We start from the raw sequence: 56495 nt of genomic DNA, 5'->3' as shown, positions 1-56495 counted from the left end.
CCGCAGCCGGGCCCGGCGCTGTTCGGCACGCGCGCGTGCCTCGCGTTCCGCGCGGGCGGCGCGGTCCAGTGAGTCGGCCCGTCCGGCGAGCCCCTTGACCCGTTCCTCGTGCGTACGGGCCTGGAGGCGGGCCTCCATCTCGGTCTGACGGGCGTTGGCCCCGTCGGCGGCGAGCCGGTCGCGCACGGAGGTGTCGGGCTCCTCCTCGTACGGCGTCTCCTCGGCGACCTCGAGCCGCTCGGCGAGTTCCTCGGCGTCGGTGAGCGCGGTGTCGAGGGCTTCCTGCGCCCGGGCCGCGGCGGCGCCGGCCCGCTCGGCCTCCCCGGCGGCGCCGCGCGCCTGCCCGGCGAGCCGGCCGAGCTGCTGGGCGACGGAGGACTTCTCCCGGTCCGCGGCCCGGCGCCGCTCCCCGAGGTCCTCGACGAGGGCCGCGCACTCCCTGCGCCGCCCGGCCGCCGCCTCCTGCGCCTCGGCCAGCTCCGCGCACCGCACGGCCAGCTCCTCCAGCTCGGCGGCGGCCTCGTCCACGGACGCCTGTACTTCCAGCAGGCTGGGGGCGCCCGCCGAACCGCCCTGCGCGAAGTGGGCGCCGAGGAGGTCGCCTTCGGCGGTGACGGCGGTGAGGCCGGGGTGGGCGGCGACGACTTCCTCGGCGTCCTCCAGGGTGCCGACGACGACGATGCCGTGCAGGAGCCGTCGTACGGCCGGCATGAGGTCCGCGGGTCCGCTCACGAGGTGCTCGGCGGGGAGGGCGGAGGCGGGCGGTCCGGCGGCTGCGGGTCCGTCGTGGCCGGTCGCGCGGTCCCCCGCGCCCGTGCGGAGCTCCGGTGCCCCCGCCAGGAGCAGGGCCGCCCGGCCCGCGTCCTGCTTGCGCAGCAGGCGGATGGCGTCGGCCGCGGCGGACGGTGAGGTCACCGCGAGGGCGTCCGCCGCCGTGCCGAGCGCGGCCGCGAGCGGTACCTCGTGGCCGGCCGTCACCGTCAGCCGCTCCGCGGCCGGGCCCAGCAGCCCCGTGAGGCGGTCCTTCGCGCCCAGCAGGGCGCCGGTGCCGTCCTTGCGGCGCAGGCCGAGCGCGAGGGCCTCGTGGCGGGCCTGGGTCGCGGCGCGCCTCCGTTCCGCGGCGGTGACCGCCTCGCGGGCGGCGGTGAGGGCGGTCTCGGCCTCCGCGAGCCGCCGCTTGGCGTCCTCATGCCGCTCGGCGAGTTCGGCGTCGCCCGCGTCGAGGCCGTCGACCTCGGCCTTGAGGGCCTCGTACTCCTCCTGCGCGGCGACGGCCCGCTCCCGGGCCTCGTCACGGGCGGCGGCCAGCCGCTCGATCTCGGCCTGGGCGGCGGCGGCACGCGAACGGGCCGCGCCCACCTGTCCCTTGAGCCGGGCGAGCCCCTCACGCCGGTCGGCGATGGCCCGCGCGACGTCCTTCAGGCGCCGTTCCTCCTGGGCGAGTTCGCGTTCCAGCTCCGCGCGGTGGGCGACCGTGTCCTCCAGGGCGCGTTCGGCCGCCTCCAGGGCGGCCTCCAGTTCGGCCTCCTGTTCCCGGATGCGCGCGGCCTCGCGCTCCATGTCCTCCGGGTCCCGGCCGCGCCGCTCCTCGGGGGGCGCGGAGGTCGCGCTCTTCACGCGCGCGTCGGCCAGCGAGATCGTGCCGCGCACCCGCTCGGCGAGCTGGGAGAGCTCGTACCAGGTCTGCTGGGCGCCCTGCAGCCGCGGGGTGAGCCGGCGCACCTCGTCCTCCAGGTGGGCCTCGCGCCGGAGGGCCTTCCCCAGCTCGGCCTCGGTCGCCTCCTTGCGCTCCTTGAGGGCCGCCTCGTCGGCGATCTCGGCCTGCAGCGCCTCGCGCAGCCGTACGAGGTCGTCGGCGAGCAGCCGCAGCCGGGCGTCGCGCAGGTCGGCCTGGATGACAGCGGCCCGCCGCGCGACGGCGGCCTGGCGGCCGAGCGGCTTGAGCTGGCGCCGCAGCTCTTCGGTGAGGTCCTGCACGCGGGCGAGGTTGGCCTGCATCGCGTCCAGCTTCCGCAGCGCCTTCTCCTTGCGCTTGCGGTGCTTGAGGACGCCGGCGGCCTCCTCGATGAAGGCGCGGCGGCCCGTGGGGTCGGCGTGCAGCACGGAGTCGAGCCGGCCCTGGCCGACGATGACGTGCATCTCCCGGCCGATGCCGGAGTCGGAGAGCAGTTCCTGGATGTCGAGGAGCCGGCAGGTGTCGCCGTTGATCTGGTACTCGCTGCCGCCGTTGCGGAACATGATCCGCGTGATGGTGACCTCGGCGTACTCGATGGGGAGGGCACCGTCGGAGTTGTCAATGGTCAGGGACACCTCGGCACGGCCCAGCGGCGGGCGGCCGGTGGTGCCGGCGAAGATGACGTCCTCCATCTTGCCGCCGCGCAGCGACTTGGCGCCCTGCTCGCCCATGACCCAGCTGAGCGCGTCCACGACATTGGACTTGCCCGAGCCGTTCGGACCCACGACGCAGGTGATCCCCGGCTCGAAGCGGAGCGTGGTCGCGGAGGCGAACGACTTGAAGCCGCGGAGGGTCAGGGCCTTGAGGTGCACGCCGTCGGACTCTACCCGCCGGTCAGGTCTCACTCCATGAACGCACGGTTTCGCGGGTGAACGCGCAGGGCACACCAGACGTTGAAGACGGTGAAAGGATGCGCGGGACAAGGAGCACCGTGCGCGGGCGCGGGTGCCGGGGCGAGGTCGCGGAGGCGGGAAAGAAAGAAGGGACGCCGGGGCGTCCCTTGCAATTCTGACTGCTTGGCGGTGGTGACGGGCGGGCCCGACCACTGCTGTGCTGTGCGTACAGCGGTGAAGTGATCAGCGGTGCGATGATCAGGTGAGCGCAGGCTCCGCCTGGTGTGCGTCAACGCTCTCCATGATCCTGTCGTGAGAAGCGGCAGCCGAAAGCGCTTCGTTCTCCGCCTGGATCCGTACGAGCTCGGATTCCAGGTCCTGGACGCGCTGCTGGAGCCGTCGCATCTCGGCGAGGAGTCGCGGGTCGGAGCCGCCGACGTAACCGAGAAGCGCCTTTGCCATGATGGATGGTCCTCCACACTGAGTGACCGACCGATGCGGTGTGGGTCGTGAGGGATTCGCACCCGCGGTGCTTGGCAGGCCTGGCGTCGTGCTGCCGTTCAGCCATGCCAAACAGCTAAGGTGCGCGGGGCTTTCAGCGTCTCACCAAAAAGTTTGAGGGTCAACACGATCACGCCCCGTATTGGCGGACAACCGGGTGCGCACGGCCGGCGAACGGCGGCGGCGCACGTCTCACGGGTCCTCGGGACGTGGCGATCATCTTGGCGGCCGGCGCCCTCCACGGCAAGCCCTTCTCGGCAATCACCAGGACTTTTTCTCCGGAAAGGGCCTGTAGTCCGGACCGCCGGTGACGCTCGGGGCCCCCGGAGGGGGCGGGATCAGCGGACGGCGAAGCCCTCGTAGCCGCCGCGCGGTGTGTCCCAGATCTCGGTGACTCCGTCCACGCGTCCGGGCGTGTCGCCGGCCTGGAGCCAGTCGAGCAGCCCCTCGCAGCGTTCGCGGGCGCCCTCGGCGACCACTTGGACCCTGCCGTCGCCCAGATTGAGAGCAAAACCACTCAGGCCGCCGATCTCCAGCGCCTTGGCCCGGGTGAACCAGCGGAAACCCACACCTTGGACATGGCCGCGCACCCAGGCGACCAGTCGCACATCCTCGCTCATGGCTGCAACCTAACCGGACAAAGCCACCGGGGGCACACCGTGCCCTTGCGCCATGCGGTAGCGTCCCCACCCGTGAATCTCATATGAAACTCACTCGTTCGTGTGAGTTTCGTGATCGTCGCGTTTCGGGTTGGTCGCCAGTACGAGTCGACCGCGAGGACGAGGAAGGCCAGGACATGGGACGCCACCGACGCTCCGCCGCCGACCGCGCCGCCACGGGCCGCGCCACCGGAGTCACCCACGACGGCGTCCCGCACCCGAGAGGCGACCGGGGGGACGGCCCGCCCACGATGGGCACCGCGCCGTATCTGAACCCGCAGGCGTACGCCGAGACGTACGCGAGGAGCGAGGCCTACCTCTACGCGACGGACGGCGCCGGAACCCCCGCCGGGGGCGGCGACCTCACCCGCGGCGGCTTCCCTGACGCCGACTTCCCGACGGGCCCGGACCGGATCGGCCACGCCTTCGCCGGTGACGGCCTCGCGCCCGACGACGCGCCCCGCGGCGGCGGGCACCGGCGCCGGAAGAAGAAGGCCGCGGCCCCGGTCCGTACCGGCCTGCTCGGTGTCTCCGCCGCGGTGGCCCTCGGCACGGTGGCGGTGGCCACGGGCACGGTGCCCGGTCTGGAGAACTACCGGCTCGGCGGCGACAGCACCTCCGGTGACAGCGTGCAGGCCGGTGACCTGCCCACCAACTCGCCCGGCGAGCAGGGCGGCAGGTCCGGCAGCCTGGAGAGCCCGAGCCGTGACGCCGGCACCCCGGCGAGCCGCGACACCGAGCGCTCCACCTCGCCCGAACCGTCCGCGCCGGCCTCGGCGTCGGCCGCGCCGACGAAGACCCCGGAGAAGAAGACCCCGGAGAAGAAGGAGACCGCGGCGGCCCCGGAGAAGACCGCGGAGGAGGCGCCCTCCCGCAAGGCGACGCCGGAGCCGGAGAAGAAGACGAGCAGTCCGGTGACCGGGTCGGCGGAGGCCGTCGCCGGGACCGAGGTGCTCCGGCTGGTCAACGTGGAGCGGGCCAAGGCGGGGTGCAGCCCGGTCACCGCGGACAGCGCGCTGACCGGTCTGGCCACGGCGTTCAGCGACGACATGGCCGCCCGGGGCTTCTTCGACCACACGGACCCCGACGGCGACACCCCGTGGGACCGGGCCAAGGCGGCCGGCATAGGCAACCTGGGCGGCGAGAACATCGCCCGGGGCCAGACCGACGCCGAGTCCGTGATGCAGGCCTGGATGGACAGCCCCGGCCACAAGGCGAACATACTGAACTGCGACTTCAAGACGCTGGGCGTGGGCGTCCACATGGGGTCGGGCGGCCCGTGGTGGACCCAGAACTTCGGGTACTGACTTTCAGTCAGCGCAATCCGAGGGTCAGCGCTGCCCTGACGTAGGCTGGTCTCATGACGACCGTGCGGCGCCCGGAGGAGCAGGAGCTCCCCTTCAACGTGTTCGCCAGGGCGTGCCCGTCCCGCGGCACGCTGGAGCATGTGACCGGGCGTTGGGGCGCGCTGACCCTCGGCGCGCTCCACGAGGGATCGCTCCGGTTCAACGAACTGCGCCGCCGGGTCGACGGGGTGAGCGAGAAGATGCTCTCCCAGACGCTGCACGCGCTGGAGCGCGACGGCCTGGTGCACCGCGAGGCCCAGCCGACCAACCCGCCCCGCGTGGACTACGAACTGACCCCGCTGGGCCACGAGGTCACCCGGCGTCTGCTGGCCCTCATCGAGTGCGTCGAGGGCAGCATGGACGCCGTGCTCCAGGCCCGTGAACGCTACGACGAGACGCGCGGCGCCCGCTGACACCTCGGGCAGAAGCAGCTGGACCGGTTCATCCACGCCCGCCGGCGCATCGGCGTACCGCAGCGGCGGCAGGGCAGACCCTCACGGCCGTACGCGTCCAGGGACCGGTCGAAGTAGCCGGACTCCCCGTTGACGTTGACGTAGAGACTGTCGAAGCTGGTGCCGCCCACCGCGAGCGCGGCGTTCATGACGTCCCGGACGTGGCCCAGCAGGAGCAGGGTGCGCGGGCGGGTGAAGCCGGCCGTCGGGCGCTCGTAGTGGATGCGGGCCCGCCACAGCGCCTCGTCGGCGTAGATGTTGCCGACGCCGCTGATCAGTGACTGGTCGAGCAGGGCCCGTTTGATGGTGGTCCGCCTGCGGCGCAGCGCCTGGTGGAACGCCTCCTCGTCGAAGAGCGGGTCGAGGGGGTCCCGGGCGATGTGCGCGATGACGTCGGGCAGTCCGTCGGGGGTGGTGTCGTGCAGCGACAGACCGCCGAAGGTGCGCTGGTCGACGAAGCGGAGTTCGGTGTCCCGGGCGTCGGTGAAGCGGACGCGGACGCGCAGGTGCTTCTCGTCCGGCGCCGTGTGCGGCTGGACCAGCAGCTGGCCGCTCATGCCGAGGTGGGCCAGGACCGACTGGCCGGTGTCCTCCAGGGGCAGCCACAGGTACTTGCCGCGGCGGCTGGGGACGCCGACGCGGTGCCCCTTCAGCCGGTGCGCGAAGTCGTCGGCGCCGGCGAGGTGACGGCGTACCGCGCGCGGGTGCAGCACCTCGGCGTCGGCGACGGTCCGGTGGGCGACCCACCGCTCGAGTCCGCGCCGTACGACCTCGACCTCGGGCAGCTCGGGCATGGGTTCCCCTCCAAGGAACGGTGGACGAGCACCGAGCGCCCGCCCCGGTGCGGGGCGGGCGCTCGGGTCGTGTGGTGCGTCAGGCGGAGGCCGACGGGGCGTCGGCGCTCTTCCCGGAGGCGTTGGCTTCGGCGGCCCGGACGGTCTCCTCGGCCAGCGCCGCAGCCTCGGCGCGCTCGTCCGCCGCGGCCCGGATGGCGCGCCACGCGGACTCGGCGGCCTGCTGCTCCGCCTCCTTCTTGCTGCGGCCGGTGCCGGTGCCGTACGAGACGCCTCCGACGCGGGCGGCAGCAGTGAAGGTCTTCTCGTGGTCGGGGCCGGTCTCCGTGACCAGGTACTCGGGCACGCCGAGCCCTTCGGTCGCGGTGAGCTCCTGGAGACTGGTCTTCCAGTCCAGGCCGGCACCGAGGTTGGAGGACTTCTCGATCAGCGGGTCGAACAGGCGGTGCACCAGCTCCGCCGCCGAGTCCAGGCCCTGGTCGAGATAGACCGCGCCGATCACCGCTTCCAGGGTGTCGGCGAGGATGGACGCCTTGTCCCGGCCGCCCGTGCCCTCTTCACCGCGGCCGAGCCGGATGAAGGAGCCCAGGTCGAGCCCACGGCCCACCTCCGCCAGCGCACGCGAGTTGACCACCGCGGCCCGCAGCTTGGCCAGCTGGCCTTCGGGCAGGTCGGGGTGGGTGCGGTACAGCGTGTCCGTGACGACGAGGCCGAGCACGGAGTCCCCGAGGAACTCCAGCCGCTCGTTCGTCGGCAGGCCGCCGTTCTCGTACGCGTAGGAACGGTGGGTCAGCGCACGCACCAGAAGGGCGGACTCGAGCTTGTACCCGAGCCGCCCTTCCAGAAGCGTGTGGGACGAGGCCTGGTTGTCCGCTGAGTTCTTCTTCGGCGTCGACACAGTGCCTCTCACCGGCCGCTCAGACCTCGAGGACCTGGCGCTTGTTGTAAGTGCCGCAAGACGGGCACGCGATGTGCTGCTGCTTGGGCTCGTGGCAGCGCTCGCACGCAACCAGGGTGGGGACCGCAGCCTTCCACTGCGACCGGCGGTGGCGCGTGTTGCTGCGCGACATCTTCCGCTTCGGAACAGCCACGGCTACTTCTCCTGCTTCTCGTCGACGCCCGGTTCGGCGCCGCTCATCTCGTCCTTCTCGCCGTCCTTGACGGTGCCGGCGAGTCCCTGCAAAGCCGCCCAACGGATGTCGACGGCGTCGTGGTGGTGGTCCGGGTCGTCGGCGAGCCGTGCTCCGCACTCGGAGCACAGACCCGGGCAGTCTTCCCGGCACACCGGCTGCATCGGCAGTGCGAGCACCACCGCATCGCGCAGCACGGGCTCGAGGTCGAACATGCCGTCCTCGAGGAAGAGCCTGTCCTCGTCGTCCTCGGCGTCGTCGCCCGGTTCCGCGATCACGCGGCCCCGGTCGTCGGCGTCAGGGTACGAGAACATCTCCTGGAAGTCCGCTTCGAGCTCCTGCTCCAGCGGCTCCAGACACCTTACGCACTCCCCCTCGGCCTTGGCACGGGCGGTGCCTGTGACGAGCACACCTTCCATGACCGACTCGAGCCGGAGTTCGAGCTCCACCGGGGCGCCTTCCGGCACTCCGATGACGTCCTTGATCCCGAGGTCCTGGGGAGCGTCGACCGTGCGGGTCAGGCGCTGCAGCGCACCGGGCCGCCGCCCCAGCTCGTGCGTGTCGAACACGAGGGGGTTGCGGTGGTCGAGGCGGGCGTTCAGGGCCATTCCTGCTTTCGGTCTTCGAGCTCAGAGGTACCGCTGCCGTGCGATGTTCCCGGGCAGCGTGGATCGCGGACACAAGCGCGACCGAAGAGCCAGGATACTGGACCTTTCGCTCTCGGCCCAATCCGCCCCTACAGACCCCGCTCGCGCTCGTAGGCCCGCAGTTGTTCGGGCGTGATCATGCTGGTGTCGAAGAGGCTGGTCTCGTCCAGGGCGTAGCCCTGCTGGGCCTGCTGGTCGTGACCGGCCTGCTGCCCCTGGTTCGGGTCGTACGCCTGCGCGTCGTAGCCCTGGTACGCGGCGTACGGGTCCGGCTGCTGCTGATAGCCGTAGGCGTCCTGCCCGCCGCCGTACGGCTGCTGGTAGTCGGCGTAGGGGTCCGGCTGCTGCTGGTAGCCGTACGCGGGCTCCGGCTGGGCGTAGGTCTGCTGCTGCGGCTCGGGCCGCTTGGCCGGGGCGGCGTCCTGCTCGGCGAGGGACGCGAGGTCGGCGAGGTAGTCGGCGTCGCTGGAGTGCTGGACGGTCGTCGGGTCGTTGGCGAGGGCGCCGAGGTCGTCGCTGGCGATCCGGCCGTGCAGCTTCTGCCGGCCCTTCCCGACCGCCTCCAGGGTCTTGGCGAGGACCGCCTCGAAGGCGCCGAGCTTGACGTCGACGTACTCGTCGGCGCTGCGGCGCAGGGTCTCCGGGTCGTGGCTGCGCTCGGGGGCGTCCTCGTCCTCGTAGCCCTGCTCGTCGAGGCCGGGGCCGGTGCCGAGCAGCTTCTCGCGGCCGCGGCCGACCGAGCCGAGCGTCTTGGTGAGGACGACCTCGAAGTTGGCCAGCTTGGAGTCGACGTAGTCGTCGGCCTCCGCGCGGACCTCCTCGGCCTCCTTGCGGGCCTCCTCGAGGATCCGGTCGGCCTCGGCCTGGGAGCGGCGGGCGATCTCGGTGTCGGAGATCAGGGAGCCGCGCTGGGCGTGCGCGCCCTCGATGATCCGCTCGGCCTCCTGGCGGGCCTGCTCGACCATCTGCTCCCGGCCGCCGATCAGTTCCTCGGCCTGGGCGAGGGAGTCGGGCAGCGCCGCGCGCACCTCTTCGAGCATCGCGAGCAGTTCGGCGCGGTTGACCACGCACGAGGCCGACATGGGCATCGACCGGGCACTGGAGACCGCGGCGACGATCTCATCGAGCTTCTTCTGCACGTCCACCGTGTGCTCGCCACTCTCTACAGCTGTGTTGGAGACGGACGGGACGACTGTACGGCCCTGGGGCGTCCGGTGGACACCGGGCGGCCGGTACGGACGGTCAGTCCTGGCGCAGGCGTTCGGTGAGGGCCGTCAGGACCTCCGGCGGCACCAGGTGGGCGACGTCGCCGCCCCAGGCCGCGACCTCCTTGACGAGCGAGGAGGACAGGAAGCTGTAGGTGGGGTTGGTGGGGACGAAGAGGGTCTCCACGCCCGAGAGGCCGTTGTTCATCTGGGCCATCTGCAGTTCGTAGTCGAAGTCGCTGACCGCGCGCAGGCCCTTGACGATGGCGGGGATGTCGCGCTGCTTGCAGAAGTCGACGAGCAGGCCGTGGAAGGCCTCGACGCGGACGTTGCCGTACTCGGCGGTGACCCGGCGGATCAGGTCGATCCGCTCCTCGATCGCGAACAGGCCCTTCTTGGACTGGTTGATCATCACCGCGACGTAGACCTCGTCGTACAGCCGGGAGGCCCGGGCGATGATGTCGAGGTGTCCGTTGGTGATCGGGTCGAACGACCCGGGGCATACGGCGCGGCGCACTTGTGATCCCTCGCTCTCCGGTCCGGTCATCGTGCGTCTTCGCACGTAGAGGCGGCGCGACCGTACCAAAACGTTCCCTCGCCGTAGCGACGGGCCCGGATCCCCTCGAAGCCGGGTGGCCAGCCGAATTCCCCTCCTCGGGTGCTGCGCTCCACGGTGACGAGGGCTTCTTCGGCGAGCCAGCCCTCCGCGCGGAGTGTGAGCAGGATCTCGCGAAGATCGGCGTCGGAGACGGCGTAGGGCGGGTCGAGGAAGACGAGGTCGTAGGGCTCCTGCGGGGGCGCGGCACGGATGATCTGTTCCGCTTTGCCGGATCTGATCTCGGCGCCGGGGAGTCCGAGCGACTTCACGTTCTCCCGGACCGTGCGAACGGCGCGGGCGTCGGCCTCCACCAGCAGGACGTGTCCCGCGCCACGGGACAGTGCCTCCAGGCCGACGGCGCCGGAACCGGCGTACAGGTCGAGGACGCGGTCGCCGTCCAGCGGGCCGCCGAGCAGGGACTGCCAGGTGGAGAAGAGGCCCTCGCGCGCGCGGTCGGAGGTCGGGCGGGTCCCCTGTCCCGGCGGAACGGCCAGGCGGCGTCCGCCGGCCGCGCCGGCGATCACGCGAGTCATGTCCTCGGTCCTTGTCGGTGGGTGCTGGTCGGTGGGCCGTCCCAGTCTGTCAGCCCTTCTCCAGGTACTGCTCCCGCTCGTCGTCCAGCAGGGCGTCCAGCGCCGTGCGCAGGGCGGGCAGGCCCGTCAGGTCCGGGTCGGCGGACACCACCGCCGCCGCCTCCTCCCTCGCCTCGGCGATGATCTCCTCGTCGTCGATGACGGCGAGCACGCGCAGGCTGGAGCGGGTGCCGGACTGGGCCTGGCCCAGGACGTCGCCCTCGCGGCGCTGCTCCAGGTCGATGCGGGAGAGTTCGAAGCCGTCGAGGGTGGAGGCGACCGCGTTCAGCCGCTGCCGGGCCGCGCTCGCCTCGGGCATCTCGGTGACCAGCAGACACAGGCCCGGGGCCGAGCCGCGGCCGACCCGGCCGCGCAGCTGGTGGAGCTGGGAGACGCCGAAGCGGTCGGCGTCCATGATCACCATCGCGGTGGCGTTGGGGACGTTGACCCCGACCTCGATGACGGTCGTGGCGACCAGGACGTCGGCCTCGCCGACGGCGAAGCGGCGCATGACGGCGTCCTTGTCGTCGGGCTGCATGCGCCCGTGCAGGACCTCGACCCGGAGCCCTCGCAGCGGTCCTTTCGCCAGTTGCTCCGCGATGTCCAGGACGGCGAGCGGGGGCCGCTTCTCCGCCTCGTCCTCGGGGGACTTCTTCCGGCCGGCCTTCTTCGGGTCGTCCTCCTCGTCGCCGATGCGCGGGCAGACCACGTACGCCTGGTGCCCGTTCGCGACCTCCTCGCGGACGCGCTCCCAGGCGCGGGCGAGGAAGTGCGGCTTGTCGGCGGCCGGGACGACATGGCTGGCGATGGGCGAGCGGCCGGCCGGGAGCTGGTCGAGGACGGAGGTCTCCAGGTCGCCGAAGACCGTCATCGCGACCGTGCGCGGAATGGGGGTGGCGGTCATGACGAGCAGGTGCGGGGGCTGCTTGCCCTTGCCGCGCAGGGCGTCGCGCTGCTCCACGCCGAAGCGGTGCTGTTCGTCGACCACGACCAGCCCCAGGTCGTGGAACTGCACCTTGTCCTCGATCAGCGCGTGCGTGCCGATGACGACACCGGCCTCACCGGTGGCCAGGTCGAGCAGCGCGTGGCGCCGCGCCGCCGCCCCCATGGACCCGGTGAGCAGCACCACCTTGGTGGCGCCGTCGGCTCCGCCGAGCATCCCGCCCTCGGCCAGCTCCCCCATCATCTCGGTGACCGACCGGTGGTGCTGCTGGGCGAGCACTTCGGTGGGAGCGAGCATCGCCGCCTGTCCGCCCGCGTCGACGACGGCGAGCATGGCGCGCAGGGCGACCAGCGTCTTGCCCGATCCCACCTCGCCCTGGAGCAGGCGGTGCATGGGGTGTTCGGTGGCGAGGTCGGCGAAGATCTCGGCGGAGACCTTCTGCTGGCCCTCGGTGAGGGCGAAGGGGAGGCGGTCGTCGAAGGCGGCGAGGAGGCCGTCCGGCTCGGGGCGGCGGGCCACGGCGGGAAGCTGCGCGTCGGCGTGGCGGCGGCGGGCGAGGGCGACCTGGAGGACGAAGGCCTCGTCCCACTTGAGGCGGGCGCGGGCGTCCTCGATGTCCGCCTTGGTGTGCGGGCGGTGGATCTTGAGGAGTGCTTCGGGGAGGGCGACCAGGCCGCGGCCCGCGCGGAGGGACTCCGGGAGGGGGTCGACGGCCTCCTGGGCGCTGGGCAGCACCGTCTGGAGCGCCTTGCCGATCTTCCAGGACTCCAGCTTGGCGGTGGCGGGGTAGATCGGGATGAGGGCTCCGGCCCAGGTCTCGACCGTCTCCTCGGCGTCACCGCGCAGCAACTCGTACGCGGGGTGGGCGAGCTGGAGGCGGCGGTTGAAGACGGAGACCCTGCCGGCGAACATCGCGCGGGTGCCCGGCAGGAGTTCCTTGTGCGGTTTGTGGACACCGGCGCCGAAGAAGACCAGTTGCAGCCGGCCGCTGCCGTCCGTGATGGTCACCTCCAGGCGCTGGCCCTTGCCGCGCGGGGCCTTGGCGGAGGCGAAGGTGTGCAGGCGGGCGTCGGCGACCTGGGCGACCACCGTGACGTGCTCGTCCATGGGGAGGTCGGCGAGGTGGGTGAGCTGGCCGCGCTCCTCGTATCTGCGCGGGTAGTGGTGCAGGAGGTCGCCGACGGTGTGCAGGCCGAGGTGCTCGGCCATCACCTTGGCGGTGGCGGGGCCGAGCACCTTCTTCAGTGGTTCGTCGAGTGCGGGCACGGGATCCATTGCACACCACGGCACTGACAACACGCGGGCGCCGGGCCCGGCTCCTCGCGGAAGTCCCGCCGGGGTCACTCCACCCCGATGAGCAGCAGGGCACCCTGTCTGCCGCCGTGGTACACCACCGTGTCGACGGCGAGGTAGCCCTCGCGGACGCGGGTCTCCAGGTGCGCGGCGACGGAATCGGGGGTGCCGTCGCCGAGGACCAGGGTGACCAGTTCGCCGCCGGCCGCGAGCATGCGGTCCAGGACGGCCTCGGCGGTGGCCGTGAGGTCCTGCCCGATCACGGCCACGTCCCCGTCGACCAGGCCGAGGACGTCCCCGGCCTGGCAGATGCCCGCCATGGTCCAGGACTGGCGCTCGGCGACGGTGACCTCGGCGTAGCGGGTAGCGCCCGCCGCCGACGTCATCGACACCACGTCCTCGTCGAAGCGGCGCTCCGGCTCGTGCACCGCGAGCGCCGCGATGCCCTGGACCGCGGAGCGGGTCGGGATGAGGGCCACCCGGACGCCCTCCGCCCGGACCTGCTCGGCCGCCGCGGCGGCGGTGTGGCGCAGGTCGGCGTCGTTGGGCAGCAGCACCACCTCCCGCGCGTGCGCACGCCGTACCGCCTGGACGAGTTCACCGCTCGCGGGCGGCTCCCCGGGACGGGCCAGCACGGTGGTCGCGCCGGCCTCGGCGTACAGGCCCGCCAGGCCCTCGCCGGGCACCACGGCCACGACGGCCCGCTGAGCGCGTTCCCCGGGCGCCGCCGGCTCCGCCCCGGTCGTGTGGACGTCCCCCGCGCCGAAGTGGGTGATCCGGATCCGGTACGGCCGTCCGGCCTCGACCCCGGCCTCCACGGCGGCGCCCGCGTCGTCGACGTGTACGTGGACGTTCCACAGCCCGTCCCCGCCGACCACCACGAGCGAGTCGCCCAGCGCGTCGAGCCGGTCCCGCAGCCGCGCGACGGCCGCGTCCCCGGCCTCCAGCAGATAGATCACCTCGAAGGCCGGTCCCCCGGCCCCCGCTTCCGGCACGGCACCGCCGTCCGCGCACTCACCGAGGCCGCCGGCCTCCTCCACGCGCGCGTGCGGCACGGGACCGGCGGTGCGCACGGAACCGCTCCACGGGCCGCCCGCCGCGGGCATGCCCCGCGGCGCCTCCCCCGTGAGCGTCTCCACCAGTGCCGCGAGCACCGCCACCAGCCCCCTGCCGCCCGCGTCGACCACTCCGGCGCGCTTGAGGACGGCCAGCCGGGCCGGGGTCTCGGCGAGCGCCGCGCGGGCTCCCTCGTGAGCCGCCCGCGCCACCGCCCCGCAGTCGCCCTCCGTCCGGCCGGCCGCGTCGGCGGCGGCCGAGGCGACGGTGAGGACCGTGCCCTCGACGGGATGCGCGACCGCCTGGCGCGCGGAGTCGGCCGCGTGCCGCAGGGCGGTCCGCAGCCCCTCCCCGTCGGCGTGCGCCGGGGCCTCGTCACCGGCCAGCTCCTGGGCCATGCCGCGCAGCAGCTGCGCCAGGATCGTTCCGGAGTTGCCGCGGGCGCCGATCAGCGCCCCGTGCGCCATCGCCCGTACGGCGTCGGCCAGCGTGGGCCGCCGGTCCCCGCCGGCCCGGTGCCCCTCGAACACCGCTTCCACCGCCGCGGTCGCCGACTCGACGGTCAGATAGAGGTTCGTCCCGGTGTCCCCGTCCGCCACCGGGTAGACGTTGATCGCGTCGATCTCCTCACGGGCCCGTCCCAGCGCCTCGAGCGCGAGACCGCACCAGGAACGCACCGCGAGAGCATCGAAGAATGTCTGCGGCACCTGCGCCACCTGCGCCTCCCTGAGCTGCCGGCCGTGGCAGGCAGCGTAGACCGTGGGGCGCCGCCCACCGGAAGAGGGCCGGAGGCGGGCCTCTGAGCTGCCGTGGTAGTTTCGTTCTACGGGTGCAGCCGTTGTATGCTGCTCCGGTTGCCCGATCCGATCGGGCCTCTCACCCGGTAACGCCACTCAGATTCCACGGGGCTCCTGGAGCCCGGAATTTCGATCCCGGCCTGCCGGGATCAACCGTAAGTGCATCTGAAGTCTTTGGAGTGACCCGTGGCTGCCAACTGCGACGTCTGCGGCAAGGGGCCGGGCTTCGGCAACAACATCTCGCACTCGCACCGCCGTACGCCCCGTCGCTGGAACCCGAACATCCAGCGCGTGCGTACCGTGGTCGGCGGGACGCCGAAGCGCGTGAACGCCTGCACCTCGTGCATCAAGGCCGGCAAGGTCTCGCGCTGACGCTTTCGCTGAGCGCGCGGCCATAGCCGGTTTCGCCGCACTTAGCCGGTCCACCTTGGGGTGGGCCGGCTTTTTGCTGTGGTCCGGTGCGTTTGCGGGGTGGCCGGCGGGCGGGGTGGGCCGGGGGTGGGTTGCGCAGCCCGGCGCTTGCGTGGTGCCTCCCCCGCTCTCGGCTTCTCCCCCACTCTCGGCTTCGCTCGAGCGGGAGGGGCCCCCATGAGCGGGAGGGACCCCCACCGCCCACCCTCCCCCACCCTCGGCTGCGCTCGGGCGGGGGGACCCCCATCGCCCCGGGGGCACCTCCCAGGGCCTTGAGGCACTGGGGGAGGCACGACTGCCCGCGGGAACAACGGCAACGGCTGCCCGCGGGAATGACGGCAGCGACCGCGGGAGTGGCGGGCTCAGGTGCGGTTCTGAAGGTTCCAGGCGTGGTTCACCGGGCCTATGCCCGTGCCCAGGGCGAAGCCGGAGGCTATGGCGCCGGTGACGTAGGCCTTGGCCTCCTTCACCGCCTCCGGGACCGGGCGGCCCGTCGCCAGGTGTGACGCGATCGCCGACGCCAGCGTGCAGCCCGTGCCGTGGGTGTGGCGGTTGTCGTGTCTCGGGGCCCGCAGCCAGTGCTCCTCGGATCCGTCGGTGAGCAGGTCCACGGCGTCGCCGGACAGGTGGCCGCCCTTGATCACCACCCAGCGCGGCCCGAAGTCCAGTACCGCCCGGGCCGCCCGGCGCAGACCGTCCTCCGTCTCGACCCGTACGCCGGTCAGTTGCGCCACCTCGTCCAGGTTCGGGGTGGCCACGGTCGCCACCGGCAGCAGCCTCGTCCGTACGGAGTCCAGCGCGGAGGCGGCCAGCAGCGGGTCCCCGTGCTTGGAGACCCCCACCGGGTCGACGACCGCCGGCGCGTCCGTGCCGGCGATCAAGTCGGCCACCGCCTCGACGAGTTCGGCGGAGGACAGCATGCCGGTCTTGACCGCCTGCACCCCGATGTCGTCGACGACACTGCGGTACTGGGCCCGCACCGCCTCCACGGGCAGCTCCCAGGCGCCCTGCACGCCCAGGGAGTTCTGCGCGGTCACCGCGGTGAGCACGCTCATGCCGTGCACACCGAGCGCGAGCATCGTCTTCAGGTCGGCCTGGATGCCGGCACCGCCGCCGGAGTCGGAGCCGGCGACGGTGAGCACCCTGGGCGGCGGCGCGCTCATGACTCGATGTCCCCGAAGTGGTCCCAGCCGCCCTGGGTCGTCCAGGGCGCCCCGTCGACCGTCACCTGGGGCAGCGCCGACGGGTTGAGCACCTCGCCGATCACCTTCCAGCGGGCGGGCAGCTTCACGTCCGGCGGGAAGGTCGCCACGATCGCGTGGTCCTCTCCCCCGGTCAGCACCCACTGCATGGGGTCGACGCCGACGGCCTGGCCGATGTCGTTCATCTGCGAGGGGATGTCGATCGCGCCGGAGCGGATGTCGATGCGGACCTTGCTGGCCTCGGCGATGTGCCCGAGGTCGGCGATCAGCCCGTCGCTCACGTCGCACATCGCGGTCGCGCCGAGACCGGCTGCGGCCGGTCCCGCGTGGTACGGCGGTTCGGGACGGCGGTGCGCCTCGACGAAGGCGCGCGGCGAGCGGAAACCGCGGGAGAGCACCGCGTGCCCGGCCGCGGACCAGCCCAGCCAGCCGGTCACCGCGACGAGGTCGCCCGGCTGCGCGCCGCCCCGGGTCACGGGCTCCTGGTTGCGCAGATCGCCGAGCGCCGTGATCGACACCATGATCGTGTCGCCGCGCACGACATCGCCGCCGACGACCGCGGCACCGGCCACCTGGCACTCGTCGCGCAGGCCGTCCATCAGCTCGCTGGGCCAGGTCACCGGCAGTTCCGCCGGGACGACGAGGCCGAGCAGCAGAGCGGTCGGCACGGCGCCCATGGCGGCGATGTCGGCGAGGTTCTGCGCGGCGGCCTTGCGGCCGACGTCGTAGGCCGTGGACCAGTCGCGGCGGAAGTGCCGGCCCTCCAGCAGGATGTCGGTACTGGCCACGACCCTGCGGTCGGGCGCGGAGACCACCGCGGCGTCGTCGCCGGGACCGACCCGGACCGCCGGGGTGGTGGTGAGACGGGAGGTGAGCTCCCTGATGAGCCCGAACTCGCCGAGCTCACCAACAGTGCCCTTCATTTCCCTTTCGACCCTTCTATCCCTGTCCGTGCCCGGTCGCGGGTGGTCCGAGTCCTCGCTACGGTCGAAATGACCGTCAACTCCCCCCGTGCCTGTACCCCGGCGCGCAAGGCCCGGTTCCCGCAGGTCTCCCCGCGACGAGCGGCGACGCGATACCGTGGCGTTCCTTTTCCCCACATGATCCTCGTGGCCGCCCTGGAGGTTCCGTGGTACAGGCGTACATCCTGATCCAGACGGAGGTCGGCAAGGCGTCGACCGTCGCCGAGCTGATCGGCAAGATCCCTGGAGTCATCCAGGCCGAGGACGTGACCGGACCGTACGACGTGATCGTGCGCGCCCAGGCCGACACCGTCGACGACCTGGGCCGCATGGTGGTCGCCAAAGTCCAGCAAGTGGAGGGCATCACCCGTACCCTGACCTGTCCGGTCGTCCATCTGTAGCCCCCGTCTACCCTGTGCCGGTGAACTCTTTCCGTCACCGGCACACCGTCCTGTCCGCGCTCGCGGTGCTGATCACCGCCGCGGGCTGCTCCTCGGCAGACGACAGCGCGTCCACGGCGGTTCCCAGCCCGGACGCGAAGGTCACCGAACTGTGCCGGAACCTGGACGAGGCCCTGCCGGCGAAGGTGGACGGTGAGAGTCGCGACGATCCCGAACCCGCGTCCGAACTGACCGCGGGCTGGGGCGGCGTGGCGATCATACTGCGGTGCGGTGTCGAACGACCCCCGAAGATGGCCGACCCCAAGGTGGCCAACGGCAACGACGCCGACGCGGTGCCGGGCGGAGTGAACGGCGTCGACTGGCTCATGGAGACGCGGGACGACGGCGTGCAGCGCTTCACCACCGCCAACCGCGAGGCCTACGTCGAGATCGAGGTGGCCGGCGGACGGGACGGCACCGGCGTACTGATCGATCTCGCCCCGGCCCTGAAGAAGGCGATCCCCGAGGGGATCGCCTTCTGAGGCGCGCGTGCGCGGTGGCTCAGCGCAGTCCGGTCGACCGGCGCAGCGCCGCCCGCACCAGCAGGTCGACCAGTTCCGGGTAGCTCACCCCGGTGGCCTGCCACATCTGCGGGTACATCGAGATGGGCGTGAAGCCGGGCATGGTGTTGATCTCGTTGATCACGAACTCGCCGTCCTCGGTGAGGAAGAAGTCCGCGCGGACCAGCCCTTCGCAGGAGGCCGCGTCGAACGCCTCCACCGCGAGCCGCCGCACCTCGGCCGTCTCCTCGTCGGTCAGCGGCGCGGGCACGATGCCGGGCGTGGAGTCGATGTACTTGGCCTCGAAGTCGTAGTACGCGTGCGCGTCGGGCGGCGGGATCTCGGCCGGCAGCGAGGCGCGCGGGCCGTCCTCGAACTCCAGCACGCCGCACTCGATCTCGCGGCCGCGCAGCGCCGCCTCGACGAGGATCTTCGGGTCATGGCGCTGGGCCTCGGCGATCGCCTCGTCCAGGCCGGAGATGTCGTCGACCTTGGTGATGCCGATCGACGAGCCCGCGCGGGCGGGCTTCACGAACAGCGGCCAGCCGTGCTCGCCGGCGAAGTCGACGATCTTCCTGCGGGCGGCGGACTCGTCCCGCTGCCACTCGCGCGGCCGGATCACCACGTACGGGCCGACCTTCAGCCCGAAGGAGGTGAACACCCGCTTCATGTACTCCTTGTCCTGGCCGACGGCCGAGGCGAGCACGCCCGAGCCGACGTAGGGGACGCCGGAGAGCTCCAGGAGGCCCTGGAGGGTGCCGTCCTCACCGTAGGGGCCGTGCAGCACCGGGAAGACCACGTCGACCTCGCCGAGCACCTTGGGCACCGAGCCCGGCTCGCTGTAGACGACTTCGCGGCTGGCGGGGTCGACGGGGAGCACCACGCCGCCCTCCGTCGACTCGGCGAGCTGGTCGACGCTGGGCGTACGGCGGTCGCTGATCGCCATGCGTTCCGGTTCGTCGGCGGTGAGCGCCCAGCGGCCGCCGGGGGTGATGCCGATCGGCAGGACGTCGTACGCGGTCCGGTCGATGGCCTTGAGGACGGCACCGGCGGTGACCACGGAGATCCCGTGTTCGGAGCTGCGCCCGCCGAACACGACGGCCACACGCGGCTTGCGGGACGGCTGCTCGGGGCTCTGGGGGAGGTTCTCGGTGCTCATATCGCGATGAGAGTACCTGCCCGCAGGACCGGGACACAGCGCCCGCAACGCCGTGCGTGAGCCGAACGGAGGGGGCCGTCGCTCAGCGTCGTTCGGGCTTCGCGCTGCGCGACATCAGCTCCTCGACGGCGACCACCGGGGGCTTGCCCTCGTGCACGATGGAGACGACCGTCTCGGTGAGCGGCATGTCGACGCCGTGCCGGCGGGCCAGGTCCAGCACCGACTCGCAGGACTTGACGCCCTCCGCGGTCTGCTTGGTGACCGCGATGGTCTCCTTGAGGGTCAGGCCCTTGCCGAGGTTGGTGCCGAAGGTGTGGTTGCGCGACAGCGGCGAGGAGCAGGTGGCCACCAGGTCGCCCAGGCCCGCGAGTCCGGAGAAGGTCAGCGGGTCGGCGCCGAGCGCGACGCCGAGCCGGGTGGTCTCGGCGAGGCCGCGGGTGATGAGCGAGCCCTTGGCGTTGTCGCCGAGCCCCATGCCGTCCGCGATGCCGACGGCGAGACCGATCACGTTCTTCACGGCGCCGCCCAGTTCGCAGCCGACGACGTCGGTGTTGGTGTACGGCCGGAAGTACGGCGTGTGGCAGGAGGCCTGGAGCCGCTGGGCGACGCCTTCGTCGGTGCAGGCCACCACGGCGGCGGCCGGCCTCCGGGCGGCGATCTCCCGGGCCAGGTTGGGGCCGGTGACCACGGCGATGCGGTCGGCGCCGACCTTGGCGACGTCGTCGATCACCTCGCTCATCCGCATCGCGGAGCCGAGTTCGACACCCTTCATCAGCGACACCAGGACCGTGCCGGGCGCGAGCAGCGGCGTCCACTCGGCGAGGTTGCCGCGCAGCGTCTGCGAGGGGACCGCGAGGACGGTGAAGTCGGCGTCGCGCGCGGCCTCGGCGGCGTCCGCGGTGGCCCGCAGGTTCTCCGGGAGTTCGATCCCGGGCAGGTAGTCGGGGTTGGTGCGGGTGGAGTTGACCGCCTCGGCGAGTTCGGGGCGCCGTCCCCACAGCACGACGTCGCAGCCCGCGTCGGCGAGGACCATGCCGAAGGCCGTCCCCCACGATCCGGTGCCGAAGACGGCTGCCTTGACCGGCTCGCTCACGTGCCCAGCCCTTCTTCCCGCGCGGTGGGCCTGCCGTCCCGCGCCCGTTCCTCCCGTTTCTGGGTGTGCGTCCTGCGGCGCTGCTCGATCCGCTCACGGCGCGGGTCGTACGGCGTCTCGGGGGCCTGCTCGCCGCGGATCTGCTCCAGCTGGCGCGTGACGGCCGCCATGATGACCTCCGTCGCCTCCTTGAGCAGTTCCGGGGTCATCTCCCGCTCGTAGAAGCGGTCGAGGTCCACCGGCGGCCCGGCCAGCACGCGGTGGGTCTTGCGCGGCAGCAGGCTGGGCTTCTTCGCGTACGGGGGCAGCAGTTCGTTGGCGCCCCACTGGGCGACCGGGATCACGGGGCACTTGGTCTGCAGGGCGACGCGGGCGGCGCCGGTCTTGCCGGTCATGGGCCAGCCGTCCGGGTCGCGGGTGAGGGTGCCCTCGGGGTAGAAGGCGACGCATTCGCCGCGCTCCACGGCGTCGATCGCGGCCCGGAAGGCGCTGAGCGCGTCGGTGCTCTCGCGGTAGACGGGGATCTGCCCGGTGCCGCGCATCGCGGCGCCGATGAATCCCTTGTTGAAAAGCCCGCTCTTCGCCAGGAATCGCGGAACGCGTCCGGTGTTGTACTGAAAGTGCGCGTAGGCGAAGGGATCGATGTGCGAATTGTGGTTCACCGCGGTGATAAATCCACCCTCGGCCGGAATGTTCTCCATTCCGCGCCAGTCCCGCTTGAGCAGAACCACCAGCGGCGGTTTGCAGAGAACCGCGGCGAAGCGGTACCAGAAGCCGATTCTGCGGCGCGGCACGAGTACACCTTCCTCTTCCGAATGACGGGCCCGGGGCCCGGACCCGGAGGCCAGGTGGGCCGCACAAGTGTCGCCCCGGGCCGCCGGTCTGTCGAGAACACCGTACGCCCCGACCCCCTTGGTCCCCGGTTCCCCGGGTGACAATGGCCGCGACAAGAGAGGGACGTAACACTCGTGCAGTGGACCTTGGTGGTACCCCTGAAGCCGCTGGCCCGGGCCAAGAGCAGGCTCGCGGACACCGCGGACGACGGTCTGCGCCCGGGTCTGGCGCTCGCCTTCGCCCAGGACACGGTGGCGGCCGCGCTGGAATGCCCGGCGGTACGGGATGTGGTGGTCGTCACGGACGACGCCCTCGCCTCCCGGGAGCTGGCCGCGCTGGGCGCCGGAATCGTCCCGGACGAGCCGCGCGGCGGTCTGAACGCGGCCCTCACCCATGGCGCGGCGGTGGCGGGAGCCGCCCGCCGCGCGGCGTGCGTCGCGGCCCTCAACGCCGATCTTCCGGCGCTCCGCCCGTCGGAACTGGCCCGCGTCCTCGACACGGCCGCCGCGTTCCCGCGCGCGTTCCTCGCCGACGCCGCCGGGCTCGGCACGACGTTGCTGGCCGCGAGCCGGGGCCGGGAACTGCGCCCGTTCTTCGGCCCCGCCTCCCGGGCCCGGCACCGGGAGTCCGGGGCCGTGGAGCTGGGCCTCGACGGTGTGGACTCGGTGCGGCAGGACGTGGACACCGGCGACGACCTGCGGGCCGCTCTGGCACTGGGCGTCGGCCCCCACACGGCCGCGGTCGCCGCGCGGTCGCTCATCACCGAGCAGTAGGCTGCCGGCATGCAGGCCACCGCGTACACCTACGACCCCGACAGCCGCAGCGGCCAGGTGCTCCTGGACGACGGCACGCCGGTGCCCTTCGACGCCCCGGCGTTCGACGCGGGGGGCCTGCTGCTGCTGCGTCCCGGGCAGCGGGTGCGCATCGAGACCGAGGGCGAGGGCGGGGCCCGGCGGATCACGCTGGTGACGCTCCAGACGTTCTGACCGCCCGGGGCGCCCCCGGACACACCGCGGGCCGGACTCCCGAGGGAGTCCGGCCCGGCGCGTGAGTGCCGCTTTCCCGAAGGGAGGGGCCCCGGCCCGCTACTTCTTGCGGGCGGTGGTCTTCTTGGCGGTCGTCTTGCGCGCGGTCGACTTCTTGGCGGGCGCCTTCGTGGCCGTCGCCTTCTTCGCCGGGGCCTTCTTGGCGGTCGTCTTCTTCGCGGCGGTGGTCTTCGCCGTCGCCGCGGTCTTGGCGGGCGCCTTCTTGGCCGTGGTCTTCTTGGCCGCCGCCGTCTTGGTGGTGGCCTTCTTCGCCGGGGCCTTCTTCGCCGCCGTCTTCGCGGTGGCGGCCTTCTTCGCCGTCGTCTTCTTCGCGGCGGCCTTCTTGACCGTGGCCGCGGCGCCCCCGCTCAGGCTGCCCTTGGGCGCCTTCTTGACCGAGACCTCACCACCACGCGGCAGCTTCTTCGAGCCGCTCACCAGGTCCTTGAAACCCTGCCCCGCGCGGAAGCGCGGAACGGAGGTCTTCTTGACCCGAACCCGCTCGCCCGTCTGGGGGTTACGGGCGTAACGGGCCGGGCGGTCGACCTTCTCGAACGAACCGAAGCCGGTGACCGAAACCCGCTCACCCGAGACGACCGCGCGGACGATGGCGTCCAGTACGTGGTCGACGGCATCGGCGGCCTGCTGGCGGCCGCCCACCTTGTCGGCAATCGCTTCTACGAGCTGCGCCTTGTTCACGTCTTCCCCTTCGGAGACATCGCCAGAACGAATGTGTTCAAGCTTTTTCGCACGTTAGGCAGATATATACCGCAAATCAAACACGAAACGGGCTAATCACCCTTGTGCCGCAACGAACTCGGCTGTCTCGACTGGTTCAGCGTTCCTCTTCGGGGAATCGACCCTCGTCGAGGTCCTCGGTGAACCGCTCCAGACGCCTTGCCGCACCGGCAAGATCGTGTTTGGCCGCGGCCGTAATGACCAGCAGCTTCCGGGTCAGCGCCATCCGTACGCCCTCCGGGACTTGCAGTGCGCGCACTTTTGCGTGCGCTTCCTTGAGCTGGAGCGCGACCGCCGCATAGAGCTGGAGTTGGCCGTCGTGTTCCATGCACAGATTGTGCCATCTGGGGCGAGTTGTCGCCTGCCCAGGGGGCAACTGCCGCCTCGGACGACCGTCCGGACACACGCGAAGATCACGGGCACGTGACACGTGTACCCCGACAACCACCTTCATAACGCGGCGAGTTGAGGACCCTCAAGAGGGCACGCGGAACCGGGCGGGGGCAGACGCGCCCGTACCCCCGATCGGGGCGATCGGGGGTACGGGAGGGGTGATCCGGTGGCCGAAAGTCGACCTCTGGCGAGGACTTCGGCCGCGGTGGGGGTCAGGCCGTGAGCGTCCTCGGCTTGAACGACGGGCGCTTCGCCTCGTACGCGGCGATGTCCGCCTCGTTCTGCAGCGTGATGGAGATGTCGTCGAGCCCGTTCAGCAGCCGCCAGCGGGAGTTCTCGTCGAGCTCGAAGGAGGCGGTGACGCCCTCGGCGCGTACCTCGCGGGCCCGGAGGTCGACGGTGATCTCGGCGGTGGGGTCGGCCTCGGTGAGCTCCCACAGCGCGTCCACGGTCTTCTGGTCGAGGACCACCGTCAGCAGGCCGTTCTTCAGCGAGTTGCCGCGGAAGATGTCGGCGAAGCGGGAGGAGATCACGGTCTTGAAGCCGTAGTTCTGCAGCGCCCAGACGGCGTGCTCGCGGGAGGAGCCGGTGCCGAAGTCGGGACCGGCGACCAGCACGCTCGCACCCGCGCGCTCGGGCTGGTTGAGGATGAAGGAGGCGTCCTTGCGCCAGGCCTCGAACAGCCCGTCCTCGAACCCGTCGCGCGTCACCTTCTTGAGCCAGTGGGCGGGGATGATCTGGTCGGTGTCGACGTTGCTGCGGCGCAGCGGGACGGCCCGGCCGGTGTGGGTGGTGAATGCTTCCATGGCTGATCAGACTCCAGCGGGCGTGGGGGCGGCGGCGAGGTCGGCCGGGGAGGCCAGGTGACCGAGGACCGCGGTGGCGGCGGCGACCTGCGGGGACACCAGGTGGGTGCGGCCGCCCTTGCCCTGCCGGCCCTCGAAGTTGCGGTTGGAGGTGGAGGCGGAGCGCTCACCGGGGGCGAGCTGGTCGGGGTTCATGCCCAGGCACATCGAGCAGCCCGCGTGCCGCCACTCGGCGCCGGCCTCCTTGAAGACCACGTCCAGGCCCTCGGAGACGGCCTGCAGGCCCACCCGCGCGGAGCCGGGGACGACCAGCATCCGCACGCCGTCGGCGACTTTGCGGCCCTTGATGATGTCCGCGGCGGCGCGCAGGTCCTCGATGCGGCCGTTGGTGCAGGAACCTACGAAGACGGTGTCCACGTTGATGGAGCGCAGCGCCTGGCCGGCCTCCAACCCCATGTACTCCAGGGCCTTTTCGGCGGCGAGCCGCTCCGAGGCGTCTTCGTACGAAGCCGGGTCGGGGACGGACGCCGAAAGCGGGGCGCCCTGGCCCGGGTTGGTGCCCCAGGTGACGAACGGCGACAGTTCGGCGGCCTCGATGACGACCTCGGCGTCGAACTCGGCGTCCTCGTCGGTCCTCAGCGTCTTCCAGTAGGCGACGGCCGCGTCCCAGTCCTCGCCCTTCGGGGCGTGCGGACGGCCCTCGAGGTAGGCGAACGTCGTCTCGTCGGGGGCGATCATGCCCGCGCGGGCGCCGGCCTCGATCGACATGTTGCAGATGGTCATCCGGGCCTCCATCGAGAGCTTCTCGATGGCCTCGCCGCGGTACTCCAGGACGTATCCCTGGCCGCCGCCGGTGCCGATCCTCGCGATGATCGCCAGGATCAGGTCCTTGGCCGTGACACCCTCGGGCAGTTCGCCGTTGACGGTGATCGCCATGGTCTTCGGACGGGCCATGGGCAGCGTCTGGGTGGCCAGGACGTGCTCGACCTGGGAGGTGCCGATGCCGAACGCGAGTCCGCCGAAGGCGCCGTGCGTGGAGGTGTGCGAGTCGCCGCAGACGACGGTCATGCCGGGCTGGGTCAGACCCAGCTGCGGGCCCACGACGTGCACGACGCCCTGCTCGACGTCGCCCAGCGGGTGCAGCCGGACGCCGAACTCGGCGGCGTTCTTGCGCAGCGTCTCCAGCTGGACCCGGGAGACCGGGTCGGCGATCGGCTTGTCGATGTCGAGGGTCGGGGTGTTGTGGTCCTCGGTCGCGATGGTGAGGTCGAGACGGCGCACCCGGCGGCCGCTCTTACGCAGGCCGTCGAAGGCCTGCGGGCTGGTCACCTCGTGCAGCAGGTGCAGATCGATGAAGAGGAGGTCGGGCTCGCCCTCGGCGCGCCGGACGACGTGGTCGTCCCAGACCTTCTCCGCGAGTGTCCTACCCATCGCTGTCCCTCCGGCCGGCAGGTGGTGCGCCGGCCCAACTAGATCTGTGGGGAGACGGCGCCCGCACCCCTGCTTCCGGGCGTCCGCCGCCAGGCCCGGTGGTCCACGGGCCGCGTTGCTTCCGTGCTTCCAGGGTGGCGGGTTCCACCGAAAATTGAACTTGCGTTTCACAGAGTGAGACGCAAGTATCGTTGCATGGACAACAGTAGCGGCGTCGGCGTTCTGGACAAGGCGGCCCTCGTCCTGAGCGCTCTGGAGTCCGGTCCGGCCACCCTCGCGGGGTTGGTCGGGGCGACCGGACTGGCACGACCCACGGCCCACCGCCTGGCCGTGGCGCTGGAACACCACCGCATGGTGGCGCGCGACATGCAGGGCCGTTTCATTCTCGGCCCGCGCCTGGCCGAACTGGCCGCGGCGGCGGGCGAGGACCGGCTGCTCGCCACGGCGGGCCCGGTGCTCACGCACCTGCGCGACGTGACCGGCGAGAGCGCCCAGCTCTACCGCCGCCAGGGCGACATGCGCATCTGCGTCGCCGCGGCGGAGCGCCTCTCGGGCCTGCGGGACACGGTGCCGGTGGGCTCCACGCTCACGATGAAGGCCGGTTCCTCGGCGCAGATCCTGATGGCCTGGGAGGAGCCGGAGCGGCTGCACCGGGGGCTGCAGGGCGCCCGGTTCACGGCGACGGCCCTCTCGGGCGTACGACGCCGGGGCTGGGCCCAGTCGATCGGTGAGCGCGAGCCGGGCGTGGCGTCCGTCTCCGCGCCGGTGCGCGGGCCGTCGAACCGGGTGGTGGCCGCCGTCTCGGTCTCCGGCCCCATCGAGCGCCTGTCCCGCCACCCGGGCCGGATGCACGCCCAGGCCGTCATCGACGCCGCCGGCCGCCTCTCGGAGGCACTGCGCCGCTCCTGAAACCCGTCCGTACCGCCCCGTGGGAACGGGCCCGCCCCAACGCCGCGGCAGGCCCTCCCCCGGCTCCCGGACACGTGTGCCGGAACGCCGAAAGCCCTCCACCGAGGTGGAGGGCTTTCACCGTGTACCCCCGACCGGATTCGAACCGGCGCTACCGCCTTGAGAGGGCGGCGTGCTAGGCCGCTACACAACGGGGGCGTGGATCATACGTTGCCGCAGATCCTGCTGGTCTACCTGGACTCGAACCAAGACTAACTGAACCAGAATCAGTCGTGCTGCCAATTACACCATAGACCAATGATGGTTTAGACCAGTCAGTACCCCCGACCGGATTCGAACCGGCGCTACCGCCTTGAGAGGGCGGCGTGCTAGGCCGCTACACAACGGGGGCCCTAGCAGTCCCGAGATGATCGGAACCAGTACCCCCGACCGGATTCGAACCGGCGCTACTGCCTTGAGAGGGCAGCGTGCTAGGCCGCTACACAACGGGGGCTTGCGGATGTGATCCGCGGGTGCAGATGAGCTCTGCGAGCTGGCCTACCTGGACTCGAACCAAGACTAACTGAACCAGAATCAGTCGTGCTGCCAATTACACCATAGGCCACTGGAACGCAAGCCCCTGGGGGGTTCTTGTTCTAGTTCGACGCTTGGGGTTCCGGCCTTCCGGCCCGCTCCCCTCGGCGCAGGAAGAACATTACCCGAAGGTGGACGGGGCTCCAAAACGAGTATCGGCGGCGAGCACCGCGGGGAGTTCGGAGAGGGAGGCGATACGACGCGGCCCCACGGGCGGTTCGACGGCCACCCACTTCTTCCCGCGGTCGATCCACACCGACAGCAGCCCGGCCTCCGCGGCGCCCCGGCCGTCGATCTCCGGGTGGTCACCGACGTACGCCACCTGGTCCGGGGGCAGCGCCAGCGCGTCACAGGCGGCGAGGAACGCGCCGGCCTCGGGCTTGGAGACGCCCAGCTCGGCGGCGCACAGGATGGCCTCGAAGCGGTCGTGGACGCCGAGGACGCGCAGCTTGCGGTCCTGGACGTGGAGGCTGGAGTTGGAGAGCACCGCGTGGCGGTGGCTGGCGGCGAGGGCGTCGAGGACGGGCAGCACGTCCGGGAAGAGGCTCCAGGCGGACTCGTAGTGCGCGACGTACCGCCGGAACCAGTCGTCGGCCTCGGCGTCCGTCAGCTCCGGGCGGTCCAGGAAGATCCGGGTGCGGTCGCGCCGCTGCGTCTCGAAGTCCACCTCCCGCGCGGCGAACCGCGCCCACTGCTGCTCGGTGACCTCCTGCCAGCGCACGAGGGCCTCCTCGGCCGTCCCGTACCCGGCGAGGAGCCCTTCGGCCACCAGATGGGCGCGCATGCCCTCGCGGTCGGCGGTGGTGTAGTCGAAGAGGGTGTCGTCCACGTCCCAGACAACTGCTCGGATCACCATGCCACCGACGGTACAGCCGAACCGGCCGGGGGCTCGGGGGTCGTCCCCCGACGGACGCAGCGGCGTCCGGGCCGGGCGCCGGAAGGCCGGCCGGGCCCGGCCGCGGATGTCGCCCGCGGCCGCGATGCCGCCCTCGTCCCGGGCCTCGTGACCGGCGACCACGAGCCGGCGCTGCGGCTGCTCGACGACGACGGCCCGGTTGCAGGCCGGCCTGTCCCCGAAGAGGCGCGGGTCGATGTCCTCACGGCGCAGGTGTCCGGCCTGCGGAGAACCCGGCGGCGGCGCCGTCGGCACCGGCCGTGCGGGGGTACGGCAAGGGCGGCAGCCTTCCCGGCTGCCGCCCTTCGCGCGTGCGTCCGCGCGTTACGCCGCCAGCCTCGCCAGCGCCGCGTCGATCCTCGCCAGCGTCTTCTCCTTGCCCAGGATCTCCAGGGACTCGAAGAGCGGCAGGCCGACCGTGCGGCCGGTGACGGCGACGCGGACCGGGGCCTGGGCCTTGCCGAGCTTGAGGCCGTGGGCCTCGCCGGCGGCCAGGACGGCCTCCTTGAGGGACTCGGGGGACGTCCAGTCGGCGGCCTCCAGCTTCTCGCGGGCCGTGCGGAGCAGGGCGTCGCTGCCCTCCTTCATGGCCTTGTTCCAGGACGCCTCGTCGAAGACCGGCTCCGGCAGGAACAGGAAGTCGACGTTGTCCGTGATCTCCGACAGCACCTTCAGGCGGGTCTGCGCGTGCGGGGCGATCGCCTGCCACTTGGCCTCGTCGAAGGCCTCCGGGGCCCAGGGGGCGAAGGGGGCCTTGAGCCAGGGTGCGCAGCGCTCGGTGAAGTCCTTCACGTCGAGCATGCGGATGTGGTCGGCGTTGATCGCCTCGCACTTCTTCAGGTCGAAGCGGGCCGGGTTCGGCTGCACGTCCGCGATGTCGAAGGCCGCGATCATCTCGTCGATCGAGAAGACGTCCTGGTCGGCGGAGAGCGACCAGCCGAGCAGGGAGAGGTAGTTGAGCAGGCCCTCGGGGAGGAAGCCGCGCTCGCGGTAGAGGTTGAGGGAGGACTGCGGGTCGCGCTTGGAGAGCTTCTTGTTGCCCTCGCCCATCACGTACGGCAGGTGGCCGAAGGCCGGGGTGCTCTTGGCGATGCCCAGCTCGGTCAGTGCCTTGTAGAGGGCGATCTGGCGGGGGGTGGAGGAGAGCAGGTCCTCGCCGCGCAGGACGTGGGTGATCTCCATCAGGGCGTCGTCGACCGGGTTGACCAGCGTGTAGAGCGGGGCCCCGTTGGCGCGGACGATGCCGTAGTCCGGGACGTTCTCCGGGGTGAAGGTCAGTTCGCCGCGGACCAGGTCGGTGAAGGTGATCGTCTCGTCGGGCATCCGGAAGCGGACGATCGGCTCGCGGCCCTGGGCCTTGTAGTCCTCGACCTGGGCGTCGGTCAGCTCGCGGCAGTGGCCGTCGTAGCCGGAGGGCCTGCCGGCGGCGCGGGCGGCCTCGCGGCGGCTGTCCAGCTCCTCCTGGGAGCAGTAGCAGCGGTAGGCGTGGCCGGCTTCGAGGAGCTTCGCCGCGACGTCCTTGTAGAGGTCCATGCGCTGCGACTGGCGGTACGGCGCGTGCGGGCCGCCGATCTCGGGGCCCTCGTCCCAGTCGAAGCCGAGCCAGCGCATGGAGTCCAGCAGCTGGTCGTACGACTCCTCGGAGTCGCGGGCCGCGTCGGTGTCCTCGATGCGGAAGACCAGGGTGCCGCCGTGGTGCTTGGCGAACGCCCAGTTGAACAGGGCGGTGCGGACCAGGCCCACATGGGGGTTACCGGTGGGCGACGGGCAGAAACGGACGCGGACGGGAGTGCCGGATGCGCTAGCCACGCTTGACAACCTTGTTGGTGAGAGTGCCGATGCCTTCGATGGTGACGGCGACCTCGTCGCCGACGTGGAGGGGGCCGACCCCGGCCGGGGTGCCCGTGAGGACGACGTCGCCGGGGAGCAGCGTCATGGCCTCGGAGATGTTGACGATCAGGTCCTCGATGGAGTGGATCATCTCGCTGGTGCGGCCGAGCTGGCGCTGGGCGCCGTTGACCGTGAGCTGGATGGTCAGGTCGCCCGCGGCGGCGAGGTCGAGGTCCGTCTCCACCCAGGGGCCGAGCGGGCAGGAGGTGTCGAAACCCTTGGCCCGGGCCCACTGCTTCTCGCGCTTCTGGACGTCGCGCGCGGTGATGTCGTTGGCGCAGGTGTAGCCGAAGATCACGTCCTTGACGCGTTCGCGCGGGACCTCGCGGCACATCCGGCCGATGACCACGGCCAGCTCGGCCTCGTGGTGCACCTCCTGGGAGAAGGAGGGGTACTGGATGTCGTCGCCGGGGCCGATCACGGAGGTGGCGGGCTTGAAGAAGGCGAAGGGGGCGTCGGGGACCTCGTTGCCGAGTTCCTTCGCGTGTTCGGCGTAGTTGCGGCCGAAGGCCACCACCTTGTTGGGGAGCACCGGGGGCAGCAGCCTGACCTTGCTCACCGGGACCTTGGTGCCGGAGAGCTCGTAGTCCGCGAACGGGATGCCCTTGATGATGTCCAGGACGAGTTCGTCCTGCTTCTCGCCCTCGACCGCGCCGAAGGCGACGTTCCCGTCGATGGAGAATCTGGCGATGCGCACGGGATGCTTGTCCCCTTGACCGATCGGCTGAAGTCTGACGCTCCAGGCTAACGCGCAGGGGTCCTCGCCCCGCGCAACGACGAGGGGCGCCCCCGTCGCCGTGGGGCGCCCCTCGTCCGGTGGGCCTTGAGTGTTTCGCGGCCGGTGTCCGTATGGACCGGTGTCACTGCGCGGCGTCGGCCGCGACCGGGATCTCCATGAGGATGGTGCGCTTGGGGTTGGCAGTCTGGGCCGGGAGGTCGACGGTGTGCTCCTGCTGGACCGGCGTCTGCAGTTCGTCGGCGCCGTTCAGGTGGGCCAGCGTGGTGCGCCGCGGGTTGGCGATCTTGTGGAACATCGTCGTCGTCTTCACTGTTTACTTGACCCTGTCTGTTCACGGGCGCCCGGAGGGGGTCGGAGACCCCGGCGAGGGCGCGGGTTGTCGGTTTCGCCATCCCTGTAAAGCGTCAGGCTAAACATGCGATTCCCCGCCGATCGCGGCCGGAGGCATTGATCAGTGTGTGAGTTTGCTCACGGATCGCCGGACAAACCGCCCATTCCGACTCGGGTCCCGTCGACACGGAATCGGACATTCACCCACTGAAGCCACCATTCCGCTCCTGATCATGGCGACTGGGACACCCGGGCCGCCCCGCCGACTCGCGCCCATATGTCCCTTATTGGGGAGGTCGCTTTCTACCCCCGGTGATTCGTCACTCACGTGGTGTCACGTATCTCACGGGTAGGGCCATGGGCCTTGTTGGAGGTCCTGCACTGTGCTGGAATTCCACGGAACCGCCGCAGGATCGAGCCGGCGCACAGGGGGCGCACAGACGCGCCGAGTGGCGGGCGAGAAGGGGGAACCAGCGCCGGTCACTCACGACCACCACGGGGCGTATTCAGGGCGCCCCTATGACGCCGACACCGTGCCTCGCCGTTCACGCGGAGAGGTGCCTGGTTCAGAGGTTGCGACGCTAGTGCAGGGACGTTTCAAGAGGGATGGCAGCGCTTCGGCGGAGCCGGAGCCGCACGGCGGGACTGGCCCCAAGGCCGTCAGCTCCTCGCCCCAGCACGCCCAGAACCAGGGCCCGACCACGCCCGGGAACGGCGGCGAAGGCCCCGCCGCGCCGGCCGGAGCACCGGGTACGGCGTCGGCCGCGCCGAAGGGGCCGACCGGCCCGGGGCCGCGAATAGCCCTGCGGAACTGGCGGATCTCGACCCGTCTGGTGTCGCTGCTCGCCCTCCCGGTGGTCGCGGCCACCTCGCTGGGCGCACTGCGCATCAACCAGTCGATGGACGACATCCAGCAGCTCGACAACATGAAGCTGCTGACGGACATGACCAAGCAGGCCACCGAACTGGCCGCCGCGCTCCAGGAGGAGCGCGACCAGTCGGCCGGCCCGCTGGCGCACGGCGGCAAGGCCACCGACTTCTCGGTCAAGGGCCACCGCGAGAAGACCGACCGGGCGCGCAACCTCTTCATCGACAGCTCCGAGGAGATCGACGACGCCAGCAAGGACGGCAACCTCAAGGGCGTCCGCGACAACCTGGTGCAGCTCGCCGGTGAGCTGGGCGAGCTCGAGAAGATCCGCAACACGGCGTTCCAGTCGGAGCGGAACTCCACGCAGACCGTCGAGGGCTACCACCGTCTGATCGAGAAGCTGGTCGAGCTCTCGCAGGACATGGCGGAGGCGACCAGCAACCCCGAGATGATCCAGCGCACCCGTGCCCTGGCGTCCTTCTCCTCCGCCAAGGAGTACGCGTCGATCCAGCGCGCGGTCCTCGCCGCGGCGCTGCCCGCCAGCAACACCACCAAGGGCGATCTCTCCGACAACGACCGGCTCTACGCCGAGTCGGCGCTGGCCAGCCAGAAGTCCGAGATCCGCAGCTTCAAGAGCATCTACGGCGACGTCGCCGCCACCGAGCTGCTGCTGCCGATCGAGGAGGGCAACGCCACGATCAAGGCCACCGACGAGTACGCCGGGCGTGCCCTGGCCTCGCAGTACGGCCTCTCGTCGGTCGGCAAGCGGTCCTACCGGGACTGGCTGGACGACAGCTCCATCAAGCTCCAGCAGATGAAGAACATCGAGCTCCATCTGCTCGAGGACATGGAACAGAAGGCCCGTGAGCTGCGCAGCGCCACCGAGCGCGACGCGATCGTCTCCGGTGTGCTGATCCTGATCGTGCTCGGTGTGTCGCTGGTCGGCGCCTTCGTCGTGGCCCGCTCCATGATCCGCTCGCTGCGCCGGCTGGAGGACACCGCCACCAAGGTCGCCCAGGAACGCCTGCCCGACCTGGTCAAGCAGCTCTCCGAGTCCGACCCGCAGGACGTCGACACGTCCGTGGAGTCGGTCGGTGTGCACTCCCGGGACGAGATCGGCAAGGTGGCCGCGGCCTTCGACGACGTGCACCGCGAGGCGGTTCGCCTCGCCGCCGAGCAGGCCCTGCTGCGGGGCAACGTCAACGCGATGTTCACCAACCTCTCGCGCCGCTCCCAGGGTCTGATCCAGCGCCAGCTGTCGCTGATCTCCGAGCTGGAGTCCCGCGAGGCCGACCCGGACCAGCTGTCCTCGCTGTTCAAGCTGGACCACCTCGCCACGCGTATGCGCCGTAACGGTGAGAACCTGCTGGTCCTCGCGGGCGAGGAGCCCGGCCGCCGGTGGACCCGTCCGGTCCCGCTGGTCGACGTGCTCCGTGCCGCCGCCTCCGAGGTGGAGCAGTACGAGCGCATCGAGCTGGCCTCCGTGCCGAGCACCGAAGTGGCCGGCCGCGTGGTCAACGACCTCGTGCACCTGCTCGCCGAGCTGCTGGAGAACGCGACCTCGTTCTCCTCGCCGCAGACCAAGGTCAAGGTCACCGGTCACGCGCTGCCCGACGGCCGGGTGCTGATCGAGATCCACGACACCGGTATCGGTCTGTCGCCGGAGGACCTGGCGGCGATCAACGAGCGGCTCGCCGCGCCGCCCACCGTGGACGTCTCCGTCTCCCGCCGCATGGGTCTGTTCGTGGTCGGCCGGCTGTCGCAGCGCCACGGCATCCGCATCCAGCTGCGTCCGTCGGACTCCGGTGGTACGACCGCGCTGGTCATGCTGCCCGTCGACGTCGCCCAGGGCGGCAAGAAGCCGCAGGGCAAGCCGGGCCAGCCGGGCGCGGGTGGCGGTGGCCCCGCCGCCGCGCAGGCGGCCGCGGGTGCCGCGGCCGCACGGCGTGCCGCCGGCGCCGGCCAGTCCGCGGGCGGTGCCCTCGGTGCCGGCGCGTCCGGCGGTGGCCTGCTCGGTGCCGGTCAGGGTCCGCGGGCCGCGCTGCCCGGGCGGGACGGCGCGGGCCGGCCCGACGGAGCGCGGGGGCCGCAGGGCCAGCCGGGCAACTCCACGCCGTCGCTGTTCGACCGGGGTGCTCCCGGTGCGGCTCCGCAGGGCCGTCCGGCTCCGGCCGGCTTCGGCGGCCAGGCGCCCGGTGCCCCGCAGGGCATGCAGGCCGCCGGCCCGGGCGGACAGCAGCAGCAACAGGACGCCTTCGGCGGCGGTGGCGGCCAGGTGCCGCAGCAGCGCGGCAACGGAAAGCCCGAGCGCGGCCGTCGTCCGCAGCTGCCGCCGCGCGGTGGTGCGCGCCCTGAGCTGCCCGGCGGCGACCAGCAGCAGCGCGTGCCCAGCTGGAGCGACGAGAACGCCCAGCCGCCGGTGCCGCGCGCCTCGCTGGACGTCCCGCGCGGTCACGAGGAGCCGGACGTCACCCGGACCTCGGCCATGCCCCGGTTCGACGACCGGCAGGGCCCCGGCGCGACGGCGGAGATCCCCCGGTTCGACGAACGTCAGAACCCCGGTGCGCCCGCCTACGGCACCCCCGGTGCGAACGGCGTCCAGCACACGGGCCAGTACGCCCAGCCCGGTGCGAACGGTGTGCAGAACACGGGCCAGTACGCCCGCGGGGACGGCTTCGGCGCCCCGCAGGGCGGCCCGGGCGGGCAGAACCCGGCCGTGACGGGCCAGTTCCCCGTCCCGCAGAACTACGACAACGGCTCCACCGGCCAGTTCCCGACGCCGGGCCAGGACAACGGCTCCACCGGCCAGTTCCCGATGCCCGGCCGGGACAACGGTGCCACGGGCCAGTTCCCGACGCCGGGCCAGGACAACGGTGCCACGGGCCGTCACTCCCTCCCGGAGCGTCCGAACGCCGCGGGCCCGGCCGTCACCGGCCAGTTCGAGCGTCCGCAGCCGAACGGCACGCACGGAGCCGGCCCGGCCGCCCCGCGTCCGTCGGCCCCGCAGCAGCGGTCCGACGAGCGCGCGGTGTCCGACGCGTGGGCGCTGCCGCCCGCGTCCGGTCCGGGCGACGGCCGTACGCCGCTGTACGACACGCTGGAGACCAACTGGTTCCACGGTGGCGGACAGGAGCAGGCCAACGGCTCGGCTCCGGCACCCCAGCAGCAGCAACAGCAGCCGCAGGCCCCCACCGGTCCGCAGCGGTCCGCTTCCACTTCCTGGCGCAGCTCGCCCAACGACGAGCTGGTCCGGCAGGCCGAACGCGTCCGGCAGCCGGCCGCGGGCGGCGTCACCACCTCCGGCCTGCCGCGCCGGGTGCCCAAGGCGAACCTCGTCCCGGGCACGGCTCAGCAGCAACAGCACCAGAGCGGTCCTCAGGTCTCGCGCGCCCCCGATGACGTGCGCGGCCGGCTGACCAATCTCCGTCGGGGTATCGCACAGGGTCGTCAGGCCGGTACCACCCAGACCGGCACCTTCCCGAACCCCACTCACCAGCAGGAGCGTTAGTTGAGCCCGATGAGCCAGGCGGCACAGAACCTCAACTGGTTGATCACCAACTTCGTGGACAACACCCCCGGGGTGTCCCACACCGTCGTCGTGTCCGCCGACGGTCTTCTGCTGGCCATGTCCGAGGGGTTCCCGCGCGACCGCGCGGACCAGCTCGCGGCCGTCGCTTCGGGACTGACCTCCCTGACGGCCGGCGCCTCCCGGATCTTCGAAGGCGGCAACGTGGCCCAGACGGTCGTCGAGATGGAGAGGGGATTCCTCTTCCTCATGTCCGTCTCGGACGGCTCGTCCCTGGCCGTTCTCGCGCACCCCGAGTGCGACATCGGCCTCGTCGGCTACGAGATGGCGCTCCTGGTCGACCGCGCGGGGGCGGTCCTCACCCCGGACCTGCGCGCCGAACTACAGGGAAGTCTGCTCCACTGATCGGCCCCGGCACCACCCGTCTCACCAAATCACCGTCCGGCCGCCACATTCCCCCCACCGGCCCTGTCAGACGGCTTGACTGACCGACTTGCTGTCCCGTCCGGAGGACCCATGACCCCGCCCACCGCCTCTCATGATCCGTACGCGGAACCGTACGAGGACGAGGGCGACCAGCCGCTGGTGCGTCCCTATGCGATGACCGGCGGCCGGACCAGGCCGCGTTATCAGCTGGCCATCGAGGCACTGATCAGTACGACGGCCGACCCGGCAGCGCTCATGGGGCTCCTTCCGGAGCACCAGCGCATCTGCCATCTGTGCCGTGAGGTGAAGTCGGTCGCCGAGGTCTCGGCGCTGCTCAACATGCCACTGGGTGTTGCCCGGATCCTGGTGGCCGACTTGGCGGAGGCGGGACTCGTCGCCGTGCACCAGCCGGGCGGCGACGAGACGACCGGCGCCCCGGATGTGACACTGCTCGAAAGGGTGCTCAGTGGACTTCGCAAGCTCTAGCGGCGGGACGGTCTCCGACAGCCGTACCACCACGTCCGCGAAGATCGTGGTGGCGGGCGGCTTCGGCGTGGGCAAGACCACGTTCGTCGGCGCCGTCTCGGAGATCAACCCGCTGCGCACCGAGGCCGTGATGACCTCCGCCAGCGCGGGCATCGACGACCTCACCCACACCGGGGACAAGACCACCACCACGGTGGCCATGGACTTCGGCCGTATCACCCTGGACCAGGACCTGATCCTGTACCTGTTCGGCACGCCCGGCCAGGACCGCTTCTGGTTCATGTGGGACGACCTGGTGCGCGGCGCCATCGGCGCGGTGGTCCTGGTGGACACCCGCCGGCTGGCGGACTGCTTCCCGGCGGTGGACTACTTCGAGAACAGCGGACTGCCCTTCGTGGTCGCCCTCAACGGGTTCGACGGGCAGCAGCCCTACCAGCCGGAAGAGGTGCGCGAAGCGCTCCAGATCGGACCCGACACCCCGATCATCACCACCGACGCCCGCCACCGCGCGGACGCGAAGAGCGCGCTGATCACACTGGTCGAGCACGCCCTCATGGCGCGCCTCAGGTAGAGCCAAACAAAAAGCGGCATACGGCAGTTGCCGTAGACGCACCGGAGCCGGCCGTGTCCTTCGACACGGCCGGCCCCGGTGTTCATAACGTTTCGGCAGAGGAATCGGAGAAGGCCGACACGCGACGCGGTCGCGCGGTACCGCTGCGCGCACGAAGCGCTCGCCTTTTGCTGAAGCTCGTTCTTTATGACCGTTTTATCTGGGACTTACATCACTCGGATTCCTCGCCTTCCAGTGTTTGGAAGAGCGCTGGTCGGCATGCTGGAATGCCTGAACTGCCCATTGGTCAAAGACGTACTCCGTAGTCGATGGCACACCGGGCTCTGAGACACTGCGGCACAACGTTGGTGCCGACCGCCGAGAGGTTGTTGGTCGAGTGAGGCGAAGCAAGAACAGTCCCGAGCCGTCGGCCCGGGGCAACTTCACGCCGCCGTCGCGCACAGCGGCGCCCGCCCCCGTACCCGGTCCCGAACCGACGGCCGCGCCCGCCAAGAGCGGAGGACGCCTCTCCCCGCGCAACTGGCGCGTGACGACCAGGCTGAACGCGATCCTGCTCATACCCGTGCTGGTCGGCCTGGTCATGGGCGGCTTCCAGGTGAAGGGCTCGATCGACACCTGGAACGAGGCCGAGGACGCGGAGAACACCGCGCGTCTGGTGCAGGCCTCCCTCACCTACGCCAACGCCCTCTACAACGAGCGGGACGTCACCGCGGTCCCCCTGCTGCAGGGCAAGGGCAAGAACGACCCGGACGTCACCAAGGCCCGCGCCGCGACCGACAAGGCCGCCGACGCCTTCGACGAGGCCGCGCAGAACATGCCGGACAAGCCCGGCCTGAAGCGCCGGATGGAGCTGTTCCGCGAGGCCGAGCCCCAGCTGACCGCGCTGCGCGCCGGGGCCTACACCTCCAAGCTCAAGGGCGTCGCGACCGAGGAGGGCTACGTCACCGTCGCCCACCCCCTGATGGAGTTCGCCAACGACCTCGGGCTGGGCACCGGCAACATCACCAGCTACGGACGTACGGTCTACGCGATCTCGCTGACCAAGTCGGCGCTGTCGCTGCAGCGTTCCATCGGCATGCACATGCTGGTGAAGCCCGGCCCGACCGACAGCCAGCTCGCCAGCCAGCGCGTCGCTCTCACCTCCTACGCCTACCTCGAGCGCATCGCCATCGAGGAGTACCGGGGCGGTGGCACCGAGGCCGACGTGGAGAAGCTGGAGCAGACGGCGCAGCGGATCCAGGCCGAGGGCACGGCCATGGCCCGGGACGCCAAGCAGCGGGACCCCGACTACGTGGCGCCGCCCGCGAAGCCGGAGACGATGATCTCCGAGCTGGGCCGGCTCCCCTCCACGGACGCGGCCGCGCGTGCCGAACTCGCCGCCCAGGGCATCACCCCCGCCAACTGGTGGTCTGTGAACACCCTCAAGTTCGACGGTTACCGCGAGATCGAGTCCGACCTCACCGACACCGCGGTGAGCGAGGCCGCCCAGATCGCCGACGACGCCCAGCGCGACGCCCTCATCACCGGTGCCGCCGTCGTCATCGCCCTGCTCGCCGCGTTCATCCTGGCCGGCATGGTGGCCCGCCAGATGAGCCGCTCCATGCGCCAGCTGCGCAACGCCGCCTTCGGCATCGCCGAGCAGCGGCTGCCGATGCTGGTCGACCAGCTCTCCCGCACCGACCCCGGCCGGGTCGACACCAAGGTCGCGCCGATCCCGATCTCCACCACCGACGAGATCGGCGAGGTCGCCCGCGCCTTCGACCAGGTCCACCGCGAAGCCGTCCGGCTCGCCTCCGAGCAGGCGCTGCTGCGGGGCAACATCAACGCGATCTTCACCAACCTGTCGCGTCGCAACCAGTCGCTGATCGAGGGCCAGCTGACCCTGATCACCGACCTGGAGAACAACGAGGCCGACCCGGACCAGTTGGAGAACCTCTTCCGCCTGGACCACCTGGCCACCCGTATGCGCCGCAACGGCGAGAACCTCCTGGTCCTCGCGGGCGAGGAGCCCGGCCGCCGCTGGGACCAGCCGGTGCCGCTGGTCGACGTGCTGCGGGCCGCCTCCTCCGAGGTGGAGCAGTACGAGCGCATCGAGCTGTCCGGCGTTCCCGAGGCCGAGATCCACGGCCGTGCGGTGACCGACCTCGTGCACCTGCTCGCCGAGCTCCTGGAGAACGCCACCACGTTCTCCTCGCCCCAGACCAAGGTCCGGGTCACCGCGACCCGTCTCCCCGACGGCCGCGTGATGGTCGAGATCCACGACAAGGGCATCGGCCTCACCGCCGAGGACTTCGCGGACATCAACCACAAGCTGGCCAACCCGCCCACCGTCGACGCCGCGATCTCCCAGCGCATGGGCCTGTTCGTGGTCGGCCGGCTGTCCGACCGGCACGGCATCCGGGTCCAGCTGCGCCCCTCGGGCGAGCAGGCCGGCACCACCTCGCTGGTCATGCTGCCGGACGCGATCACCCACGGTGGCGGCGGCGAGCAGCAGGTGGAGCGCAACGAGTTCACGGTCTCGCAGATCATCCCGGAGCAGAACTTCCAGGGTGAGGACTTCGGCCGGCAGCCGCTGCGCACCGCCGCGGAGCTGGGCTTCGACGACAGCCGCTACGCGGAGGTCCCGGACGACATCCGCGATCTGGACCCGGTCGGCCGTTCCCTGATGCGCGAGGAGCGCCGGGCGGCCCTGGAGTCCCAGGCGCAGCCCCAGCAGCCGGAGTCGGCCTCCGCGAACGCCCAGGAGGCCCCCGAGGCTCCCGCGTACCCGGACGAGTTCGCCGCCCCGCAGGGCTACGGCAACGGCCAGGGTTACGACGGCAACGGCGACGGCCAGGGCTTCGACGGCGGCTACCAGGAGCAGCAGACCGCCGGGTACGACCAGCAGGCGTACGACAACGGGCAGCGGACGGCGTACGAGGAGCCGCAGCAGCAGGCGTACGGCGAGGGGTTCTACGCGCCGGACGGCCGACTGCCGCAGAACGACGCCTTCCCGGCCAACGGCGGCTACCCGGACCCCTCCTACGGGCAGCAGGTCCAGGACGGCGGCGCGGCGGCGGGTGCCGCCGACCCCTTCTCCTCCTTCGCCGGCCGACGCCAGGCGGACGACTGGCCGCAGCAGGACGGTTACCGGAACGGCCACCCGGGCCAGTACTCTGCTCAGGCCCCGGAATCGGAAAATACGCAGGCCGCTGACGCGCGTGAGCAGGACAGCGTAGGCTTCGACCGTCCGGAACCGGCTGCCTCCGACGTCCACGGGCTGACCGACGCCGGGCTTCCCCGCCGCGGATCCACCGCGGGCGGCGCGAACGGCCCGGGCGGGCCGCGGCACGTGGACCAGGAGCCGCCGGCCTCCACTCCGGAGAGTGACGGCGACAGCGGCTGGCGTTCGGCGAACGACGAGCGCTGGCAGCAGGCATCGGCGCTCCGGAAGCCCAAGGCGGGCGGAGTGACCTCCTCCGGTCTGCCGCGACGGGTCCCCAAGGCCAACCTGGTCCAGGGAGCCGCCGAAACCACCCCTCAGGGAGGCCCCCAGGTCTCCCGCGCCCCGGAAGACGTCCGGGGCAGGCTGAGCAACCTGCGACGCGGTGTCCAACGGGGCCGCGGCGCGGGCAGTGAAACGAACGGCCAGGGCTTCGGTCCTGACAGCACCTACAACCAGGAGCGTTAGTGTGAGCCCGATGAGCCAGGCGGCACAGAACCTGAACTGGTTGATCACCAACTTCGTGGACAACACCCCGGGGGTGTCCCACACGGTGGTGGTCTCCGCCGACGGACTCCTTCTGGCGATGTCCGAAGGTTTTCCCCGCGACCGCGCGGACCAGCTCGCGGCCGTCGCCTCCGGTCTGACGTCTCTGACGGCAGGCGCCTCCCGGATCTTCGAGGGCGGCAGCGTGAACCAGACGGTTGTGGAGATGGAGCGGGGATTCCTGTTCATCATGTCCATCTCCGACGGTTCGTCGCTCGCGGTTCTCGCACATCCGGAGGCGGACATCGGCCTCATTGGGTACGAGATGGCCCTTCTGGTCGACCGTGCCGGTACGGTCCTGACGCCGGACCTTCGAGCGGAGCTCCAAGGGAGCCTTCTCAACTAGAGGACAGACGGTGCGTTTTGGCGTCCCGGGGTCGTAAGGTTTCGGGACGCGGCTCCACAGTGATGGGTGCCAGGCACGGTCGGAGGAGGAGAAAGTGGCAACACCCCCAGGCGGTTCATCGTCGGGCGACTGGTCGTACGGTCCTGCACAGGGCCAGAACGACGGTGCCCAGAGCGGGTACGGCTACCCCTCCGCCCCGAGCCACCGGCAGCCGTACGCGCCGCAGGGCCCCGGCCCTTCGCCGTACGACCAGCCGCACGCCCCGCACATCCAGCCGGTGCAGCCGCAACGCCGAGCACCCGAGCCGGCGCCCGCCGGGGCGTCGAACAATCCCCTGGTGCGCCCGTACGCGATGACGGGCGGCCGCACCAGGCCGCGGTACCAGCTCGCCATCGAGGCGCTGGTGCACACCACCGCGCAGCCGCATCAGATGCAGGGCCAGCTGCCCGAGCATCAGCGGATCTGCACCCTCTGCCGGGAAATCAAGTCGGTGGCCGAGATCTCGGCCCTGCTGACCATCCCTCTCGGCGTGGCCAGGATCCTCGTCGCCGACTTGGCGGAGGCGGGACTGGTCGCCATCCATCAGCCCGGCGGCGACGAGAACGCCGGCGGCCAGCCAGACGTGACACTGCTCGAAAGGGTGCTCAGTGGACTTCGCAAGCTCTAGCGGCGGTCCTTCCCGCTCCACCACCTCGGCGAAGATCGTGGTGGCGGGTGGCTTCGGCGTGGGCAAGACCACGTTCGTCGGGGCCGTTTCGGAGATCAACCCGCTGCGCACGGAGGCCGTCATGACGTCTGCTTCGGCAGGCATCGACGACCTCACCCACACCGGGGACAAGACGACCACGACGGTCGCCATGGACTTCGGCCGCATCACCCTGGACCAGGACCTGATCCTGTACCTGTTCGGCACGCCCGGCCAGGACCGCTTCTGGTTCATGTGGGACGACCTGGTGCGCGGCGCCATCGGCGCGATCGTGCTGGTGGACACCCGGCGTCTCGCCGACTGCTTCCCGGCGGTCGACTACTTCGAGAACTCGGGTCTCCCCTTCGTGATCGCGCTCAACGGCTTCGACGGCCAGCAGCCCTACCAGCCGGACGAGGTCCGGGAGGCGCTGCAGATCGGGCCCGACACCCCGATCATCACCACGGACGCGCGCCACCGTGCCGACGCGAAGTCGGCGCTGATCACTCTCGTGGAGCACGCGCTGATGGCGCGCCTGCGCTGACGACCGCGCCGAGCGACACGACAGCCCCCCGCGGCCACCGAGCTGCCGGGGGCTGTCGCATGCCGGGTGCGGGCGGTCCGTGGCTGGTCGCGCCCGTGCGGCGGAGCCGCACGGCGTCACAGCCCCGTGCCCCTGGGCACATGAAGAGGCCCCTCCTTGCAAGGAGGGGCCTCTTCATGTCTGCGAAGTCAGCGCCAGCTGTGGGGCGCCCGGAAGCCGTTCTCGCGTTCCAGGCGGCGCCAGCCCGCCCGCGCACGGCCGCGGTGGGCCGGCTCGGCGGCGGACGGCAGCGCGGCCGCCCGCGCCAGCAGGATCGCCGTGATCGCGGCGACCTCCTCCGGCCCGGCGTGGCCCTTCTCGACACGGATGTCAGGTGTGCTCATGGCTCTCAGTCTCCCTGGGAGAGATGTCCGCCGGGTTACTGCGGCGGGTTGCCGTGCTTACGGGACGGCAGGTCGGCGTGCTTGGTCTGCAGCATCGCCAGCGAACGGATCAGCACCTCACGCGTCTCGGCGGGGTCGATCACGTCGTCGACCAGACCGCGCTCGGCCGCGTAGTACGGGTGCATCAGCTCGGACTTGTACTCCTTGACCATGCGCGTCCGCATGGCGTCGGGGTCCTCGGCCTCGGCGATCTGGCGGCGGAAGATGACGTTGGCCGCGCCCTCCGCGCCCATCACGGCGATCTCGTTCGTCGGCCAGGCGTAGGTGAGGTCGGCGCCGATGGACTGGCTGTCCATGACGATGTAGGCACCGCCGTACGCCTTGCGCAGGATCAGCGAGATCCGCGGCACGGTGGCGTTGCAGTAGGCGTAGAGCAGCTTGGCGCCGTGGCGGATGATGCCGCCGTGCTCCTGGTCGACGCCCGGGAGGAAGCCGGGGACGTCCAGGAAGGTGAGGATCGGGATGTTGAAGGCGTCGCACATCTGGACGAAGCGGGCGGCCTTCTCGGACGCCTCGATGTCCAGCACGCCCGCCAGCGACTGCGGCTGGTTGGCGACGATGCCGACGACCTGACCGTCCATCCGGGCCAGGGCGCAGATGATGTTGCGCGCCCAGCGCTCGTGGACCTCCAGGTACTCGCCGTCGTCGACGATCTCCTCGATGACCTTGGCCATGTCGTACGGCCGGTTGCCGTCGGCGGGGACCAGGTCGAGGAGGACGTCGCTGCGGCGGTCCGCGGCGTCGGCGCACTCCACGCGCGGCGGGTTCTCCCGGTTGTTCTGCGGGAGCAGGGAGAGGAGGTAGCGCACCTCGTGGATGCACGTCTCCTCGTCGTCGTAGGCGAAGTGGCAGACACCGGAGGTCTCGGCGTGCACGTCCGCGCCGCCCAGGCCGTTCTGGGTGATCTCCTCGCCGGTGACCGCCTTCACGACGTCCGGCCCGGTGATGAACATCTGCGAGGTGTCGCGGACCATGAACACGAAGTCGGTGAGGGCGGGGCTGTAGGCCGCGCCGCCCGCGCAGGGGCCGAGCATCACACTGATCTGCGGGATGACGCCGGACGCCCTGGTGTTGCGCTGGAAGATGCCGCCGTACCCGGCGAGGGCCGAGACGCCCTCCTGGATGCGGGCGCCGGCACCGTCGTTCAACGACACCAGCGGCGCGCCGGCCGCGATGGCCATGTCCATGATCTTGTGGATCTTGGTGGCGTGGGCCTCGCCCAGCGCGCCGCCGAAGATCCGGAAGTCATGGGCGTAGACGAAGACCGTGCGGCCCTCGACGGTGCCCCAGCCGGTGATCACACCGTCCGTGTACGGCTTCTTCTCCTCGAGACCGAAGCCGGTGGCCCGGTGCCGGCGCAACTGCTCGACCTCACGGAAGGACCCCGGGTCCAGCAGCAGTTCGATGCGCTCCCGCGCGGTCAGCTTGCCCTTGGCATGCTGCGCCCGGGTCGCCTTCTCGCTCGGGCCGGTCAGTGCCTGGGCACGGATCTCGTGCAGTTCGGCCACGCGTCCGCGCGCGTCGGTCGGCTCACCCGGCGCCTCATCCAAAACGGTCATGTAGTGACCTTACGAAGCCCACCCGCAAATGCGAGCCGTCCACTCCTCACAGTCCTCGGGGTGTTTTCCTGGTACCCCTGAACAGAACCATGGCGGCCCACAGCCGTTCCGACTGCTCAGAGGGCGTCCGGCTTGTAGGAGTCACACAAAGACGCCATCTGAGAGTCACCTCACATTCATGGGTGGCACATGCACCCGTTCGGGTCGGTCCGCCCACCCGGAGCGTGGCGGTGGCGGTGGCGCGCTCGCGCCGGGGTCTCAGCCGAAGCGGTTCAAAAGCCTGCGGTAGAGGCCGGGGGTGAGGGCGCGCACCCGGGGCGGGAGGGCGAGCCAGGCGGGGACGCAGGTGTCGTCGCGGCCCTGGGAGACGGCGTTCCAGACGGCGGCCGCGACCCGGCCGGGCGAGGTGGGGCGCGGGTGGGAACGTTGGTACGGCGTGCCGCGGCGGTCGAAGAAGGCCGTCTCGACGGGGCCGGGCACGACGAGCGTCACCCCCACGCCCGTACCGCGCAGTTCCTGCCGGAGCGCCTCGGCGAACGCGGCGAGCCCGGCCTTGGCCGCGGAGTACACCGCCTCCTCCCGTACGCCCACCGAGCCGGCCACCGAGCCGACGAGCACCACCCGGCCGCCGCCGGCCGCCACCATCGCGGGCAGCACCTCCCGTACGAGGTGCAGCGTCGCGTTGAGGTCCAGGAACAGCACCCGGTCGATGTCGGTGTGCGGCATCGTCAGGAACGGTCCCGCCCAGCCGATGCCCGCCCCGGCGACCAGCACGTCGACGCGTCCGGTCTCCCGCAGCGCGGCCTGTGCCAGCATCCTGGCTCCGTCCGGCGCGGCGAGGTCGGCGGGCAGCAGGACCGCCGAGGTTCCGGACGCCGTCTCCTCAAGGCGCCGCCGGTCCCGGCCGCTGAGCAGCAGGTGCCAGCCCCCGGCGGCGAAGCGCCGCGCGGTGGCCGCGCCGATGCCCGAGGAGGCGCCGGTGACGAGGGCGACGCGCCGCTCCGTGCGCGTCGGCGGCCCGTGGCCGCGCGCCGCCGACGGGGCGGGGGCGGCGGCACGGGCGACGCCGTGCGCGGGGTCCGCCGGGGGGTCGTAGGTGGAGCCGGAGCCGGTGGTGGTCACGAGTCGGTCTCCCATGCGCTGTCGCTGCGGTTCCTCGTCATCCAGGACACCCCCACTCCGGCGCACCGCGCCAACGCTGGGGCCCGTCCGCCCGGCGCGCTCCGGCCCCGCCGGCGGGTGGTGTCCGGGCCCTCGGGGGCCGGTGCGCCGCACCGCAGGACCACTCCTGCGGGCCGCGGGATGCGGCCAGGCGGGCGTACGGCGGGTACGCGGCCGCGCGTGCCGGGATACGAAGGGGAGACCCTTTCCGTACCCGGTCCGTCCGGCCCCGTGGCGAGGTCACCATGCGTCTGCTGCTCGTCCACCCCAGTGCCCTGATGTACTCCGAGATCTTCCTCCGCCTCGAACCGCTCGGCCTGGAGCGGGTGGCGGGCGCCGCCCGTGCGGCCGGTCACGAGGTCCGGGTCGTCGACCTCCAGGTGCTGGGCGTGAACCGGCTGCGCGACGAGGTGCGGTCCTTCCGTCCCGAGGCGCTCGGCATCTCGCTGAACTACCTGGCGAACATCCCCGAGGCGATCGCGCTGGCGACGCGGGTGAAGCGGGAGGTGCCGGGCTGCTTCGTGTTCCTCGGCGGGCACAGTGTCTCGTTCGTCGCCGAGGAGGTCATCGAGCAGGCGGCCGGCGCGGTCGACGCGGTGGTCCGCGGGGAGGGGGAGCCGGCGGTCGCGCCGCTGCTGGAGGCGGTGCGCGACGGCGGGGTGGAGGGCGTGCCGGGCGTCGTCACGGCGGCCGGGCGCGGGCCGGCGCCGCTGATGCTGCACGGCATCGACGGACCGCTCCCGGCCCGCGACCTGATGCGCGGCCGGCGCCGCTACTTCATCGGCGAGCTCGACCCGTGCGCGTCCGTCGAGTTCACCCGCGGCTGTCCCTGGGACTGCTCGTTCTGCTCGGCGTGGACGTTCTACGGCCGCAGCTACCGCAAGGCCTCGCCCGAGGCGGCGGCGGAGGAGCTGGCGAGGATCCGCGAGCCGAACGTGTTCGTCGTGGACGACGTGGCCTTCATCCGGCCCGAGCACGGGAACGCCATCGCCGCCGAGGTGGAACGGCGCGGCATCCGCAAGAAGTACTACCTGGAGACCCGTTCCGACGTCCTGCTGCGCCACCCGGAGGTGTTCGAGCGGTGGGCGCGGCTGGGGCTGCGCTACATGTTCCTCGGCATGGAGGCGATCGACGCCGAGGGGCTCGACCTGTACCGCAAGCGGGTCAGCCCGGACGAGAACCTGAAGGCGCTCCGGACGGCCCGGCGGCTCGGCATCAAGGTCGCGATCAACCTGATCGTGGACCCGGCCTGGGACGAGGAACGTTTCCGCGTGGTGCGGGAGTTCGCGCTGGCCGTGCCGGAGATCGTGCACTTCACGGTGATGACGCCGTATCCGGGTACGGAGATCTGGCACACCGAGTCGCGCCGGCTCACCACCCGCGACTACCGCCTCTTCGACATCCAGCACGCGGTGGTGCCGACCACGCTGCCGCTGGAGCGCTTCTACGAGGAGCTGGTGCGGACCCAGGCGGTCATCAACCGCAAGCATCTGGGAATGCGCACGGCCTTCGGCGCGGCGCGTGTACTCGCCCGCAACCTGGCGCATGGGCAGACGAACTTCGCCCGCATGCTGTGGAAGTTCCACCAGGTCTACAACCCGCGCCGGCAACTCGCCGACCACGCGCGGCCGGTGCGCCACGAGCTGCCGCTCCCCCAGCGCCTCGACGTCGGCGACCGGCGCACGCTGTACGTCCACACCCGGGGGGCGACGCGGGGCGCGCCGACCGGCCGGACACCCGACTAGTCCGCTTCCGGGGCTCTTCCGCCATGGCGATCGCCGTCCTCGCCTCGCTCGCCGCCGGTGTGTGTTTCGCCGTCGCGGGGGTCCTGCAGCAGTGGGCGGCGGCGGCACGGCCGGACGCGGAGGCGCTCACCGCGCGGCTGCTGGGGCGGCTGGCGCGGGATCCCCTGTGGCTGTGCGGGATCGGGCTGGCCGTGGTGGCGTACGGATTCCAGTCGCTGGCGCTGGCGTTCGGGCCGCTGAGTCTGGTGCAGCCGCTGATCGTCGCCGAGCTGGTCTTCGCGGTCCCGCTGTCGGCACGCCTGTACCGGCTGCGGCTGGGCCGGCGGGAGTGGTCCGGCACGCTCGCGGTGGCGGCGGGGCTGGCGCTGGCGCTGCTCTCCGCCCGCCCGCACGGCGGCGACCCCCGGGCGGCCGGCCTGCTGCCCTGGTTGCTGGCCGTCGGCGCGGTCGCGGCCGTGGTGTGCGGTGCGCTCGTGGCCGCGCGGGTGCTGTCCGGCCCGTGGCGGGCCTCGGCGACGGCACTCGCTGCGGGGGCGGTGATGGGCACCCAGTCCGTCCTGCTGGCCGCGACGGTGGACCGGCTCCGGCACGGACTGCCCACGGCCCTGGCCGCCTGGCAGACCTACGCGCTCGTCGCCGCCAGCGTGGGCGGCCTGCTGCTCATCCAGAGCGCCTTCCAGCAGGGTCCGCTGGCCGCGAGCATGACGGTCCTGGACGCGACCGAGCCGGTGGTCGCGGTGGCCATGGGCACGCTCCTCTTCGACGAGACGATCCGCACGGGCTGGCCGGTCTCGGCGGCGACGCTGACGGGGCTGGCCCTGGTGGCGGCGGGCATCGCGGCCCTGGACACGTCACCGGTCATCGCGGCGTCGCACGGGCGGCACCGGGCCGCCGACGAGTGACCGGGTCCCGGCCACGGGGTTTCCTCACCCCCGCCGCCCCTTCCCGTCCCTGGGGGCTGCGCCCCCAGACCCCCGTTTGCGCAGGGAAGAAGTGCGCGGGGAGGGCACGGGTGGTTCCGTCATACGGCTGCTGCGGCTGCATCGTGGCTGGTCGCGCAGCGGAACTGCGCGAAGGGGGTCCGGGGGCGGAGCCCCCGGGGACGGGAAGGGGCGGCGGGGCGAGGAAGCTCGGCGGCGGGCGTGCGGTCGGCCACGGCGTGTGCCGGGCGCCCCGGGCCGGGTGGCTCAAGCGGTACGGGAGCCGGCCCCGCGGGGCGTGCGAGCCGGCTGGGTCCAGACCGGGAGGAGGTCCTCCTCGAGTACGCGGTCCCAGCCGGGATGGACGGTCCTGGACGTCTCCGCGGCCCGACGCCGCACCGCCTCCCGTGCGGCAGGCCGCTCGATCAGCGGGTGCAGGGCGTCCGCCCAGACCGACGGCTCGTCGGCCGGGACGACGATGCCGTCGCGCCCCGGCGCGGCCAGCCAGCGGGTGGTGCGCGCGCCCTCGGGCAGGACCACCGCCAGGCCGCACGCCATCGCCTCGGCGACGACGTTGCCGCTGGTCTCCGTACGGGACGGGAAGGCGAAGACGTCGCAGCCGGCGTACACCCGTGCCAGCCGGTCCTGCGGGAGCGGCCCGAGCAGGGTGACGTCCCGGCCGAGCGCGCGGCGCACGGCGTCCTCCTCGGCGCCGGAACCCGCCATGACCAGGTGCGCGGCACCGCCCCGGGCGCGCAGCAGCCGGACGCTCTCGGTCAGCAGCGGCACGCCTTTGCTGGCGTCCAGCCGGCCGGCGAACAGCACCAGCGGGCGGCCGGCCGGGACGCCGTACGCGCGGGTCAGCCAGGCCCGCGCGGTGGGGTCGGGCCGGAAGAGTCCGTGGTCGACGCCCCGGCGCAGCAGCGCGACCCGGTGCGGGCCGAGGACGCGGGCGAGTTCCGCGCGGCCTTCCGGGGTCGGGACGAGCACGCGTTCGCAGGGGTCCAGCAACCGGTCCCGGCGCCGGCGCAGCGCGCTCTCGGCCCGGTCCGCGAGCAGGTCCTCCACCCTCGGATGGCTCCCGGGCAGCCAGCGTTCGGCCAGGTAGCGGGCGTAGACGGAGGCCAGCAGCGGTACGTCGGTGTGCACGGAGCCGATGAGCCGGGGCCGTGGGGCGGACCGCCGGGCCGCGCGGCGGTGGAGCCGTACGGCGGTGGCGGCGAAGGCGAAGCTGTGCGTCAGGTGCCAGACGTCGTGGCGGGGTAGCAGGGCGGCGAGCCGCGGGTGGTACGGCGCGAGGTCGCAGACGTCCTCCGCGCGGTCGGCCGAGCGCGTCGCCGCCGAGCTGAGCACCGGCCGGAGCATGACGAACCGGACGTGCGGGGAGAGCGGCTCGACCCGCTCGCGTTCGCCGAGGAAGTAGACGGTCAGGTCGAGGGGTGTGCCGCCGGAGCCGTCGGGCAGGCACTCCGGAAGGCGGGCGGCGCTCCGCGCGAAGTGCTCCCAGCACTTCACCTGGCCGCCCGACGTATCGCGTCGCACCAGCTCCACCAGGACCGCGACCGAGGACACGACCGGCGAGTACCACGCGTCGCGGCGGCCCAATCGCGCCATCCTCGTCAGACATGTTGAAAGTTCAAAGGAATGGGTCTACGGTGGAGCCCGTCGGATTAGTTGAACGTTAAACGTCATTCTCCGGGAGGACCATCATGGGCATCTTCAACCGCAAGGACAACGAGACCGCCACCGCGACCGCCGGCTCCACGGCGAGCCCGGATCTGGCCGCGCTGACCGGCGAGTACACGATCGACCCCGCGCACTCCACGTTCGGCTTCGTCGCCCGGCACGCCATGGTCACCAACGTCAAGGGCAGCTTCCAGGACTTCACCGGCACGCTGCACCTGGACGGCACCGACCCGTCGAAGTCCACGGCCACCATCGACGTGGTGATGGACAGCATCGAGACGGGCAACGCCGACCGCGACGGCCACCTGAAGAGCGCCGACTTCTTCAGGACGGACGAGTTCCCGACGATGACCTTCCGCACCACCGCGGCGGAGGCCCTCGGCGGCGACGACTACCGCATCACCGGCGACCTGACGATCCTGGGCACCACCCGGCCGCTCAGCATCGACCTGGAGTTCAACGGCGCCGCGAAGGACCCCTTCGGCAACGAGCGCGTCGGCTTCGAGGGCAAGGCGGAGATCCTGCGTTCCGAGTGGGGCCTGACCTGGAACGCGGCGCTGGAGACGGGCGGCGTCCTGGTCTCCGACAAGATCAAGCTGAACTTCGACATCTCGGCGATCAAGCAGGCGTGAGCCCCGCCGGCCCCTCGGGGCACCCGAGTTCACCACGGCAGCGGCCCGGAGCCCGACGAGGCGTCCGGGCCGCCGCCATGCCGGACCGGTGGTCTCTCCCCGTGGCACAGCCGCTCCAGGCGCCCCGTCCCCATGACCCGGTCCCCGGTGGCCCCGCCCGGTCCGAGCAGCGCGCCGACGGCCTGCTCCCAGCGGTCGCACCGCATCGGGGCCGGGCTTCCGCGGTACGGGCCGAGCCCCTCCCCGAAGCGGCGGAGCGACTCGGCCCCGGTCGCCTCGCAGGCGCGGAAGCAGGACCCGTGGGCTGCCCTGGCAAGTGAGTCGAGGAGGAACGGCCTGCCCTGTCGCCGCCGCACGGAGACGACGCCCATGGTCGCCTCCGTGCGTCGAGGAAGTGCGTTTCCCGGAACTGCGCTTCCCCGGCGGTCGGTGGCGCGTTCGGTCACGGGGGAGGCGCATCATGGTCGTATGACGGTCAGCAGCGCGCCCTCACGGCCCGGGTGGGTCGTCGTCGCCGAGTACGAGAACCTGCCGGGTCGCCTTCACCCCTGGGCGGTCGTGTGCGGTTGACTGCGTGAGCGGGGGATCGACTGGATGCCGTTCACCGCGGAGGAGCTGCGGCTGGATCACGCGTGCGGGCCGGGTCGTGACGGGCGGTGGCGGGGGTGGATCACCGTGTCCGTCGACGCGGAGGCGCTGCGGCGGCTCGGGCTGGATCCCGGGCGGGCCGGCTCCGTCGTCCCGGGCGGCGCGTCGCCGCCCGGGTGGTGGCATGCCGCCGGGGAGCGGTACGCGGTGGAACGCGGGTGGCCGAGGCGGGATCCGCCGGGGGATCCCCCGGCCGGTCAGAAGCCGCCGCCGAAGTCCCCGCCGCCGCCTCCGAAGTCGCCTCCGCCGAAGCCGCCGCCCCCGCCGAAGTCGCCACCGAAGTCTCCGCCGTCGAAGTCCGCGCCCGAGACGTCACCGCCCTCGTAGCCGCCGAAGTCGCCGTAACCGGCGCCGTAGTCGGCCGCGTAGGCGGGGCCGGCCATCATGCCGCCGAGCATGGTGCCGACGAGCAGGCCGGGCAGCAGTCCGCCGCCGAAGTAGCCGCCGGCCCAGGGGCCGTACGCGGGACCGGCGTCCCAGTAGGGCCGGCGCCCGTACTCGGTGTCGACCTCGCGGACGGCGGGATCGAGGCCGTCCGCCAGCCGGGTCCGGTCGGCCGCGCACACCGGGACCTCGCGCTCGGCGCCGCCCGGCGGCGTCCAGACGGCGTCGGCGACCGAGGGGCCGTGGCGCGGGTCGAAGAAGCAGGGCGGGCGGCGCTCCGGCAGCGGGCGTCCCGCACGCCGGGCGGCGAGGGAGGCGAGGGCGAAGCGGCCGTCCTCCACGGCCTGGGTGACGGCCCGGACGTCCTCCGGTTTGCGGGCCGCGGCCATGAACGACTTGGACTTCTCGTAGGCGTCCAGCGCGTGCGCGTAGTCCGCGCGCATCGCGTCGTCCGCGCCGGGCTCGGCCGGGTGGAAGTCGAGGCGGTCGAGTTCCTCGCCGAACGCGGTGATGTCCTCGTCCACCACCACCCGCAGCTTCTCCAGCGCGGCCCGCTGCTCCTCCTCGTGGCGCCGCCGGTTGCGCCGGACCAGGGCGTACGCGCCCGCGCCGCCGGCCGCCAGCACCGCTCCGACGGTGATCAGCCCGCCGACGGGGACGTCACCGCCGGACCCGTCGCTCCAGGAGTCCGGCGCGGAGCCGCCGGTGCTGCGCAGCGCGCCGTCGACGAAGTCGTTCAGCTGGGCCTTGGCGTCACCGGCGCCCTGCACGGACGTCACCAGGTTCCGCACGCCCTGGCGGCTGAGCACGCTGCTGTCGGCGCGCGCGTCGAACTCGTCGCCGAGGCGGATGCCGTACAGACCGGTGACGCCGGTCTCGGTGCGCAGGTTCCGGAAGAGGTCCTGCGTCGGGTAGTCCGCCGGGAGGACCGCCACGAAGACCGGTTCGCCCGCGTCCTCGATCTTGTCGGCAAGGGCCTCGGCGTCGGACTCGGCCAGGACGTCCCGGGCCTCGGGGTCGACGTAGACGGGACTCTCGCGCAGCTCGCGGGCGACCTCCGAGAGGTCCGTGGCCGCCTGCGCCCCGGGCGCACCGGCCATCAGGACCGCCAGTACGGCGGCCACCGGCAGGATCAGCAGGCGTACGAGGGTACGCAGCGACGCGTCCTTCATATGTTCGAAGCTACCCGAATCCCGAAGGAAACGGACATCTGGACCGGCAGGGGTTTCCGGCGGCACCCCTGCCGGACCGGACGCCTATGCGGCCGGTTCCACGCCGGCCCGCAGCAGCCCGTACGCGTAGGCGTCCTCCAGTGCCTGCCAGGACGCGGCAATGACGTTTTCGGCGACGCCCACCGTCGACCACTCCCCCGTCCCGTCGGACGTGGAGATCAGGACGCGGGTGGTGGACTGGGTGCCGTGCTTGCCCTCGAGGATGCGGACCTTGTAGTCGACCAGCTCCAGCTTGGCGAGCTGCGGGTAGATCTTCTCCAGGGCGACGCGCAGGGCGCGGTCCAGGGCGTTGACCGGGCCGTTGCCCTCCGCGGTGGCGACGATGCGCTCGCTCTTGGCCCACAGCTTGACCGTCGCCTCGTTGGCGTGGGTGCCGTCGGGGCGGTCCTCGACGATCGCGCGCCAGGACTCGACGTCGAAGTACTTCAGCGGCCCGCCCTCGGCCTCCGCGCGGAGCAGCAGCTCGAAGGAGGCGTCGGCCGCCTCGTACGTGTACCCCTTGAGCTCGCGCTCCTTGACCCGCTCGACGACCCGGCCGACCAGTTCGCGGTCGCCGCCGAGGTCGATGCCGAGCTCCTTGCCCTTGAGCTCGATGGAGGCGCGTCCGGCCATGTCGGAGACGAGCATCCGCATGGTGTTGCCGACCTGCTCGGGGTCGATGTGCTGGTAGAGGTCCGGGTCGACCTTGATCGCGGAGGCGTGCAGTCCGGCCTTGTGCGCGAAGGCGGAGACACCGACGTACGGCTGGTGGGTGGAGGGGGTGAGGTTGACGACCTCGGCGATGGCGTGCGAGATGCGGGTCATCTCCCGCAGCCGGCCCTCGGGCAGGACCTGCTTGCCGTACTTCAGCTCCAGGGCGGCCACCACCGGGAACAGGTTGGCGTTGCCGACCCGCTCGCCGTAGCCGTTGGCGGTGCACTGGACGTGGGTGGCGCCCGCGTCGACGGCGGCGAGGGTGTTGGCGACCGCGCAGCCGGTGTCGTCCTGGGCGTGGATGCCGAGCCGGGCGCCGGTGTCGGCGAGCACGGTGGCGACCACGGCCTGGATCTGTGCCGGGAGCATGCCGCCGTTGGTGTCGCACAGGACGACGACGTCGGCGCCGGCCTCGGAGGCGGCGCGGACCACCGCCTTCGCGTACTCGGGGTTGGCGCGGTAGCCGTCGAAGAAGTGCTCGCAGTCGACGAAGACCCGGCGGCCCTCCCCCTTGAGGAAGGAGACCGTGTCGCGGACCATCTCCAGGTTCTCGTCGAGGGTGGTGCGCAGGGCGAGCTCGACATGGCGGTCGTGGGACTTCGCGACCAGCGTGATCACCTGCGCGCCGGAGTCGAGCAGCGCCCTGACCTGGGGGTCCTTCGCTGCGGTGGCTCCGGCGCGGCGCGTGGAGCCGAAGGCGACCAGCGTCGCGTGCCGGAACTCGATCTCCTGCTGGGCGCGGGCGAAGAACTCGGTGTCCCGCGGGTTCGCGCCGGGCCAGCCGCCCTCGATGAAGCCCACGCCGAACTCGTCCAGGTGCCGGGCGATGGCGAGCTTGTCGGCGACCGTGAGGTTGATGCCCTCGCGCTGGGCGCCGTCGCGCAGGGTGGTGTCGAAGACGTGGAACGAGTCGTCGGGCTCGCTGGTTGCGGTCATGGTCTGAAGGCTCCTGAGTTGATCTCGGTCTACCGGAATGACCGGTTCCACCGTTCCCCCATGGTCCCTCGCGCCCCGTTCCCGGCCGCGGGTGGGGCCAGGAAACAGAAAAACCTCTCGCGGGTGCGAGAGGTCTGCGCGCGGGTCGAGGACGACGGTGTCCGCCCGTACGGTGTCGTACGTGCGGTCACTGCGGACCGGCGCGCCTGCTGCCAATAATCGTGGCGAACGAGAGCACGGGGGCAGTCTGGCACAAGCCGCCCCCGTGCTCACGATCCGTCTCAGGATGCGGACGGTGCGTGGTCAGCGCAGCCGGCGGACGAATCCGTCGTGGTGGCCGCCGGTGTCGTCCGGGACGAGTTGGGCGGAGGCGCTGCCGAGGCCGATCCGCCGGGCGCCGGCGCCCAGCCAGGAGACCGTCACGGAGGCGTCCGTCACGGGCCCCGAGGTGACGGACTCGCTGACCAGCCGGGTGCCGCCGGTGCGCAGGTCGCGGAGGTAGACGTTGGAGGGACCGAGCCGTCCGTCCGCGAGACGCGGCTCCGCCCGGTAGGCCACGTGCCGGCCGTCCGGGCTGAGCACGGGCTCCTGGGGCCGGTGCTCGCCGGCCGGGCCGGGATCGATCCGCCGGGTGACGTCGGCGCGCAGATCGCGGACGTACAGGTGGGTGTCGTCCCCGGGCTCCTCGCCCGGGACCAGGTCGTCGCCCCAGTACTGGAACGCGACGGTACGGCCGTCGGCGGAGAGCGAGGCGGGCATGGCGTGCCGCTGGGCGGGGGTGCCGTCCGCGCGGACGTTGACCTGCTCCTCGGCGCCGGTGCGGCGGTCGTGCACCCAGGTGGCGCCGTACGAACTGCGCGGCACCGTCTGGGAGTACAGCACGAAGGTGCCGTCGGCGCTGATGCCGTCCAGGCTCGCCTGGCTGGTCGGGCGGTTCCGGTTGCTGGTGCGCTCCACGGCGCCGGTGCGCCGGTCGAGGACGTACACGGCTCCGAAGAGGTCGCCGGGGGCGCTCTCCATCCGGTCGGCCTTGGCGCTGAAGGCGATGTGGCGGGCGTCCGCCGACATCACGGCGCCGCCCGCGTGGGCGGACCCCCCGTCGAGGCCGACGCTGATCCGCTCGGTACCGCCGGTGCGCCGGTCGTGCAGGTAGACGTCGTGGGCCCCGGCGTCCGCGGGCGGACCGTCCCAGTGCACCAGGTTCCGGGCCTGGGAGCGGAACAGGACGTACCGGCCGTCGGTGCTGATCCCCAGCGCGGACGAACCGCCGTCGGCCTGCGCGCCGTCCGGGCCGACGCTGACCCGCTCGACGGTCCCCCCGCGCAGGTCGCGCACGAAGACGTCCGTGTGCCCGTTGGTGTCGCCGGGCACCAGGTTGGACGCGTCCGCGCTGAAGGCCGCGAACCGGCCGTCGGCGCTCAGCCGGGGGCCGTAGGCGGGGCCGTCGCCCTGCTCCCCCGTCGCCGACAGCGTGACCCGCTCGGTATCCGGCCCCGGTGCCGGTGCCGCCGGGGTCGCCGACAGCGCGACCACCGCCCCCGCGACCACCGCGACGGACGCCCCCCGCATGGCTCTGTGCATGGCTCTCCCCCAGTTTCCCCGTGTCCCCGTGTCCCCGTGTCCCCGTGGTGTTCCCGTGTCCCCGTGGACGCCGCTCCCCCGGCCCCGCGCCGAGGGCTCCCCCAGAGCCAATCGCGCCTCCGGCCGGCCGGTCAATCCGCCGTTCTCCGTACAACCCGGACACGTATTCAGGTGTCCGCAAGGAGGGTTTCGGCGAGGAACTCCCTCGCGTGGGCCAGGACGTGTGGTCGGTCCGTGCCGCGCAGGCCGATCGCCACATGGATGGAGAGGCCGTCGAGCAGCGCACGGAGGCGGGCCGCGTAGCGGTCGGCGTCGACGCGGCGGAACTCGCCCCGGGAGACGCCCTCGGCCAGCAGCGCCACCAGGTCGCGGTGCCAGGCGCCCTCGATGGCGGCCTGCCGGTCGCGGGCGTCGGCGTCCGCGTTCTGCGAGCGGTTCCAGACCTCCAGCCACAGCGTCCAGTGCGGGTCGCGGTGGCCGTCGGGGACGTACAGGCCGACATAGGCGTCGAGGCGTTCGCGCGCGGTGGCGGGGCGGGCGAGCAGTCGCGCCCGCTCGGCGCCGAGGCGGCCCTCGCTCCACTCCAGGGTGCGCAGCAGCAACTCGTCCTTGGAGCGGAAGTAGTAGATCAAGTGACCGCTGCTCATGCCGACTTCACGGCCGAGGGCGGCCATGGTCAGCTGCTCCAGCCCGCGTTCGGCGATCATCGCCATGGCGGCGGCGAGGACGTCCTCGCGCGGTGGCGCGGGGGTACGGCGGCGGGTGGTCACCGGGCCGCCTCCAC

54 protein-coding genes and 5 tRNA genes (2 of these 59 running past the window's edge) are annotated in these 56495 nt (G+C 72.0%); 19 read left to right on the top strand and 40 right to left on the bottom strand.

What is annotated here, in order from left to right:
- From smc to AB0A94_RS05045, 3 genes are all read right to left on the bottom strand, one after another.
- Window positions 1-2547: the 5' portion of a chromosome segregation protein SMC gene (gene smc / locus AB0A94_RS05055; protein ID WP_361738982.1), read on the bottom strand. It extends 1047 nt beyond the left edge of the window; 2547 of the gene's 3594 nt are visible here — the first part of the coding sequence; its start codon is at window positions 2545-2547; its stop codon lies off the left edge, out of view.
- A 279-nt stretch (window positions 2548-2826) separates the two neighbouring features.
- Window positions 2827-3030 (bottom strand): hypothetical protein, encoded by a 204-nt coding sequence (locus AB0A94_RS05050; protein WP_189878311.1) that lies wholly within the window; start codon window positions 3028-3030, stop codon window positions 2827-2829.
- A gap of 377 nt (window positions 3031-3407) precedes the next feature.
- Window positions 3408-3689, bottom strand: a complete 282-nt coding sequence (locus AB0A94_RS05045) for an acylphosphatase (protein WP_361738979.1) — start codon at window positions 3687-3689, stop codon at window positions 3408-3410.
- 176 nt (window positions 3690-3865) lie between these two features.
- Between AB0A94_RS05045 and AB0A94_RS05040 the strand changes: the two genes are divergently transcribed.
- Together AB0A94_RS05040 and AB0A94_RS05035 are read left to right on the top strand one after the other, a co-directional pair.
- Entirely contained in the window at window positions 3866-5035 is a 1170-nt protein-coding gene (locus AB0A94_RS05040; protein WP_361738976.1) for a CAP domain-containing protein, read from the top strand.
- Window positions 5036-5088: 53 nt separating this feature from the next.
- Window positions 5089-5487, top strand: a complete 399-nt coding sequence (locus AB0A94_RS05035) for a helix-turn-helix domain-containing protein (RefSeq protein WP_361738974.1) — start codon at window positions 5089-5091, stop codon at window positions 5485-5487.
- On the opposite strand, the gene mutM is transcribed toward AB0A94_RS05035, so the two are convergent.
- The 9 genes from mutM to AB0A94_RS04990 all read right to left on the bottom strand — a co-directional run bounded on the left by mutM (window position 5460) and on the right by AB0A94_RS04990 (window position 14480).
- Entirely contained in the window at window positions 5460-6320 is an 861-nt protein-coding gene (gene mutM, locus AB0A94_RS05030; RefSeq protein WP_361738971.1) for a bifunctional DNA-formamidopyrimidine glycosylase/DNA-(apurinic or apyrimidinic site) lyase, read from the bottom strand. The two genes, AB0A94_RS05035 and mutM, sit on opposite strands and share 28 nt — an antisense overlap.
- Before the next feature lie 79 nt (window positions 6321-6399).
- The gene (gene rnc / locus AB0A94_RS05025) at window positions 6400-7218 is read right to left on the bottom strand and encodes a ribonuclease III (RefSeq protein WP_361739193.1); all 819 of its coding nucleotides are present in this window, start codon (window positions 7216-7218) and stop codon (window positions 6400-6402) included.
- A gap of 19 nt (window positions 7219-7237) precedes the next feature.
- Window positions 7238-7411 (bottom strand): 50S ribosomal protein L32, encoded by a 174-nt coding sequence (rpmF, locus tag AB0A94_RS05020; RefSeq protein WP_003951102.1) that lies wholly within the window; start codon window positions 7409-7411, stop codon window positions 7238-7240.
- 2 nt (window positions 7412-7413) lie between these two features.
- Window positions 7414-8058, bottom strand: a complete 645-nt coding sequence (locus AB0A94_RS05015; protein WP_361738968.1) for a YceD family protein — start codon at window positions 8056-8058, stop codon at window positions 7414-7416.
- 128 nt (window positions 8059-8186) lie between these two features.
- On the bottom strand, window positions 8187-9242 hold the full coding sequence (locus AB0A94_RS05010) for a cell division initiation protein (RefSeq protein ID WP_361738965.1): 1056 nt from the start codon (window positions 9240-9242) through the stop codon (window positions 8187-8189).
- 97 nt (window positions 9243-9339) lie between these two features.
- Complete coding sequence (gene coaD, locus AB0A94_RS05005) at window positions 9340-9819, bottom strand: pantetheine-phosphate adenylyltransferase (RefSeq protein WP_361738963.1); 480 nt, start codon at window positions 9817-9819, stop codon at window positions 9340-9342.
- A gap of 26 nt (window positions 9820-9845) precedes the next feature.
- Complete coding sequence (gene rsmD, locus AB0A94_RS05000) at window positions 9846-10433, bottom strand: 16S rRNA (guanine(966)-N(2))-methyltransferase RsmD (RefSeq protein ID WP_361738960.1); 588 nt, start codon at window positions 10431-10433, stop codon at window positions 9846-9848.
- 49 nt (window positions 10434-10482) lie between these two features.
- Window positions 10483-12690, bottom strand: a complete 2208-nt coding sequence (gene recG, locus AB0A94_RS04995; protein WP_361738957.1) for an ATP-dependent DNA helicase RecG — start codon at window positions 12688-12690, stop codon at window positions 10483-10485.
- Between the two features lie 65 nt (window positions 12691-12755).
- The gene (locus AB0A94_RS04990; protein ID WP_361738954.1) at window positions 12756-14480 is read right to left on the bottom strand and encodes a DAK2 domain-containing protein; all 1725 of its coding nucleotides are present in this window, start codon (window positions 14478-14480) and stop codon (window positions 12756-12758) included.
- Between the two features lie 267 nt (window positions 14481-14747).
- On the opposite strand from AB0A94_RS04990, the gene rpmB reads away from it, so the two are divergent.
- A complete protein-coding gene (rpmB, locus tag AB0A94_RS04985; RefSeq protein WP_004924906.1) occupies window positions 14748-14933 on the top strand; it encodes a 50S ribosomal protein L28 in 186 nt (61 codons plus the stop codon).
- Between the two features lie 401 nt (window positions 14934-15334).
- Here rpmB and thiD read toward each other — a convergent pair whose 3' ends face one another.
- Complete coding sequence (gene thiD / locus AB0A94_RS04980) at window positions 15335-16135, bottom strand: bifunctional hydroxymethylpyrimidine kinase/phosphomethylpyrimidine kinase (protein ID WP_361738951.1); 801 nt, start codon at window positions 16133-16135, stop codon at window positions 15335-15337.
- Window positions 16132-17097, bottom strand: coding sequence for a thiamine-phosphate kinase (locus AB0A94_RS04975; RefSeq protein WP_030866190.1), 966 nt, complete (start codon window positions 17095-17097; stop codon window positions 16132-16134). The genes thiD and AB0A94_RS04975 overlap by 4 nt, the downstream gene beginning before the upstream one ends.
- A gap of 206 nt (window positions 17098-17303) precedes the next feature.
- On the opposite strand from AB0A94_RS04975, the gene AB0A94_RS04970 reads away from it, so the two are divergent.
- Window positions 17304-17537: an Lrp/AsnC ligand binding domain-containing protein gene (locus AB0A94_RS04970; RefSeq protein WP_188336642.1), complete on the top strand. Its 234-nt coding sequence runs from the start codon at window positions 17304-17306 to the stop codon at window positions 17535-17537.
- Between the two features lie 20 nt (window positions 17538-17557).
- Window positions 17558-18058, top strand: coding sequence for a DUF3515 domain-containing protein (locus AB0A94_RS04965; protein ID WP_361738947.1), 501 nt, complete (start codon window positions 17558-17560; stop codon window positions 18056-18058).
- 19 nt (window positions 18059-18077) lie between these two features.
- Here AB0A94_RS04965 and AB0A94_RS04960 read toward each other — a convergent pair whose 3' ends face one another.
- From AB0A94_RS04960 to AB0A94_RS04950, 3 genes are all read right to left on the bottom strand, one after another.
- A complete protein-coding gene (locus AB0A94_RS04960; protein ID WP_361738945.1) occupies window positions 18078-19235 on the bottom strand; it encodes a D-alanine--D-alanine ligase family protein in 1158 nt (385 codons plus the stop codon).
- Window positions 19236-19317: 82 nt separating this feature from the next.
- Window positions 19318-20328 carry an NAD(P)H-dependent glycerol-3-phosphate dehydrogenase gene (locus AB0A94_RS04955; protein ID WP_361738942.1) on the bottom strand — a complete coding sequence of 337 codons (1011 nt, stop codon included), beginning with the start codon at window positions 20326-20328 and terminating at the stop codon, window positions 19318-19320.
- On the bottom strand, window positions 20325-21122 hold the full coding sequence (locus tag AB0A94_RS04950; protein WP_361738939.1) for a lysophospholipid acyltransferase family protein: 798 nt from the start codon (window positions 21120-21122) through the stop codon (window positions 20325-20327). The genes AB0A94_RS04955 and AB0A94_RS04950 overlap by 4 nt, the downstream gene beginning before the upstream one ends.
- A 174-nt stretch (window positions 21123-21296) precedes the next feature.
- Between AB0A94_RS04950 and cofC the strand changes: the two genes are divergently transcribed.
- Both cofC and AB0A94_RS04940 read left to right on the top strand, forming a co-directional pair.
- A complete protein-coding gene (gene cofC / locus AB0A94_RS04945; RefSeq protein ID WP_361738936.1) occupies window positions 21297-21935 on the top strand; it encodes a 2-phospho-L-lactate guanylyltransferase in 639 nt (212 codons plus the stop codon).
- Between the two features lie 9 nt (window positions 21936-21944).
- Window positions 21945-22148 carry a hypothetical protein gene (locus AB0A94_RS04940; RefSeq protein ID WP_030824720.1) on the top strand — a complete coding sequence of 68 codons (204 nt, stop codon included), beginning with the start codon at window positions 21945-21947 and terminating at the stop codon, window positions 22146-22148.
- 99 nt (window positions 22149-22247) lie between these two features.
- Here the strand turns inward: AB0A94_RS04940 and AB0A94_RS04935 are convergent, their stop codons facing one another.
- From AB0A94_RS04935 to leuC, 4 genes are all read right to left on the bottom strand, one after another.
- A complete protein-coding gene (locus AB0A94_RS04935; RefSeq protein ID WP_217130604.1) occupies window positions 22248-22886 on the bottom strand; it encodes an HU family DNA-binding protein in 639 nt (212 codons plus the stop codon).
- Between the two features lie 136 nt (window positions 22887-23022).
- A complete protein-coding gene (locus tag AB0A94_RS04930) occupies window positions 23023-23253 on the bottom strand; it encodes a hypothetical protein (RefSeq protein WP_361738932.1) in 231 nt (76 codons plus the stop codon).
- Between the two features lie 277 nt (window positions 23254-23530).
- The gene (leuD, locus tag AB0A94_RS04925; RefSeq protein WP_361738929.1) at window positions 23531-24124 is read right to left on the bottom strand and encodes a 3-isopropylmalate dehydratase small subunit; all 594 of its coding nucleotides are present in this window, start codon (window positions 24122-24124) and stop codon (window positions 23531-23533) included.
- A gap of 6 nt (window positions 24125-24130) precedes the next feature.
- Window positions 24131-25555 carry a 3-isopropylmalate dehydratase large subunit gene (gene leuC, locus AB0A94_RS04920; RefSeq protein WP_361738926.1) on the bottom strand — a complete coding sequence of 475 codons (1425 nt, stop codon included), beginning with the start codon at window positions 25553-25555 and terminating at the stop codon, window positions 24131-24133.
- 195 nt (window positions 25556-25750) lie between these two features.
- On the opposite strand from leuC, the gene ndgR reads away from it, so the two are divergent.
- Window positions 25751-26464 (top strand): IclR family transcriptional regulator NdgR, encoded by a 714-nt coding sequence (ndgR, locus tag AB0A94_RS04915; protein WP_030866220.1) that lies wholly within the window; start codon window positions 25751-25753, stop codon window positions 26462-26464.
- 125 nt (window positions 26465-26589) lie between these two features.
- Here the strand turns inward: ndgR and AB0A94_RS04910 are convergent.
- From AB0A94_RS04910 to AB0A94_RS04870, 9 genes are all read right to left on the bottom strand, one after another.
- A tRNA-Glu gene (locus AB0A94_RS04910) sits at window positions 26590-26662 on the bottom strand.
- A gap of 27 nt (window positions 26663-26689) precedes the next feature.
- Window positions 26690-26761: transfer RNA gene (locus tag AB0A94_RS04905), tRNA-Gln, on the bottom strand.
- Between the two features lie 21 nt (window positions 26762-26782).
- Window positions 26783-26855, bottom strand: a tRNA-Glu gene (locus AB0A94_RS04900).
- Between the two features lie 29 nt (window positions 26856-26884).
- Window positions 26885-26957 (bottom strand) — tRNA-Glu (locus tag AB0A94_RS04895).
- A gap of 39 nt (window positions 26958-26996) precedes the next feature.
- Window positions 26997-27068, bottom strand: a tRNA-Gln gene (locus tag AB0A94_RS04890).
- 90 nt (window positions 27069-27158) lie between these two features.
- Window positions 27159-27893 carry an HAD family hydrolase gene (locus AB0A94_RS04885; RefSeq protein WP_361739191.1) on the bottom strand — a complete coding sequence of 245 codons (735 nt, stop codon included), beginning with the start codon at window positions 27891-27893 and terminating at the stop codon, window positions 27159-27161.
- Between the two features lie 363 nt (window positions 27894-28256).
- Window positions 28257-29741 carry a glutamate--tRNA ligase gene (gene gltX, locus AB0A94_RS04880; RefSeq protein WP_361738923.1) on the bottom strand — a complete coding sequence of 495 codons (1485 nt, stop codon included), beginning with the start codon at window positions 29739-29741 and terminating at the stop codon, window positions 28257-28259.
- Window positions 29734-30519: a fumarylacetoacetate hydrolase family protein gene (locus AB0A94_RS04875; RefSeq protein ID WP_361738920.1), complete on the bottom strand. Its 786-nt coding sequence runs from the start codon at window positions 30517-30519 to the stop codon at window positions 29734-29736. Before AB0A94_RS04875 ends, gltX begins: the two co-directional genes overlap by 8 nt.
- Window positions 30520-30682: 163 nt before the next feature.
- The gene (locus AB0A94_RS04870) at window positions 30683-30871 is read right to left on the bottom strand and encodes a hypothetical protein (protein WP_361738917.1); all 189 of its coding nucleotides are present in this window, start codon (window positions 30869-30871) and stop codon (window positions 30683-30685) included.
- A 604-nt stretch (window positions 30872-31475) separates the two neighbouring features.
- Here AB0A94_RS04870 and AB0A94_RS04865 point away from each other — a divergent pair.
- From AB0A94_RS04865 to AB0A94_RS04830, 8 genes are all read left to right on the top strand, one after another.
- Window positions 31476-35267, top strand: coding sequence for a nitrate- and nitrite sensing domain-containing protein (locus AB0A94_RS04865; protein WP_361738914.1), 3792 nt, complete (start codon window positions 31476-31478; stop codon window positions 35265-35267).
- 9 nt (window positions 35268-35276) lie between these two features.
- Window positions 35277-35690, top strand: a complete 414-nt coding sequence (locus AB0A94_RS04860; RefSeq protein ID WP_003973453.1) for a roadblock/LC7 domain-containing protein — start codon at window positions 35277-35279, stop codon at window positions 35688-35690.
- A gap of 111 nt (window positions 35691-35801) precedes the next feature.
- On the top strand, window positions 35802-36197 hold the full coding sequence (locus tag AB0A94_RS04855; RefSeq protein ID WP_004924977.1) for a DUF742 domain-containing protein: 396 nt from the start codon (window positions 35802-35804) through the stop codon (window positions 36195-36197).
- Window positions 36178-36768: an ATP/GTP-binding protein gene (locus AB0A94_RS04850; RefSeq protein ID WP_217130596.1), complete on the top strand. Its 591-nt coding sequence runs from the start codon at window positions 36178-36180 to the stop codon at window positions 36766-36768. Before AB0A94_RS04855 ends, AB0A94_RS04850 begins: the two co-directional genes overlap by 20 nt.
- A 376-nt stretch (window positions 36769-37144) precedes the next feature.
- Window positions 37145-40438: a nitrate- and nitrite sensing domain-containing protein gene (locus AB0A94_RS04845; RefSeq protein ID WP_361738911.1), complete on the top strand. Its 3294-nt coding sequence runs from the start codon at window positions 37145-37147 to the stop codon at window positions 40436-40438.
- Between the two features lie 10 nt (window positions 40439-40448).
- Complete coding sequence (locus AB0A94_RS04840) at window positions 40449-40862, top strand: roadblock/LC7 domain-containing protein (RefSeq protein ID WP_004983065.1); 414 nt, start codon at window positions 40449-40451, stop codon at window positions 40860-40862.
- A gap of 94 nt (window positions 40863-40956) precedes the next feature.
- On the top strand, window positions 40957-41529 hold the full coding sequence (locus tag AB0A94_RS04835; RefSeq protein WP_361738908.1) for a DUF742 domain-containing protein: 573 nt from the start codon (window positions 40957-40959) through the stop codon (window positions 41527-41529).
- A complete protein-coding gene (locus tag AB0A94_RS04830) occupies window positions 41510-42091 on the top strand; it encodes an ATP/GTP-binding protein (protein WP_030216560.1) in 582 nt (193 codons plus the stop codon). Before AB0A94_RS04835 ends, AB0A94_RS04830 begins: the two co-directional genes overlap by 20 nt.
- A gap of 188 nt (window positions 42092-42279) precedes the next feature.
- Here the strand turns inward: AB0A94_RS04830 and AB0A94_RS04825 are convergent, their stop codons facing one another.
- From AB0A94_RS04825 to AB0A94_RS04815, 3 genes are all read right to left on the bottom strand, one after another.
- The gene (locus AB0A94_RS04825; RefSeq protein WP_361738905.1) at window positions 42280-42474 is read right to left on the bottom strand and encodes an acyl-CoA carboxylase subunit epsilon; all 195 of its coding nucleotides are present in this window, start codon (window positions 42472-42474) and stop codon (window positions 42280-42282) included.
- Window positions 42475-42509: 35 nt separating this feature from the next.
- Window positions 42510-44093 carry an acyl-CoA carboxylase subunit beta gene (locus AB0A94_RS04820; RefSeq protein ID WP_361738902.1) on the bottom strand — a complete coding sequence of 528 codons (1584 nt, stop codon included), beginning with the start codon at window positions 44091-44093 and terminating at the stop codon, window positions 42510-42512.
- Between the two features lie 258 nt (window positions 44094-44351).
- A complete protein-coding gene (locus AB0A94_RS04815; RefSeq protein WP_361739188.1) occupies window positions 44352-45215 on the bottom strand; it encodes an SDR family NAD(P)-dependent oxidoreductase in 864 nt (287 codons plus the stop codon).
- A gap of 284 nt (window positions 45216-45499) precedes the next feature.
- On the opposite strand from AB0A94_RS04815, the gene hpnR reads away from it, so the two are divergent.
- Together hpnR and AB0A94_RS04805 are read left to right on the top strand one after the other, a co-directional pair.
- Entirely contained in the window at window positions 45500-46999 is a 1500-nt protein-coding gene (gene hpnR / locus AB0A94_RS04810; protein ID WP_361738899.1) for a hopanoid C-3 methylase HpnR, read from the top strand.
- 23 nt (window positions 47000-47022) lie between these two features.
- Window positions 47023-47901, top strand: coding sequence for a DMT family transporter (locus AB0A94_RS04805; protein WP_361738897.1), 879 nt, complete (start codon window positions 47023-47025; stop codon window positions 47899-47901).
- 285 nt (window positions 47902-48186) lie between these two features.
- Here the strand turns inward: AB0A94_RS04805 and AB0A94_RS04800 are convergent, their stop codons facing one another.
- The gene (locus AB0A94_RS04800) at window positions 48187-49491 is read right to left on the bottom strand and encodes a glycosyltransferase (protein ID WP_361738894.1); all 1305 of its coding nucleotides are present in this window, start codon (window positions 49489-49491) and stop codon (window positions 48187-48189) included.
- A gap of 137 nt (window positions 49492-49628) precedes the next feature.
- Between AB0A94_RS04800 and AB0A94_RS04795 the strand changes: the two genes are divergently transcribed.
- A complete protein-coding gene (locus AB0A94_RS04795) occupies window positions 49629-50237 on the top strand; it encodes a YceI family protein (RefSeq protein ID WP_361738891.1) in 609 nt (202 codons plus the stop codon).
- 29 nt (window positions 50238-50266) lie between these two features.
- Here the strand turns inward: AB0A94_RS04795 and AB0A94_RS04790 are convergent, their stop codons facing one another.
- From AB0A94_RS04790 to AB0A94_RS04765, 6 genes are all read right to left on the bottom strand, one after another.
- Entirely contained in the window at window positions 50267-50608 is a 342-nt protein-coding gene (locus AB0A94_RS04790) for a hypothetical protein (protein WP_361738888.1), read from the bottom strand.
- A 474-nt stretch (window positions 50609-51082) separates the two neighbouring features.
- On the bottom strand, window positions 51083-52441 hold the full coding sequence (locus AB0A94_RS04785) for a hypothetical protein (protein ID WP_361738885.1): 1359 nt from the start codon (window positions 52439-52441) through the stop codon (window positions 51083-51085).
- Between the two features lie 84 nt (window positions 52442-52525).
- Window positions 52526-54130 (bottom strand): citramalate synthase, encoded by a 1605-nt coding sequence (cimA, locus tag AB0A94_RS04780; protein ID WP_361738883.1) that lies wholly within the window; start codon window positions 54128-54130, stop codon window positions 52526-52528.
- Between the two features lie 303 nt (window positions 54131-54433).
- Window positions 54434-55711: a hypothetical protein gene (locus tag AB0A94_RS04775; protein WP_361738880.1), complete on the bottom strand. Its 1278-nt coding sequence runs from the start codon at window positions 55709-55711 to the stop codon at window positions 54434-54436.
- Between the two features lie 167 nt (window positions 55712-55878).
- Window positions 55879-56481 (bottom strand): TetR/AcrR family transcriptional regulator, encoded by a 603-nt coding sequence (locus AB0A94_RS04770; RefSeq protein ID WP_361738877.1) that lies wholly within the window; start codon window positions 56479-56481, stop codon window positions 55879-55881.
- Window positions 56478-56495, bottom strand: the 3' end of a protein-coding gene (locus tag AB0A94_RS04765) for a hypothetical protein (protein ID WP_361738875.1). Its footprint extends 474 nt past the window's final position; only the last 18 of its 492 coding nucleotides appear in the window; the start codon falls outside the window, past its right edge; it ends in the stop codon at window positions 56478-56480. The genes AB0A94_RS04770 and AB0A94_RS04765 overlap by 4 nt, the downstream gene beginning before the upstream one ends.

Origin of the sequence: Streptomyces sp. NPDC044984 (assembly GCF_040646935.1) — a bacterium.
Taxonomy (GTDB): Bacteria; Actinomycetota; Actinomycetes; order Streptomycetales; family Streptomycetaceae; genus Streptomyces.
The sequence above is the reverse complement of the archived record's forward strand: the minus strand, read 5'-3'. Positions and strand labels throughout refer to the sequence as shown.

Coding starts and splice junctions, on each gene's coding strand:
- AB0A94_RS05050 (WP_189878311.1), bottom strand. CDS start 3,030: ATGGCAAAGGCGCTTCTCGGTTACGTCGGCGGCTCCGACCCGCGACTC.
- AB0A94_RS05045 (WP_361738979.1), bottom strand. CDS start 3,689: ATGAGCGAGGATGTGCGACTGGTCGCCTGGGTGCGCGGCCATGTCCAA.
- AB0A94_RS05040 (WP_361738976.1), top strand. CDS start 3,866: ATGGGACGCCACCGACGCTCCGCCGCCGACCGCGCCGCCACGGGCCGC.
- AB0A94_RS05035 (WP_361738974.1), top strand. CDS start 5,089: ATGACGACCGTGCGGCGCCCGGAGGAGCAGGAGCTCCCCTTCAACGTG.
- mutM (WP_361738971.1), bottom strand. CDS start 6,320: ATGCCCGAGCTGCCCGAGGTCGAGGTCGTACGGCGCGGACTCGAGCGG.
- AB0A94_RS05015 (WP_361738968.1), bottom strand. CDS start 8,058: ATGGCCCTGAACGCCCGCCTCGACCACCGCAACCCCCTCGTGTTCGAC.
- rsmD (WP_361738960.1), bottom strand. CDS start 10,433: ATGACTCGCGTGATCGCCGGCGCGGCCGGCGGACGCCGCCTGGCCGTT.
- recG (WP_361738957.1), bottom strand. CDS start 12,690: ATGGATCCCGTGCCCGCACTCGACGAACCACTGAAGAAGGTGCTCGGC.
- thiD (WP_361738951.1), bottom strand. CDS start 16,135: ATGAGCGCGCCGCCGCCCAGGGTGCTCACCGTCGCCGGCTCCGACTCC.
- AB0A94_RS04975 (WP_030866190.1), bottom strand. CDS start 17,097: ATGAAGGGCACTGTTGGTGAGCTCGGCGAGTTCGGGCTCATCAGGGAG.
- AB0A94_RS04960 (WP_361738945.1), bottom strand. CDS start 19,235: ATGAGCACCGAGAACCTCCCCCAGAGCCCCGAGCAGCCGTCCCGCAAG.
- AB0A94_RS04940 (WP_030824720.1), top strand. CDS start 21,945: ATGCAGGCCACCGCGTACACCTACGACCCCGACAGCCGCAGCGGCCAG.
- AB0A94_RS04930 (WP_361738932.1), bottom strand. CDS start 23,253: ATGGAACACGACGGCCAACTCCAGCTCTATGCGGCGGTCGCGCTCCAG.
- leuD (WP_361738929.1), bottom strand. CDS start 24,124: ATGGAAGCATTCACCACCCACACCGGCCGGGCCGTCCCGCTGCGCCGC.
- leuC (WP_361738926.1), bottom strand. CDS start 25,555: ATGGGTAGGACACTCGCGGAGAAGGTCTGGGACGACCACGTCGTCCGG.
- ndgR (WP_030866220.1), top strand. CDS start 25,751: ATGGACAACAGTAGCGGCGTCGGCGTTCTGGACAAGGCGGCCCTCGTC.
- AB0A94_RS04885 (WP_361739191.1), bottom strand. CDS start 27,893: ATGGTGATCCGAGCAGTTGTCTGGGACGTGGACGACACCCTCTTCGAC.
- AB0A94_RS04860 (WP_003973453.1), top strand. CDS start 35,277: ATGAGCCAGGCGGCACAGAACCTCAACTGGTTGATCACCAACTTCGTG.
- AB0A94_RS04855 (WP_004924977.1), top strand. CDS start 35,802: ATGACCCCGCCCACCGCCTCTCATGATCCGTACGCGGAACCGTACGAG.
- AB0A94_RS04840 (WP_004983065.1), top strand. CDS start 40,449: ATGAGCCAGGCGGCACAGAACCTGAACTGGTTGATCACCAACTTCGTG.
- AB0A94_RS04825 (WP_361738905.1), bottom strand. CDS start 42,474: ATGAGCACACCTGACATCCGTGTCGAGAAGGGCCACGCCGGGCCGGAG.
- AB0A94_RS04820 (WP_361738902.1), bottom strand. CDS start 44,093: ATGACCGTTTTGGATGAGGCGCCGGGTGAGCCGACCGACGCGCGCGGA.
- hpnR (WP_361738899.1), top strand. CDS start 45,500: ATGCGTCTGCTGCTCGTCCACCCCAGTGCCCTGATGTACTCCGAGATC.
- AB0A94_RS04805 (WP_361738897.1), top strand. CDS start 47,023: ATGGCGATCGCCGTCCTCGCCTCGCTCGCCGCCGGTGTGTGTTTCGCC.
- AB0A94_RS04795 (WP_361738891.1), top strand. CDS start 49,629: ATGGGCATCTTCAACCGCAAGGACAACGAGACCGCCACCGCGACCGCC.
- AB0A94_RS04790 (WP_361738888.1), bottom strand. CDS start 50,608: ATGGGCGTCGTCTCCGTGCGGCGGCGACAGGGCAGGCCGTTCCTCCTC.
- AB0A94_RS04785 (WP_361738885.1), bottom strand. CDS start 52,441: ATGAAGGACGCGTCGCTGCGTACCCTCGTACGCCTGCTGATCCTGCCG.
- cimA (WP_361738883.1), bottom strand. CDS start 54,130: ATGACCGCAACCAGCGAGCCCGACGACTCGTTCCACGTCTTCGACACC.
- AB0A94_RS04775 (WP_361738880.1), bottom strand. CDS start 55,711: ATGCACAGAGCCATGCGGGGGGCGTCCGTCGCGGTGGTCGCGGGGGCG.